This window comes from Variovorax sp. Varisp85, from assembly GCF_047304045.1.
In the GTDB taxonomy this organism is placed as follows: domain Bacteria; phylum Pseudomonadota; class Gammaproteobacteria; order Burkholderiales; family Burkholderiaceae_C; genus Variovorax.
The window spans coordinates 57,168-103,998 of record NZ_JBGLYN010000011.1; the positions used below are offsets into that span (position 1 = coordinate 57,168).

Sequence of the window (46,831 nt, forward strand, 5' to 3'; positions counted from 1 at the left end):
CTACCCCGGCTCATAATCGTGTTTCGTTTTTCCGCCAACCTGTCCTTTTGAGGATTTCCGACAATGAATGATCTGAACAAGCGCTCCCTGCTCAAGCTGGCCGCCCTCACGGCGGTCGCTTCGGCGGCCCTGATCGGCTGCGGCAAGAAAGAAGAAGCGGCAGCACCGGCCCCAGCGCCCGCGCCGGCCCCGGCACCCGCCGCTGCCGCACCGGCTCCGGCAGCGCCGCTGAACATCGCATTCGCCTACGTCGGACCCGTGGGCGACGGCGGCTGGACCTTCGCGCACGACAACGCGCGCAAGGCGCTCGAAAAGGAATTCGGCGACAAGATCAAGACCACCTTCGTCGAAAGCGTGCCCGAGGGCGCCGACGCCGAGCGCGTGTTCCGCGACATGGTGAGCCAGGGCAACAAGCTGATCTTCGGCACCACCTTCGGCTACATGGAGCCCATGCTCAAGGTCGCGGCAGACAGCAAGGACGTGAAGTTCGAGCACGCGACCGGCTACAAGACCTCCGACAACATGCGCACCTACGACAGCCGCACGTACGAGGGCGCGTACATGGCCGGCGTGATCGCGGGCGCCATGACCAAGAGCAACACGCTGGGCGTGGTCGGCTCGGTGCCGATCCCCGAAGTGCTGCGCAACATCAACAGCTTCACGCTGGGCGCGCAGTCGGTCAACCCGAAGATCACGACCAAGGTGGTATGGGTCAACGAGTGGTTCAGCCCGCCCAAGGAAACCGAAGCCGCCACCGCCCTCATCAACGGCGGCGCCGACGTGCTGTTCCAGAACACCGACTCGCCGGCCGTGCTCAAGACCGCGCAAGAGAAAGGCAAGCGCGCCTTCGGCTGGGACTCCGACATGACCGCCTACGGTCCCAAGGCCCACCTGGCCTCGGCCACCATCAACTGGGCCCCGTACTACATCAAGGCCACCCAGGAAGCCCTGGACGGCAAGTGGACCACCGGCCAGAGCTGGTGGGGCGTGAAGGAAGGTGCCATCGACCTCGTGTCGATCGCCGATGACGTGCCGGCCGAAACCAAGGCCAAGGTCGAGGCAGTGAAGAAGGGCCTGAAGGACGGCAGCTTCGTGATCTGGAAGGGCCCGATCCTCGGCCAGGACGGCAAGGAACTGGTCGCCAAGGACGCGGTGGCCGACGACAAGTTCCTCTCGGGCGTGAACTTCTACGTCAAGGGCGTCGAAGGCAAGGTGCCGGGCGGCGAGAAGAAATAAGCTCGCCCCCAGGCTGCGCGCACTTCGTGTCGCTACGCCTTCCCCCTACCGGGGGCAACACCAGCGGCCCGGCAAAGCCGGTTCCGCGGTGTTCGCGAAGGAGCCCGGGCTGCGCCGGGCGGCAGCATATACACCGAAAAGTTCTAACAACCCGCACTTGTTGCGGGTTTTCTTTTTTTGGAGTGTTGCCTACCTGAAAAGTCCTTGTGTCCGCTACAGTAACAATTAGTGTCACTATTGCGTACCGTCGCAGCGCGGAACGCGGCCGAGGCAAGTCCCGGAGGACCATCAACGTTCCATCACGACGAGGCTGAAATGCAGGATGCCGCCACCAACCCCACGTACACAGCGTTGCAACCGCAATTGCCGGAATCGCTGGAGATTCCGGGCTACGACCTGCTGGAGGAACTGGGCGCAGGCGGCTACGGCACCGTCTATCGTGCGCTGCAGCAGCGCACGGGCACCGTGGTCGCCATCAAGGTCGTCAAGCTGCAGGTCGGCAGCCAGCGCGTTGCGCGTTTCCACCGCGAGACCAAGCTCTGCGCCGCGCTGCACCATCCGCACATCGTTCAGCTGCTCGACAAGGGCGAGCAGGGCGCCTGCGTCTATGGCGTCTTCGAGTACGTGCCGGGAGAAACGCTCACCAGCCTGATCCGGCGCAAGGGCGCTTTGACGGCCCCCGAAACCGCCCACCTCATGGCGGAAGTGCTGGATGCGCTGGACTGCGCGCATGCCGCGGGCATCGTGCATCGCGACCTGAAGCCGGACAACGTGATGGTCACGTTCACCGGCGCCGTCCCGCATGCGAAGGTGCTGGACTTCGGCATCAGCACCGTCATACCCACGAACAGGGGCGCTGAATTCCTGACGCTCACGATGACGGAAGAGTCCCTGGGCACGCCGGCCTACAGCGCACCCGAGCAGCTGCGCGGCGAGCCACCCGGCGTCAAGTCCGATCTGTATGCCTGGGGCCTGATGTTCATCGAATGCCTGACCGGCGTGCCCGCCATCCGCGGCGCATCGGCGGCGGAGATTCTTCATCAGCAACTGAGCCCGCAGGAAGTGCCGCTGCCCTCGGAAATCGCCAGCCATCCGGTGGCGTCCGTGCTGCGGCAGGCATTGAGGAAGAAGGCCGCCGACCGCTGCGATTCCGCGGCCACGCTGCTGGCCGAACTCGGGCGCCTGCGGCTGGACGACCTCGTGGGCGTGCTGCGCTCGGCCAAGCAGGCGCAGGACGAGGCGCTGGCCCATACCGTGGTGACGACGCGCGGCTTCTCCGAGAAGCGCCAGCTCACGGTGCTGTGCTGCAGCGTCTCGGTCTGGCCGGACGCCGACGCCGAGGGCGCCGACGATGCCTTGCCCTCGGACATCGAAAAACTGGAACTGCTGCAGCGCAACGAGCTCTCCCTGTTCGCGGAGACCGCCACGCGGCGCGGCGGATTGCTGGCGGGCACGCTGGGCGACCGGATGATCGTGCTGTTCGGCTATCCGCATGCCAGCGACACCGACGCGCGGCAGGCCGGCATGACTGCGCTGGAGCTGATTGCGTTGAGCCGCCAGCGCTCGGCCGCCATCGAGCAGGCGCACGGCGTCCATCTGGGTATCCGCATGGGCATGCACACCGGCATGGCGGTGGTGGCCGCCGGAGAAATCCCGTCGGGCCATGCCGTCAATGTCGCGGTGCGACTCGAGGGCGTTGCCGAAACCGGGACGCTGCTGGCAAGCGAAAGCAGCTACCGGCTGCTGGGGCGCCATGCGCGCTTCGACAAGGCCGGCAGCGTGGCCCTGCCGGGGCAGTCCGGCGGCATCCAGACCTATTGCCTCAGCAGCAAGCGGCAGGCGTCCATGCTGCACGAGTCGGCGGAACAGGCACTGCACGAGGCGTGCATTGGCCGCGAGCCGGAACTGCAACAGCTGCGCGCGGCGTGGGCCCAGGCCCGGCAAGGCCAAGGCGGCGCGGTGTGGATTCGCGGCGAGCCCGGCATCGGCAAGTCGTGTCTCGCCGACATGCTGCGCGAGCAGGTGGCGCAGGAAGGGTGGCAGACCGTCAGTGCGCAGTGCCAGCCCGAAAGCCAGAACAACGCGCTGACGCCGTTCCTGGCGCTGCTGCGCCAGCGGCTCGACGCCGCGCCCGACGCCGCCACGCCGGACGCCCGGCGGGAGCGGTTGCGCGAGGCCCTGCATGCGGCCGGCTGCGACGGCGAGGCGGTGCTGCCGATCTTCTGCGCATGGCTTTCCCTGCCGCTGGGCGACAGCGCGCCCAGCCAGATGTCTCCCCCGATGCAGAAGGCGCTGTTGCTGCAGTCGATCGCGCAGTGGCTGTTGCACATGGCCGAGGCGGCGCCGCTGCTGCTCCTGCTCGAGGACGTGCATTGGGCCGACCCCACGAGCATCGAGTTTCTCGAGCAGCTGGTCGCGCAGCTGCCGCAGCGGCGCGTGCTGCTGGTGCTGACCGCGCGGCCGGAATGGGAGAAGCCGCCGGAATTGCAGGCGGCGTGCATCGAGGTGCGCCGTCTGGAAGACGCGCAGGCGGCCGAACTGGCCCGGCAGGCGCTGGCGCCGAGAATCGCCGCGCCGCAGGTGATCGACAACGTGGTCGCGCGCACCGACGGCGTGCCGCTGTTCATCCAGGAAATGGCGCGCATGCTGCTCGACGCCTACCTGGTGGAGAAGGACGGCGTCTGGGTCTTCAAGGACACCGCGCAGCCAGCGGCCATTCCGGTCACGCTGCGCGACTCGCTGGTCAGTCGCTTCGACCGGCTGGGCCCCGTCAAGGGCCTGCTGCAGCTGGCCGCCACCATCGGGCGGCAATTCGATGCCGAGCTGCTGTGCGCCTGTTCGGGCAAGCTCCCCGAAGCCATGGACAAGGACATGGCCGTGCTGCTCGACGCGGGGCTCGTGGCGCCGGCCGGGCCGCCGGGCGCCTTCATCTTCCGCCACGCGCTGATCCGCGACACCGCCTACGAGTGCATGCTCGTCGCGCAGCGCCAGCAGCAGCACCGCAACGTGGCGCAGACGCTGCTGGACAGCCAGCCGCAGCGCGTGGCGGACGAGCCGGGCAGCGTGGCCCAGCACTGGGCGGATGCCGGCGAGCACGCGCAGGCCATGGCGCTGGCGGTGCAGCAGCTGCGCATTACCCAGCATCGCTCGCTGAACGACGAAACCATTTCCTACGCCCAGCACATCGACGGCTGGATGGCGCGCCTGGATGGCGCTGCGCAGCGCGAGGCGCGCCTCGACGTGAACAGCTACGTCACGCAGGCGATGATGAACAAGTACGGCTGGGCGCATGCGCAGGTGGTGGACCGCATCGCCCTGTCGCAGGAACTGCTCGACGACAGCGTGCCCCGCGAGAAGCAGGTGCAGCACCTGTGGACGCTGATCACCTTCCACCACGTCGCGAGCAACCGCGCCGAGGTGCAGCGGCTGAGCCAGCGGTTGCTCGACCATGCCGTGCAGCAGCAGGACCAGGGCGTGTTCGTGGCGGCACAGACTTATCTTGGGCTCGCGCACTATTCCGACGGCCAGTTCGAACTCGGCGAGCAGTCGCTGACCGACGCCATCGAGCGCTACAGCCCCGAAGCGCACGCGCACCATGCTGCCGACTTCGGCTTCGACACCCGCGTATGGGCCACCACGGGGCGCGCGCTGGTGCGCTGGTTCGCGGGCCACGACGCGGCCGCCCGCACCGACGCCGCGAATGCCGTCCGGTGGGCGCGGGAGATGTCGCACATTCCGTCGCTGAGCATGGCCCTGCTGTACCAGAGCCTGGGCCACCAGGCCCGCAACGACAAGGCGCGGGCGCTGGTCAGCACGGGCGAACTGCTCGGCATCACCGCGCGCTATGGCCTGCCGGCGTTCCAGGGGTATGCGGAAATCATCCGCTGCTGGGCCACCGGCGACGTCGACAGCATCGCGCAAGCCGACGCCTGGGTGCAGGCGCTGTGGGGCATGGGCTGCCGCTATTGCCAGACCTACTACCGTGCCTTCGCCGCGGACACGCTGGCCGCCAACCAGCGCTGGAGCGAAGCGCTCGAGCGCATCGACGAGTGCCTGCGCATGGCGGACGAGCTCAAGGAAGGGCTCTACAGGTCCGAGCTCCATCTGCAGAAGGCCCGCTACCTGCAGGCCGCCGGCGGTGAGCGCGCGGCGGTGGCCGCCTGCTTCGCGCAGGCCGCCGAAGTGGCGCGCGAGGGGGCCAAGCACAGGACCGAGTACGAGGCCCTGGCGGCGTTGCAGGCACTGGCGCCTGAAGGCCGCGACGTGGCCGCACGCCTGGAGGAGCTGGCCGGCCTGCGATCGGAGTTGTCTGCACGCATGCCCCTGCATGCATTTGTTTCTTGAACCAAGGATGAAGTGACCATGACCCCTCAACGCCAAAGCGCCGAACCGCTGCTCGAATTCCGCCTTGCCTATCTTCGAGGCGTTGCCCGATCGTGGCAGGACGATGCCTACCGCCGCGAACTGCTCGACCAGCAGGACATTCAGCCCATGCTGCGCCGCGACTTCGGCCTGCCGACGATGTGGCCGCAAGTCGACATCAGGCTCTTCCAGAATCCGGATCCGGACATGCGCGCCGAATGGAAGCCGATGCTGACTTCCGGCTGGGTCGGCCCCGACGATTCCTTCATCATCGTGCTGCCGCAGGCGCCTTCCTCGCATGCCGCGGAGGCGCTGGCCGCCTACTACCAGGTGTTCCCGAACTTCATGGGCGGCGCCGTCGCCTTCGAGGCGCCCGAAGCGTCCACCGCCGGCCTGATGAAAGCCGCGCTGCCCACGGGCCTTGGCATCCCCGGCGGCGGCGAAGGTTCTCTGCTGGCGTTCGGTGGCCTGGTGCTGCGCGCGATCGCGCTCGCATGGCAATCGCCGGAGTTCCTTTTCGACCTGACGCGCGACCCCGACACCGACAAGGCGCCGGTGCTGAGCCAATGGCTGGGCTACAACAATCCGTTCAATTTCAAGATCCTGTTCACGACCAATTCCGCCTTCACGTGGGACACGGCGCGCGGCGAATGGAACCTGGAGAATGCCGACGGCTCGCCGATCAAGAACGGCCTCCTCCTCAACTACCCGAACGCGCCGGTGGAAGAGGGCATGCGGGCGATCGCGCTCACCTCGTACAACAACACGGGCGACCCCTATCCCTTCACCTGCTGAGTCCGCGGTCGATCGGGGGCTGGCCGCTGGCGCGCTGCAAGGCGCCACGGCCACGCTCCTGCTGACACTGGCCGCGCGCGCCGAGGCCAGCCGCCTGCGCGGCGATGCGCAGGCGTTCTCCGACCCCGAGGCGCAGCGCATCGCGGCCTCGTTGCCCTTCGACCTCTCGGCCTATGCGATGGACGCGGCATTCGTCAGGAGCGTGGTCCTGCGCGCCGCACTGTTCGACCGTTTCGCGGCCGAATTCCTCGCAATCCATCCGGGGGGCCTGTGCATCACGCTGGGCGCGGGCCTTTGCACGCGGCGCAGCCGGCTCGGGGCGGCCGTGGCGGCAGGTTCCCGCTGGCTGAACATCGACCTGCCGGACGCCATCGGCCTGCGGGCGCAGCACATGGCGCGCGGCGAAGGCGAGACCGACCTCGCCTGCTCGATCCTCGACGACGCGTGGCTCGACGCCGCCAGCCTGCCCGGCGAGCGGCCCGTGCTCGCGATGCTGGAGGGCGTCTGCCCCTACCTGCCGCAGGCGCCGCTGGAGGCCCTGCTGTGCCGCTTGGCCGGGCGCTTCGAGCACGGCGCGACGCCGTGCACCGTCGTGCTCGACCATGTGCACCCGGTGCTCGCGCGCCAGCCCATGGCGGTGGGCGGCATGCGGCTGCCGGTGGTGTCGGGCTTCGAAGACGCCGTGCAGATCGCGCGTCTGCATCCGTCGATGCGGGTGCTGTCCGAAGACCACATCTATGCGCAATTCTCCGAACAGCATCGGCTGTTCGAAGCGGCGTTCCAGGCCGCGACAGGCGCCTGGCCCTATGCCGTCGTGCGCCTTGCGCTGGGCCCGCAAGACGATGCGTAGCGCCGCGGCACCGGATTTCTTCGGCGACGTTTTCCGGTGGCACGAGAAGCACCTGCCGCCGGTCGTGCTGAAGGACAACCTGCTGCTGTTGAGCGAAAGCGAACTGCTCGTGCTCGGCTCGCCGGGCGTCATGGCCCTCGAGCGCGTGCTGCGCGAGCGTGTCAGCCTCGCGGCTTATTGCCGCAGCGAAGGCGCGGCCGCGCCGCTCGCGGAAATGCTGCATGCGCTCGAAGCATTGGCGCGCCAGGGGCTCGTGCGACCCGCCGCGACGGACGGCGGCGAGCCGTACCTCGTGCCCGATTTCTCGGTGGAACCCGCGCGTGCGGCCGTCTCCGATCACGTCGATTTCGTCCTGCTGTCGCAGGCCGTGAACGACGGCGCGGCACGGCGCTGGGGGCTGGCGATCGCCGAGGCGGGCGGCGCTGGCCTCACCCTCGTGTTCTGCGACGACTGCCTGGACCCGCGGCTCGGCGTGATCGATGCGCAGCAGCGCGCTTCGGGGCGTCCATGGCTGCTGGTCAAGCCGACCGGCGAACAGGCCATGGCCGGCCCGGTCTTCAGGCCGCGCGGGAAGCCGGCCGGCCCCTGCTGGCATTGCCTCGCGCACCGCTGGCTCGGGAACCGGCCGGCGCGCGCCTGGTGGCAGGACCGCCACGGCGGCATGGCCATCGGCCCGCCCGTGCGCGCCGGCGACGGGCTTGTCGGCGAACGCCTCGATCGACTGCTCCCCATCGCCAGGCAACTCGCCGCGCACCCTGATGCGCAGGTGCGCACGCTGGATTCGCCGCAGCCGCATTTCGTCTTCGGCCGTCCCCAGTGCCCGCAGTGCGGAACGCCGGGGCTCATGGCGCAGCGGCAACGCGAACGCATCGCGCTGGCGCCGGGCCTGCCCGCCGCCCGGCGCGATGGCGGCTGGCGCACTGTGCCTGCCTCGGCCACGGTGGAGCGGCTCGCGCGCCACGTCAGTCCGCTGTGCGGCGCGATCGCGCAGGTGCGGCCGCTCAACGCCGAATCCGACGATGCGCTGACGGTCTATCGCAGCGAGATCTTCAGGACTGCACCGGCCGGCGGCGATGCGCTGCCCGGCCCGCTGACCCAGGTCTGCCTCGGCAAAGGCATGTCGATGGAGCAGTCCCGTGCCAGCGCTTTGTGCGAGGCGGTCGAACGCCACGCCGCCTTCTACCAGGGCGACGAGGCCTCGGTCGTCGCGCTCGCCGCCGACCTCGACGCGCGCTGCGTCCAGCCGCAGGCGCTGGCGCTGTTCAGCGATCGGCAACGCGCGCGGTTCGACACGGAGAAGCCACCGCACGCCGTGGCGACCTCGTCCGCAGCCCCGGGTCAGCCCGCATGGTGGACGCCCGCCTGGTCGCTGACTTCCGATGCCCGCTGCTACCTCCCGCTGGCTTTCTGCTTCGCGAATGCGCCGGTGCCAAGCCAGTGCCACGTCAGCTGGACATCGAACGGATGCGCCGCCGGGAACACGCGCGAGGAAGCCATTCTGCAGGGCTTTCTCGAACTGGTGGAGCGCGATGCCGCAGCCATCTGGTGGTACGGCGAAATCCGCAGGCCGGCCATCGACCTCGGTGGCCTGTGCGCCGAAATCCGCCTGCGCATCGAGCGCACCTGCGGCCCTGAGTGGGAGCGCTGGGTGCTCGACATCACCCATGACTTCGGCATCCCGGTGGCGGTTGCCGTCGGCCGGCACGGGCAAACGGGCGAGTGGGCCATCGGCTTCGGCTGCAGCACCGACCGCGCGCTGGCCTGCGAACGCGCGCTCACGGAAATGAGCCAGCTGATCGTGGCCGGCAAGACCTTTGCAATGCAGCGCGCCGGCTTTCTCATGCCGTCGAAGGTGAGCGACGCCGTGACGGCGCCGGCCGCGCAGACGGATATCGCGGAAGAAATCAAGCGCTGCGTCGGCATTGCCGCTGCCCTCGGCATGGAGACCATCGTCCTCGACCACACGCGCCCCGACATCCCGCTGTGCACGGTGAAGGTGATCGTGCCCGGCCTGTGCCACATCTGGCCGGAGCTGGGCAACCCGCGCCTGTACAGGGTGCCCGTCGCCATGGGATGGCGCGACACTCCGATGAGCGAGGGCGACCTCAATCCACAGGCGCTCTACGTCTGACCTCGCGAGAGAGAATGCACCGATGGCTATTTTCAGGAACAAGCTCGACGGGCGCGCCACCATGCTGCGGCCCGTGCATGCCTTCGGCCGCCGCGCCTCGGCATGCCAGACGGTGCTGAAGGCGCCGGACGTGTCACAGGTCCATGCGCTTGTCCGATGGAACAGCCGCGCATGGGAGATCGTCGACCAGAGCCGCAACGGCACCACGTTGAACGGCGAGCGCCTGCCGGGCGGCCGCTGGACCGTCTTGCCCGCGGGCGCCGAAGTCCGCATGGGCGTGGGCGATGAAACGGTCTGGATCGCGGACGACCTCGCGCCGCCGGCCACCTGCCTTTTTCCGAGCGAGGGGCGCGGCGCCGCCGTGGTGCTGAACCTTCGCGAAAACCTGCTGCCGGACGAGCAGCAGCCTGAAGTGAACGTGTATTTCCACGAAGGCAAATGGATGCTCGAGCACATCGGCGGCATCGAGTACCTCAACGATGGCGCCGTGGTCCGCACCTCGGGCAGCACGTGGGAGTTCGTGCTGGGCGACGACCTAGCGTCCACTTCCGAGAACCCGATCGCAGCCTCGGCGCCGGCCTCGGCGGAGGTTTCGCTGCACTTCAACGTCAGCCAAAACGAGGAGCACACGAGCCTGAGCCTGGTGGCGGACGGCAAATCGGTGTCGCTCGGCGAACGCATTCATCACTACACCCTCGTCACGCTCGCCCGCGTGCGGCAGCAGGACGCGCAAAAAGGCGTTGCGCCGCAGAGCCAGGGCTGGATCGGGTTGGACGAACTCTCGCGCATGCTGGGCGTGGAGCCCTCATACGTGAACATCCAGATCTTCAGGGCGAAGCACCAGATCCTCAATGCATTGGCGCCCCGGCTGGCCGAGCCGCCGCTGGTCGAGCGACGGCGCGGGAACGTGCGCCTCGGCAACTATCCCTTCGAGATCCAGGGTGGCGCACAGCGCGTGTAATCGCCTGTAATTTCATTCTCCACTCGCGATCCCTAGAGTGAGGTCCAGCTCGGTGCCGTTGCGGCACCAACCGCCTGATCCATCACTTCCGGAAGAGAGTTGCCATGGGGATGATCTATTCAGTCACGGTCAACAACCATGCGAGTCATTCGGCTTATTTCATGGTGTTCCAGAACGACCCGACGCAATGGGCGCCGAATGCGCTGTCGCTGGCCTGGTTCGCCGAGTTCTCGAACCCGGGCCCGAGTTCGCGCGTCAAGTTCCAGTGGAGCGTCGACACCGGCTTCTCCTGGGCTGAAACTGGCGAACTGCAGCCCGGCACCCAGTTCACCGCCACGGAAACCTACGACGCGACCGGCCTGAACAACAAGATCACGCTCGACTACGACCGTGCCTACCGGTTCGTGAACCCGATCCCGGGACCCGATCGGTCGCGGTTCTATCTCGCCGAGTCGGCCAGCGTCCCGGGCAGGTCCGCGGCTGCCGTGGGCGTGACCATGGGAGGCAGCACGGTGTATGCGGCGCAGGCACGCCCCAACCAGAACCTGGCCTTCTCGCCGCGCCCCCGCTACTTCATCGCCTATGGCGACTACGAGGAAGGCGATGTGATCGACGTCAGCACGATCAACAACCCACTCGAGTTGCCGTATCCGGCCGGCGTCTACGCGCTGACCACCACATTGAACGCCAATGGAACCTGGGACCCGCCAAAGAGCCTGGCCCATTCCAACGCGAGCCGCCTGCGGCTGCTCGCGGTTTGAATTTTCAGCTGTCACACCTCCTGGTTTCCTCGAGGACACCCATCATGAGAAGCACACGCCATGCTGCAGAACATACCTTCACCGATTCTTGCACCTCGCCAGCCGCTTCAATCGAGCTTGCGGAGTCAGGCAATGCGCCCACAGCAAGCCGCCGTTGAGCGGGTAGCGACGCGGCGCGTGTTCCTGGTGCCCCCAGGCGCCCGTCTGCAGGACCCCAACGTCGATTGCCTGGCCATGGACGAGGAGGTCTGGGAGCGCGGCTATACGCTGGTGATCGACGAGGTGAAGCGCGGCCCGCTGCAGGACTTCTGGAAGCACTACTACGGCACCTCCGCCGAGATGGCGATGTCCGGCAACGGGCTGATGGAGTTCCGCAAGGACATCATGGCGATCACCCCGGATTGCCTGAGCGAGCCGGCCGTGTTTCGGTTTCTCGTGCAGTTGACCCGGATGTGCGTGCGGGCGTACAGCGTGCAGGGCAGCCTGCACGTCGTCGCTGAATAAATACTCCCCCAGGCTACGCGCACTTCGTGTCGCTGCGCCAACCCCCTCGCCGGGGGCGACACCTGCGGCCCGGCGGAGCCGGTTCCGCGGTGTCTCGCGAAGGGGGCGCGCCGGTTCGAACGCCGTGGCGTGCCGGGCGCATTGGCGCTGTCAGGATTGCGGGGGCTGGAGCTGCGCCGCCATCTTCTGGTGGATCAGGTTCACGGCCTTCAGCGGGCGCAGCATCACCTTGAACTCGGTGATCCTGCCTGCGTCGTTCCACTTCATCATGTCGACGCCATTGATCTGGATGCCGTCCAGCTCGAGCGCGAATTCGAGCACCGCATCGTGCTCTGACCTGAGCTCGCGCACATAGCGGAAGCTCTCGTTGAAGAACACCTGGAATGCCGCCGCCAGGTACTTCTGCGTGATGCGTTTGCCCACCTGGGGCGTGTGCACCACCGGCGAATGGAAGACGGCCTCGTCGTCGAGCAGGGCATCGAGCCCCGCCACATCGCGTTCCTTGACGAGCCGGTGCCAGGTGGCGAGGGTGTCGATCGGCATGTGTCTCCTGAAGAGGTGAGTAGGATGCCCGGCATTTGACGCACAGGCGTGCGACATGGCAAGACATCCCGGGCACCTGGGCGACTCGTCAGGCCAGCCGGTCGAGCAGGCTGTACCAGGCCACGCCCCCGGCCACGTAGAAGCGCTGCAGGCCATGCAGCGGGATCGGCTGGATCGGCGTCACCGGGTACGGAAAATCCGCGCCCGCATCCACGAGCCGCGCAGCCAAGTGCTTGCCCATGCTCGTGGCCAGCGCGATGCCCCGGCCGTTGTAGCCCAGCGCGATCGTCATGCCCGGCGCCGGCGTGTGCACGTGCGGCATGAAGTCGCGCGTGACGGCGATTCGGCCGGCCCAGCGGTACTCGTAGCGCAGCGGCCCGAGCTGCGGGAACAGCAGCTCCAGCGAGCGCTCCAGGTGCGCGAAATCCGCGGGACCGCCCGGGTCGGCGAAATGGCCGCGCCCGCCCATCAGCAGGCGGCCCTGCGCGTCCTTGCGGAAATAGAGCAGCAGGCGCTGCGAGGTCGAGGCGGTTTCGCCGCGCGGCAGGATCGCGTCGGCCGCCGCGCCCTTCAGCGGCTCGGTGGCCACGATGAAGCTGTTGGCCGCCAGCACCGTGCGCTTCAGCCCGGGCCATAGCGCGCCTGTGTAGCCGTTGGTCGCTATGACGACTTGCTCCGCGGTGACGCTGGCGCCCGTCAACGTGCTCGCATGCCAGTGCGAGCCGCGCCGCTCCAGCGCGGTGACCTCGGTGCCGCCGTGCACGGCAACGCCCAGGCCCTGCGCGGCGCGCACCAGCCCGCGCGTGTAGGCCAGCGGCTGGATGCCGCCGGCGCGGCCGTCGAGCCAGCCGCCGGCGAAGGTATCGGTGCCCAGCCGCGCCGCGACGGCCGCGCGGTCGAGCGGCAGCGTATTCACGCCGCGCCTGGCCCATTGTTCGGCGCGCGCATGCAGGCCGGCCACGTCCTTCGCCGCGTAGGAAGCCTGCAGCCAGCCGTTGCGCACCGGCTGGCAGTCGATGCCGTGGCGCGCGATCAGGTCGAACACCAGGTCGGCCGAGCTCGAAACCGCATCGATCAGCGGCTCGGCGCGCTCGGCGCCGTACAGCCGCACAAGCTCGTCGGGGTCGTGCTTCAGCGTCGGGTTCACCTGCCCGCCGTTGCGCCCCGAGGCACCCCAGCCGGGCTCATGTGCCTCGAGCACGCAGACCTGCACGCCGGCCTCGGCCAGGTGCAGCGCGGCAGACAGGCCGGTGAAGCCGCCTCCCACGATCAGCACGTCGGCCTTGCGCGATCCGGCGAGCGGCGGCGTCGGCGCGGCGGGCGGCGCGGTGGCGGCCCAGAGCGATGGCGGCATGGCACTGGCTACGCTCATGCGCGCACCTCCCCGGAGCCGGCCGCACCGGAAGGATGCAGCACGCGCCGCAGGAAGTCCTGCGTACGCGCATGGCGCGGCGCGCCCAGCACCTGCGCGGACGGACCTTCCTCGACGATGCTGCCGCTGTGCAGGAAGCACACGCGGTCGGCCACCTCGCGGGCGAAGCCCATCTCGTGCGTGACCACGATCATCGTCATGCCCTCGTCGGCCAGCGCACGCATCACGCCGAGCACGTCGCCGACCAGCTCGGGGTCGAGCGCCGAGGTCGGCTCGTCGAACAGCATGGCCTCGGGCTTCATCGCGAGCGCGCGGGCGATCGCCACGCGCTGCTGCTGCCCGCCCGAGAGCTGTGCCGGCCAGGCCTGCGCCTTCTCGGCCAGCCCGACCTTGGCCAGCAGCGCCATCGCTTCCTCGCGCGCCCGCGCGGCGTTCTGGCGCAGCACGTAGACGGGGCCTTCCATCACGTTCTCCAGCACGGTGCGGTGCGGGAACAGGTTGAAGCGCTGGAACACCATGCCCATGCGGCTGCGCAGCCGGTGGATGCCGGGCGCGTTGCGGTCCACGCGCTCGCCGAAGGCGCGGATCTCGCCACCCTCGTACGACTCCAGCGCGTTGATGCAGCGAAGCACGGTCGACTTGCCCGAGCCCGACGGGCCGATCAGGCACACCACCTCGCCCTTGTCCACGTGCAGGCTCACGCCCTGCAGCACGCGGTGCGCGCCGAAGCGCTTTTCGAGTCCCTCGACGTGGATCATGGCTGCTTCCTTCCTGCGGCGAAGCGCTTCTCGAGCCGACGCAGGCCCCAGACCAGCGGCAGGCTCATCAGCAGGTAGAGCAGGGCGACCAGCGTATAGACCGTCATGTTCTGGAAGGTCGACGAGGCGATGAGCTGGCCCGCGCGCGTCATCTCGGCCACGGTGATGGTCGAGACCAGCGAGGAGTCCTTCAGCATCATCACCAGCGTGTTGCCGTAGGGCGGCAGCGCGATGCGGAAGGCCTGCGGCAATATCACCCGCCGCATGATCAGCGCCGAGCGCATGCCCATGGCCTGCGCCGCCTCGCGCTGGCCGGGGTCGACCGCCTCGATGCCGGCGCGGAAGTTCTCGGCCTGGTAGGCCGAGTAGGCGATGCCCAGCCCGATCACGCCGGACTGGAAGGCCGTGAGCTGCACGCCGAACTCCGGCAGCACGAAGTAGATGTAGAAGAGCTGCACGATGATCGGCAGCCCGCGGATCACGTTGACGATCACCGTGGCGGCCCACGAGAGCGCGCGCACCGGCGAGAGCTTCATCAGCGCCAGCGCCAGGCCAAGCACGCTGCTCAGCAGGAAGGAGAGCACCGTCACCTGCACGGTGACCACGGCACCCTGCAGGAGGATCGGCAGGAAGTCCTGCGCGTGCTGGAGGAAGGAGGAAGCAGCCATCTGCATCAGTCCTGTTGCGCGGTGCGCGGCACGTCGAATCGACCGGCCGACGTAGTCAGGCCCATTCGGGGAACACCGCGGAACCGGCTTTGCCGGGCCGCAGGTGTTGCCCCCTGCAAGGGGGGTGGCGCAGCGACACGAAGTGCGCGAAGCCTGGGGGTGTGCATCAGATCCCCCACTTCTGGACGATCTTGGCGAGCGTGCCATCGGCCTTGATCGCCGCGATCGCCTTGTTGATGCGTGCCAGCGTCTCGGTGTCGCCCTTGCGCACCACCAGGCACACGTCGCCCACGTTCACGGGCTTGTAGCTGTCGACCAGCTTCACGCCGGGGAAGGTGTTCTGGCGGATCTGGTAGGCCATGATGGGCTGGTCGCCGAGGCCCGCCTTGATGCGCCCGAGCGAGAGGTCGCGCGTCATGTCGGCCACCGAGTCGTAGCTGCGCACCTCCTTGAAGATGCCCTTCTTGTTCAGCATGTCGAGGAACACCGTGCCGACCTGCGCGCCCACCACCTCGCCCTTGAGCTCGTCGAGCGAGACGTATGCGCGGGCGTCGTCGGCCTTGACGATCAGGCCTTCGCCGTACGAGTAGACCGGGTCGCTGAAGTCGACCACCTCCTGGCGTGCCGGCGTCTTGAGCATGGCGGCCGAGACGATGTCGATCTTGCGTGCGGTGAGCGAGGGGATCAACGCCGAGAACACCGTCTGCTGCACGTTGACGCCGAAGCCGCCGGCCTTGCCCACGGCGGTGACGGTGTCGACCATCATTCCCTGGATGCTGTTGGTCTTCACGTCGAGGAAGGTGAAGGGTACGCCCGTGGCGGTGGCGCCCACGTTGAAGGTGGGCGCGGCGCCCTGCGCGGCCGCGAGCGAGGCGCCGCCGGCGATGCAAAGACCCAGGGCCAGGCGATGAAGGCGGCGAACGATGCGATTCATGGAAGCACTCCTCGAAGCAAGGGAAGTTGAAGGAAGAAGAAGAAAGAAAAGAGAGACAGGGAAGGAAAAGATGCGCGGCACCCGCGATGCAACATGCGTGCCAATAATCGATTCTTTTGAATCTCTAAACAATAAATAGAAACCACTAGTCGAGTCTAAAATATCGATATTCGATATTTCAAAGGAATGTGGATATACTCCACCGCCATGGACGCCACACCCGACACAGCCCCCGAAGACGGCCAGAGCCTGCTTTTCAATCAGTCGCTGGAGAAGGGCCTGGCCGTGCTGCGCGCCTTCAGCGCCCGGCGCCGAACCATGACGCTGGCCGACGTGGCCGAGGCCACCGATATCACCAAGAGTTCGGCGCAGCGCATGGTCTTCACGCTCGAGAAGCTGGGCTACGTGCGCAAGCACCCGAAGACGCGGCGCTACCAGCTCACGCCCAGGGTCATGGAGATCGGCTTCAACTACCTCGCGGCCCATTCGCTGATCGACGTGGCCAACCCCTTCCTGTCGGAACTCACCAAGGTGACGACCGAGACCTCGTGCCTCACCGAGCCCGACGGGCTGGACATGGTCTACGTGGCGCGCTTCGTCAGCGCGCAATTCGTGCCGGTGCACATGCCCATCGGCAGCCGCATTCCCATGTACTGCACGGCTTCGGGGCGCGCCTTCCTGAGCGCGCTGCCCGAGGACGAGGCGCGCGCGCTCATCGAAGCCTCCGACCGCGTGGCCCATACCATGCACACCCGCACCGGCGTGGACGAGATCCTGCAGGAGCTGCGCCAGGCGCGGCAGCAGGGTTTCGCCACCAATGCCGAGGAGCTTTTCCTCGGCGACATGACCATCGCCGCGCCCGTGCTGGGCGCTCAGGGGAGGCCGGTGGCATCGGTGCACATCGTCGCGCCGACCAGCCGCTGGACGCTGGAGGAGGCGGTGCGCAAGCTGGCGCCCACGCTGCTGCTTTGCGCGCGCTCGCTCACCAGTTCGGCGCGCAGCATCGACTGACACCTATACGGTTTCAGACATCGCGCCGGCAGGTGGGTGCCCTTATGCTGTGCGGGATCACAACGCAGCAGCAGTTCGCACCCACCATGACCGATTTCCGCCCCACCTACGACAAGAGCTTCGACCGCATCGCCGCCGAGCGCCTGCCTGCGCTGCTGCGCGCCATGCCCAAGGCCGAGCTGCACATGCACATCGAGGGCTCGCTCGAACCCGAACTCATCTTCGCGCTCGCGCAGCGCAACGGCGTGTCCATTCCGTACGCCAGCGTCGAGGAACTGCGCCGTGCCTACGCCTTCACCAACCTCCAGAGCTTCCTGGACATCTACTACGCCGGCGCCAGCGTGCTGCTCAAGGAACAAGATTTCTACGACATGGCCTGGGCCTACCTGGAGCGCGCCGCGGCCGACAACGTGGTGCACACCGAGATGTTCTTCGACCCGCAGACGCACACCGCGCGCGGCGTGGCGATGGAAACGGTGGTCAACGGCCTGCACCGCGCATGCGTCGATGCGCAGCCGTTGCTCGGCGTGAGCGCGGCTCTCATCCTGTGCTTCCTGCGTCACCTGAGCGAGGAAGAGGCTTTCGAGACCCTGGAGCAGGCGCTGCCGTTTCGGGACAAGTTCATCGGCGTGGGGCTCGATTCGAGTGAAGTCGGCCACCCACCGGAAAAGTTCGCGCGCGTGTTCGCGCGCTGCCGCGAATTGGGTTTTCACCTCGTCGCGCACGCGGGCGAAGAAGGCCCGCCCGAGTACGTGTGGAGTGCGCTCGACGTGCTCAAGGTCGAGCGCGTCGACCACGGCGTGCAAAGCACCAAAGACCCTGCGCTGATGAAGCGGCTCGCACAAGACCGCATCCCGCTCACCGTGTGCCCGCTGTCGAACCTCAAGCTCTGCGTGTTCCCCGACCTGTCGCAGCACAACCTGGGCGCGCTGCTCGATGCGGGCCTGGTCGCCACTGTCAACTCGGACGACCCAGCCTACTTCGGCGGCTACATGAACCAGAACTTCACGCAGACCTTCGCGGCCACCGGGCTCAACGCGCAGCAGGCCTGGCAACTCGCGGCGAACAGCTTCGAGGGCAGCTTCATCGACGCGGCCGCAAAGCGCGCTTACGTCGACCGGCTCAACGCGGTCTTCGCGACCTTCTGATCGGCAGTGGCTGCGGTCTCGGGCCGCGGCACCAGCAGTGGCATTGCCACCAGCGCACAGGCACTGGCCGCGAGCCACACCAGCGGCCAGCCCTGCAGCGCCAGCAGGTGGGGAATAGAGAAGGGCGTGATGAAGCACACCAGGAACACGCTGGTGTTCGCCATGCCCAGCGCCGTGCCGGCACGGGATGCGCCGGCCAGCGTGGCGAGCTCGGTGTAGGCCACGCCGTGCCAGGCCGACACGCAGACACCGCTCACACCCAGCAGCACGACCAGCGCGATCCGCAGCGCCAATGAATCGGCGACATGTGTACCGGCGGCCATCACCAGCACCGCGAGTGCAGCGAACAGCAGCACGCTGAGGGCGCCGCAGGCGCGCAGGTAGGCCGGTCGGTTGCGGCGGCGGTCGGTCCAGCGGCCGCTCCACACGCGCATCACCATCGCACCGACCTGCGTGAAGACCATCGTGGCGGTGATCGTCGCCAGGCCCGCATGTCCGAAGTCGTGCAGGAACACAGTGCCGAAGGACAGCACCGCGAACTGCGGCGCGCAGAGAATGCCGATGCCCAGCACGATGCGCCACACGCGAGCGTCGCGCAGCGGGCCGCTCTTGGACACGGCACGCGCTTCGGCCGTGGCCTTGGTACGGGGCGCGACAGGCGGCTCGTGCACCCAGGCCCAGCTCATGGCCGCGCTCAACGCACACAGCAAGGCCAGCAGGCCGTAGAGCGCGGCAAAGCCGAAGTGCAGAGCGACGAAGGGCAGCACCAGCGCGCCGATGCCGCCGCCCATCGGCACGGCCGTCTGGCGGATGCTCATCGCGAGGCCGCGCTCGCCGGCGTCGAACCATGTCATCACCGCACGGCCGCTGGCACCGTTGACGCTGCCGCCCAGCAGGCCGACCAGCAGCAGCCCGGCGCCGAGCCAGCCGAGGCCGGGAATGTGCCCTGCGCCCGGCGCGGCCCACAGCGCCATCGCCACCAGCGCGACGGCCGTGCTGCCCAGGCCCGTCAGCAGCACGGGCCGGTCGCCCCAGCGGTCGGTCAACAGGCCCCACGGCAGCTCGCTCACGGCAATGCCCAGCCCCATGAGGCCCAGCACCAGCCCGAGCGTGGCGTTGTCGAGCTGGTAGCCGGTGCGCATCAGCACGGCGGTCATGGGAATGCCGCTGAAGGCCACGGAAAAGGCCGCGTTGGCGGCCACGCCTGCAGCCAGCACTTTCCAGCGGTGGCGTGGGGAAAACGAAGAGGAGTGGGGTGAAGGGGTCATGTTGCAGGGCAGTGTCGGCCGCTGCAAAGGTTTTGAAAATCAGAAAATAATGAGCCCATCGTCCCAAAAATCAGGACTATAAGAAAAGGACCCGACATGAGCCAGGTGATGTTCGATCTCGACGTGCTGCGCACCTTCTCCACCGGCATCGCGCTCGGCAGCTATGCGCGCGCGGCCGACCGGCTGGGCCGTTCGACCTCGGCGGTGAGCGCGCAGCTGAAGAAGCTGGAGTCGCAGGCCGGCACCGTGCTGTTCCGCAAGGCCGGCCGCGGGTTGGAGCTCACCGATGCAGGCGAGACGCTGCTGACCTATGCCCACCGCATGCTCGAACTGAATGAAGAAGCCGGCGCCGCCATGCGCGGCACCGACCTGCAGGGCTGGGTGCGCCTGGGCCTGCAGGAAGACTTCGGCGAGACGCTGCTGCCCGCCGTGCTTGGCCGCTTCGCGCGCGCACATCCCAAGGTGCGCATCGAGGCCTGCGTGGCGCGCAGCGGCGAACTGCGCGAGCGGCTCGAACTCGGCCAGCTCGACCTGGCACTGGCGTGGGACGCGGGCGACCAGCCCCTGTCGCCCTACGCCGAACGCGTCGCCCGCCTGCCGCTGTTGTGGATCGGCCCGAAGACGCCCGACAGGGTCGAAGCACCCTGGTGGACGGAGCGCGAGAGCCGCGGCGCCGGTACGCGCCAGGCCAGGAGCAAGGAGCCGCTGCCGCTGATCATGCTCGACGCCCCGTGCCCGTTGCGCGAGATCGTGATCACCGCGCTCGACCGCGCCGGCGTGCCGTGGCGCCGGGCTTTCGGCAGTGCCAGCCTCGCGGCGCTGTGGGCCGCCGCATCGGCCGGACTGGGTCTTACGGTGCGCACGCCTTTCGGGCTGCCCTCGCACGTACGCGCCATCGATCGCGCGACGCTGTCCCTGCCGGCGCTGCCGCAGATATCGCTCGTGCTCTATCGCGCGCAGGCCCACTCCGAGGCCCCGGCGAGCCGGCTGGCCACGCTGTTGCTGGAGGCTGTGCGCCAGCATGTGCAGCTCGAGTAGAAAAACGGCCGCGCGAAGGCCGCACTAAAATCCGAACCCCGCAGCCGGGCGTCCCGGCCGGCTGCGGGTTGTGCTTTTCCGGGGCCATGTAGAGGAACACCATGTACAAAAACCTCGCTGGCCGCGCCGTTCTGGCGTGCGCTGCCGCCTGTTTTTTCTTTTCTCCCGCCTTTTCGCAGACGCAGTCGCCCAAAGCGCCGCTGAAGATCGGCTTCGTCTACGTCACGCCCGTCACCGATGCCGGCTGGGTGCGCCAGCACGAGGAAGGCCGCAAGGCCGTCGATGCGGCGCTGGGCGGCAAGGTCCAGACCACCTACGTCGAGAACGTGGCCGAAGGCGCCGACGCCGAGCGCGTGATCCGCGACCTCGCGCAGCAGGGCAACACGCTCATCTTCACGCCGAGCTTCGGCTACATGGAGCCGACGCTGAAGGTGGCGAAGGACTTCCCCGAGGTGAAGTTCGAATCGATCACCGGCTACAAGACCGCGCCCAACGTCGCGACCGCCAATGCGCGCTACTACGAGGGCCGCTACCTCGCGGGCATCGCGGCCGGCCGCATGACGAAGACCAACATCGCCGGCTACGTCGCGGGCTTCCCGATTCCCGAGGTGCTGCAGGGCATCAACGCCTTCGCGCTCGGCATGCGCTCGGTGAATCCGGCTGCGAAGGTCCACGTGGTGTGGCTCAACGAGTGGTTCGATCCGCCGAAGGAGCGCGACGCCGCGATGGCGCTGTTCGACCGGAACGCCGACGTGGTGGCCTTCCACACCGGCTCCACCGCCGTGATGGCCGCGGCGCAGGAGCGCGGCAGGATGGCCGTTGCCTATCACTCCGACATGCGCAAGATCGCGCCCGACGCGCAGATCGTCGCGGTCACGCACCAGTGGGGCGGCTACTACACGCAGCGCGCGAAGGCCGTGCTCGAAGGCAGTTGGAAGAGCGGCAACCTCTGGGGCGGCGTGAGGGAAGGAATGATCCGCGTCGGCGACTTCGGCACCAAGGTGCCCAAGGCCGTGCAGGACGAGGTGCTGGCGCGGCAGAAGGACATCGCGGCCGGCAAGCTGCAGCCGTTTCGTGCGGTGGCCGCCGACGTGCGCGACAACGAGGGCCACGTCGTGGTTGCCAAGGGCGCGCAGCTGAATGACGAGCAGATCCTGAAGATGAACTGGTTGGTCGAAGGTGTGCAGGGGCGGGTGGCCCGTTAACGGGCTTGCGAGCCGACGGCGTTGCCCGCGGCGATGGAGCTTCGGCGCAACAGGGTCTTGATGCGCTGGCGAAGCGGCGCAGGTGTCACCGCTGACGTCATTTATCAGTAGAACGCGGATCTTCAGCCCAGCCGCTCGACCACAAAGTCCACGAAGGTCCGCAGCTTGGCACTCGGCCGCGCTTCCGGCAGCCGCATGATGTGCACCTGCCGCGTGGGCAGTTCCCATCCGGGCAACAGCCGCACCACCTGGCCCGAGGCGATGGCGGGCCCGAGCAGCGCGTCGGCCTGCACGATCACGCCTACGCCGGCCATGGCTGCGGCCAGCAGGGCCTGGCCGTTGTTGGTGGTGAGCGGGCCGCGCACGGGCACATGCACCGTCTTGCCCTTGCGCGTGAAGCGCCATGCATGGTCCGGCCCCCAGGTTGCGAAGCCCAGTAGCGGAAATGCCTCCAGGTCGGATGGGTGCTTGGGTTGCCCGTGGCGTGCGACCCATTCGGGGCTGGCCACCGCGTACATGCGCGACAGCGCCAGCGGCCTTGCAATGAGCCGTTCGTCGACCGCGGCGCCCGAGCGGATGCCGCAGTCGAAGCCTTCCTCCGCGAGATCGACCACGCGGTCGTTGAGGCTCAGCTCCACTTTCACCTGCGGATAGGCGGCGATGTACTCGCCGATCACGGGCGTGAGCCGGTGCGCGCCATACGCCACCGGCGCGGTCACGCGCAGCACGCCCTGCGGCATGGCGCGCAGCGACTCGGCCACGCCGTCGGCGATGTGCACGCTGGAGAGCACGTCGCGGCAGCGCTCGAGATAGGCGGCGCCGATTTCCGTGAGCGAATGGCGGCGCGTGGTGCGCTCCAGCAGGCGCGCGCCGAGCTGTTCTTCGAGCGCGCGGATGTGCTTGCCGACCATCACGGCCGACAGGTCGAGCGCCTCCGCGGCCGCAGCGAAGCTGCCCGCATCCACCGTGGCGACGAAGACTTCCATGGCGCGCAGCTTGTCCATATTGAAAACCTAAAGTTTCGAATGACCGAACCGGACGGCAATTTATCAAATTGATGGTTCGCAAAACAATGGCCGCCTGTTCATTCAATCCGGCGAGGTTTTCATGAGAGTTCTGGTTGTGGGCGCGACAGGCGCCATCGGCAGTGCGGTGGTGCAGGCACTGGCCGAGCGCCACCACGAGGTGATTCGCGCAGGCCGCACGCGTGGCGATCACCAGGTCGACATCACGAGCGACGCGAGCGTCGAGGCGCTGTATGCGGCGGTCGGTCGGGTCGATGCCATCGTGTCGGCGGCGGGCGGGCTGTTCTTCGGGCCGCTGAACGAGATGCGGCCGGCCGACTTCAACGTCGGCCTGCAGGACAAGCTGCTCGGCCAGGTGCGGCTCGCGCTGCTGGGCCAGCATGTGCTGACCGACGGCGGCTCGATCACGCTGACCACGGGCATCGTGGCGGACGAGCCGATCCGCCACGGCGCGAATGCCACGGCGGTCAACTCGGCGGTTGAAGGCTTCGTGCGCGGCGCTGCCATCGAACTGCCGCGCGGCATCCGCATCAACGTGGTGAGCCCGACGGTGCTGGCCGAGTCGCTGCCGCTGTACGGGTCGTTCTTTCCGGGTTTCGAGTCGGTGTCGGCGGCAAAGGCTGCGCAGGCCTACATCCGCAGTGTCGAAGGGCCGCAGACGGGACGCGTATATCGCGTGTGGCAATGACGCGGGCGCGCACACTGCTGCTCGGGGCGTTGCTTGCGTACGTCGCGGCGACGGCCTCGGCCGCCCCGCCCGCCGTACAGGCCCTGCCCGACGACTGGTATCCGGAAAGCGTCGCCATCGGCCCCGACGGTGCGTTCTACGTCGGCAGCTGGCGCGAGGGCGCGGTCGCGCGGCTGAAGCCGGGCGTCGCCCCGAAGGCCGAAGTGCTGGTGCAGCCCGGCGCCAACGGGCTTGCGAACGGGCAGGGCGTGCTGGTCGATGCGAAGCGGCGGGCGTTGTGGATCTGCTCTGGCAACAGCGGCTTCACCACAGTGCCGCAGACGCCGAGCGCGCTCAAGCGCTACGACTTGGCCACCGGCGCACCGCATGCCAGCTATGCGATGCCCGACAACGGCTACTGCAACGACCTCGCCCAGGACGCGCGCGGCAACCTCTACGTGACCGACTCCTTTCACCCGCGCGTGCTGAAGCTCGCGCCGGGCGCCGCCGCGCTCGCGGTCTGGAAGGAAGACCCGGCGCTGGCCGGCCCGGGGCCCTACAAGGGGCTGAATGGCATCGCCATCGACGGCGGGCGCGATGTCTACGTGAGTCTCGTGGCCGCGGCGTCCTACGTGCTGCGCATCGGCCTGGGCGCCGACGGCAATGCGGGGGAGGTCACGCGCATCGAAGCTCCGCGCGTGCTGAAGAACGTCGACGCGATCCGCGCCTGGAAGCCGGGCCGGCTCGTGCTGTTCGAAAGCAATGCCTTCGGCGAGGGCCCCTATGGCGGCCAGGTCACCGTGGCGCGCGTCGACGGTGCAAGGCTCGGCCTGCAGACGGTGGTGGCGGGGCTCAACGACCCGTCGTCCGGCGCGGTATGGGGCAACCGCGTCTATTTCATCGAGTCGAAGTATTCGCTGCTGACCAAGCGCAAGGACGGCGACGGGCCTGTGCCGACCGGCGTGCCCTTCGACATCCAGTCGCGTGCACTGCCAGCACGCTGAGTGCATTCCGCATATAGCACTCATACGCGCGTGGAAATCGTGGGCCGGCGGGGCTGGATTACCCTCCCTACCCACGATGAAAAAAGCCTACCGCGCCTCCCTCCTGCGATTCGATGCCGCCGGCCAGCCCGTTTTCGATGAAGACGGGCTGCTGGTCGTCGCCCCCGACGGCACCGGCCGCCAGCGCGTGCTCGATGCCGGCAGCCATGCCGCCGTCGCGCCGCGCCATCCCGATGCGCAGACGACCCACCTGCCCGGGCGCATCCTCGCGCCGGGCTTCGTGGACATGCACATCCACTTTCCGCAGACCGACATCATCGGTTCGCCCTCGCCGGGGTTGCTGCCCTGGCTCGAGAACTACACCTTCCCGGCCGAAAGCAAATTCGCCGACCCTGCGCATTCGAACGAAGTGGCCGACGTGTTCTTCGACGAACTGCTGCGCAACGGCGTCACCACCTCGCTGACCTTCGCGACCTCGCACGTGGCCTCGGTCGACGCCTTCTTCGAAGGCGCCCAGCGCCGCGGCCTGCGCATGATCACCGGCAAGGTGCTGCAGGACCGCAACTCGCCCGACGGCGTGCGCGACGAAACGGAGCAGAGCCTGATCGATACCGAGGCACTGATCCGCAAGTGGCACGACGTCGACCGCCTGGGCTATGCCATCACGCCGCGCTTCGCGCCCGCGAGCACCGAAGCCCAGTTGCGCGGCGCGGGCGAACTGGCCGCGAAGTACGCCGACACCTGGATTCAGTCGCACGTGGCGGAGAACCGCGACGAAGTGAAATGGGTGCGCGAGCTGTATCCGAAGGCGCGTTCCTACCTCGACGTGTACGCCGGCTTCGGCCTGATGCGCGAGCGCGCCGTGTACGCGCACTGCATCTACCTCGACGAGGCCGACCGCGAGCTGCTGCGCGAGACGAAGACGGCCGCGGCCGTGAGCCCGACCAGCAACCTGTTCCTCGGCAGCGGCTTCTTCGACTTCGGCGCGGCCGACCGCGTGGACTATCCCTATGGCCTGGCCAGCGACGTGGGCGGCGGCACCAGCTTCAGCCCCTTCCACACCATGATGGCGGCCTACTACGTCGGCCGTGAAGGCCAGACCAAGGCCGGCCTGAGCATCGCGCCCTCGGAACTCTGGTGGCGCCACACCGGCGGCGCGGCGCGCGCGCTGGGACTTGACGGCGTGGTCGGCAACCTGCAGCCGGGCTGCGAAGCCGACTTCCTGGTGCTCAATCCGGCGGCCACGCCGCTGCTGGCGCGCAAGACGAAGCTGGCGAACACGCTGGAAGAAGTGCTCTTCGCGATGATCGTGCTGGGCGACGACCGGTTGGTCGAGCGCACGGTGATTTCGCAGGCTGGCTGAGGCCTGAGAGGGCGAACCCACCCATGCCACAATCGCCGACCCAGCGAGCGCGGCGAAACCTTTTCCAGGAACACCGCGGAACCGGCTTTGCCGGGCCGCTGGTGTTGCCCCTTGAGGGGTTGGCGTAGCGACACGAAGTGCGCGAAGACTGGGGTGTTTTCAATGTCTATCAAGAGCGACAAATGGATCCGGCGCATGGCCGAGCAGAACGGCATGATCGAGCCCTTCGAGCCCGGCCAGGTGCGCGAGGCCGCAGGCCACAAGATCATCAGCTACGGCACCTCGAGCTATGGCTACGACATCCGGTGCGCGCCTGAATTCAAGGTCTTCACCAACATCCACAGCACCGTGGTAGACCCGAAGAACTTCGACGAGAAGAGCTTCGTCGACATGCACGGCGACTACTGCATCATCCCGCCCAACAGCTTCGCGCTGGCGCGCACGGTCGAGTACTTCCGCATCCCGCGCAACGTGCTGACCATCTGCCTGGGCAAAAGCACGTACGCGCGCTGCGGGATCATCGTCAACGTCACGCCGTTCGAGCCCGAATGGGAAGGCTACGTGACGCTCGAATTCAGCAACACCACGCCGCTGCCCGCCAAGATCTACGCGGGCGAGGGCTGCGCGCAGGTGCTGTTCTTCGAGAGCGACGAGGTCTGCGAGACCAGCTACAAGGACCGTGGCGGCAAGTACCAGGGCCAGCGCGGCGTCACTCTGCCAAAAACCTGACGTATTGCCGGCCGGCCGCTGACGGCCGGTTACCCTGGGGGTCGCCGGGACAAGTACCATCCTGCGAACGCCGGCAAATCCTCCTGCAATGGCCGGCAAGGAGACTGCGATGAGATGGGAAGGCAACGAACAATCGGACAACGTCGAAGACCGCCGCGGTGAAGGTGGCGGCGGTGGGGGTGGCTTCATTGGCGGGCGCAGCATCGGCATCGGGACCATCGCGGTCGCGCTGATCGCGGGCTGGGTCTTCGGCATCAACCCGCTCACGGTACTGAGCCTGCTCAGCGGCGGTGGCGGTCCGGCCCAGGTGCAGCAACAACAGCAGGGACCCGCGCCCAAGCCGCCGTCCGGCGACCGCGAAGCGGCGTTCGTCTCGACGGTGCTCAAGAACACCGAGGTCGTGTGGACGGCCGTATTCCGGCAGAACGGCGGCACCTACCACGCACCGCGCCTCGTGCTGTTCCGCGATGCCACGCCCACGGCCTGCGGCACGGGGCAGTCGGCGATGGGGCCGTTCTACTGCCCGGGCGACCAGAAGGTCTACATCGACCTCGGCTTCTACGACACGCTGAAGAACCAGCTCGGCGCGCCGGGCGAGTTCGCGCAGGCGTACGTCATTGCGCACGAGGTCGGCCATCACGTGCAGGACGAACTCGGCATCACCGCCAAGGTCGACGGCATGCGCGGCCGACTCAGCCAGACGCAGAACAATGCGATGAGCGTGCGCGTCGAGCTGCAGGCCGACTGCTTCGCGGGCGTGTGGGCCCACCATTCGCAGGAGTCGAAGAAATGGCTCGACCCGGGCGACATCGAGGCCGCGATGAATGCTGCGCAGAAGATCGGCGACGACGCTTTGCAGCGTTCCGCGGGCCGTGCGGTGGTGCCCGACAGCTTCACCCACGGATCGAGCGCGCAGCGCCAACGGTGGTTCGGCTCGGGCTATCAAAGCGGCGACATCAAGGCCTGCGACACTTTCAATGCACGCAGCCTTTGAGTTGCATGTCCCCGAATACCCCGTCGATGCTGGCTGGATTGCTATTGAATAAATAGCAACTCCATGGGCGCGGGCGTTGTCATGCCGAAGTCACTGCCGTTTTTTGCGGCAATGCGACAATAGCGGGCTCAATGACAAGCTCCTTCTCCAATTTGATGCTGGCGGAACCGCTGGCGCGCGCCGTGGCCGAAATGGGCTACGAGACCATGACACCGATCCAGGAGCAGGCCATTCCGGTCGTGCTCTCGGGCCAGGATGTGATGGGCGCCGCCCAGACAGGCACCGGCAAGACGGCGGCGTTTTCGCTCCCGCTGCTGCAGCGCATGCTCAAGCATGAAAACGCCTCGACCTCTCCGGCGCGGCACCCGGTCCGGGCCCTCGTGCTGCTGCCCACGCGCGAACTGGCGGACCAGGTCGCGCAACAGGTCAAGCTGTACGCCAAGTACACCAACCTGCGCAGCACGGTCGTGTTCGGCGGCATCGACATGAAGCCGCAGACGCTGGAACTGAAGAAGGGCGTCGAAGTGCTGGTGGCCACGCCGGGCCGGCTGCTCGATCACATCGAAGCCAAGAACGCGGTGCTCAACCAGGTCGAATACGTCGTGCTCGACGAAGCCGACCGCATGCTCGACATCGGCTTCCTGCCCGACCTGCAGCGCATCCTGAGCTACCTGCCCAAGCAGCGCACCACACTGCTGTTCTCGGCGACGTTCTCGCCTGAAATCAAGCGCCTCGCCAGCAGCTACCTGCAGAACCCCGTCACCATCGAAGTGGCTCGGCCGAACGAAACGGCTTCCACTGTCGAGCAGCATTTCTACAGCGTGGGCGACGACGACAAGCGCCGTGCGCTCAAGCAGATCGTGAAGCAGCGCGGCATCACGCAGGCCTTCGTGTTCGTCAACAGCAAGCTCGGCTGCGCGCGCCTCGCACGCTCGCTGGAGCGCGATGGCCTGCGCACCACCGCACTGCACGGCGACAAGAGCCAGGACGAACGCCTGAAGGCCCTCGCCGCGTTCAAGGCCGGCGAAGTCGATCTGCTGGTGTGCACCGACGTCGCGGCACGCGGCCTCGACATCAAGGACGTGCCGGCGGTCTTCAACTTCGACGTGCCGTTCAACGCCGAAGACTACGTGCACCGCATCGGCCGCACCGGCCGCGCCGGCGCTTCGGGCCTCGCCGTGAGCTTTGCCAGCGGTGGCAACGATGCGCGCCTGGTGGCCGACATCGAGAAACTGATCAAGAAGAAGATCGAACTCGAGCCGGTCGAATTCGAGGAAGACCGCCCGCGCGGCCGCATCAACGACGGACGCCGCCACTGGCGCGAAGAAGGCGAAGCCGGCGACGCACGAGATGTGCTCGACCAGCCGCGCGAACGCCGCGAAGCCGAAGCCCGCCGCGGCGGTGGACGCCCGCACCGCGCGCCGTCGGCGCCGCGCGATCCGTTCTTCGACAAGCCCTACGAGCCCGGCGAGCCGGACGCCACGCCCGCCTGGGAAGCTGCCGCCAAGGCAGCCACGCCCGCGCGCGGCATCTCCAGCAACATCAAGTCCAAGCGCAAGGTCGCGGCGCTGTTCAAGAGCGCCGAGCCGAGCTAGCTGGCCTGGCTGCGCAGCGGCGTCAGCCGCCGCAGCTCAGCGCCATCCGCGGTGCCAGCCGTATTGCGGGTGGCGCCAGCCCCAGCCGTAGCGCGGGTGGTAGGCCCATGTGAACCCGACGCCGGGCGACACGTACGTCGGAGCGACGTAGGCCACGCCCGGAGGCGCCGCATAGACGGGTTGAGCCGGCGCAACCACGCAGCCGGTCAGGGTGGCTGCCAGCGCGGCAGCGGACAGGGCAAGAACAGGAAATCTCATGGCAAAGCTCCTGGGACGAGTTGTTGTCGATATGAATCTCCAACGCCTTGCCGCTTAGCCGGATGACGGCCTTTACCCTGGCGACACAGTGTCACCGGCGTGTCGAAATCCTTTCAAAATGCTTTCTTTCGCGCGTCAGATCACGTTGAAGTGATGCGAGCCATCGCGTCCCAGCTGTGCGACCAGGCCGTACTCCCAATCGAGGTAGGCCTGCATCGCTTCGGCGGAGGCGTCAGTGCCCTCGTAGGGGCGGCGGTAGCGGTCGGTGCGTGCGGTCGCGAGGCGCGTCTCGCCGGTCTCCGCTTCGAGGCCTGCTGCGAACCAGGCCGCGTTGCCACCCTCCAACACACGCACCTCGACGTCGCCCTCGCCGCGCGCGTCGAGCAGGGCGCGCAGGTCGGCTGCGGCATAGCGGGCGAGCAGGCTGCTGCCGCAGGTCAGCACGTAGCGCTGGGCGGGTGGAATGACGGCGTCGAGCGCCTGCGCGAGTTGTGCGCGGATCGCGTACCAGGCGCCCGGAATGTGGCGCTTCGCGTAGTTCGCGCTGGTGGTCACGTCGATCACCGCCGTGCCGGTTTGCTGCTGCAGCAACACCGCGAGTTCCTTCGGTGCGATCTCGCCCACGGCAGCGGCTACAGCTGGATAGGCGCTCGCCGGTGCCGCCGTTTCGGTGAACGCCGCAGCCGTCGGCACCACTTCCGGCACGTAGGCCTCCCACCCCATCTGCGCGAGCCATGAGGCGCTCATCGAAGCGCGCACGCCATCGTCGTCCGCCAGCACGATGCGCGCGCCGCGCACCGGCACCTGGTGATCCGTTTCCTGCACCAGTTGTCCGCCGGGTGCGCTGGCAAAGCCGGGCAGGTGGCCCGCCGCATATTCCTCAGGCGTGCGCACGTCGAAGCGGTACACGGTGCGTCCGGGCGCTTCGAGCGTTTGCAGGGCGTCGAGTGCAATGCGGCGCACGCCGGCCAGATCGGCCACGCGCCTTGCATCGGCCTGCGCCTGCGCGCGATGCGCCGGCGACACCGCAACGGGCGCCTGCCGGTCCGCGCCATGGTCCAGCACCTGTCCCGCGAGCTTCCATCCGATCGTGCCATTGCGAAGCGCCGCCACCGGGTTCGGAATGCCCGCATTCACCAGCGACTGCGTGCCGATGATGCTGCGCGTGCGCCCCGCGCAATTCACGATCACCTGTGTGGCCGGATCGGGTGCCAGCTCGCGCACGCGCAGCACCAGCTCCGCGCCCGGCACGCTGGTGGCCGAGGGAATGCTCATCGTCCGGTATTCGTCGAAGCGGCGCGCGTCGAGCACCACCACGTTGGCCTTCGCATCGACCAGCGCTTTCACCTCGGGCGCAGAGAGCGAGGGCGTGTGCCGCTCGTGCTCGACCAGCTCGCCGAATGACTTGCTCGGCACGTTCACGTCGCGAAACAGCTCGCCGCCCGCCTTGCGCCAGCCTTCGAGGCCGCCTTCGAGCAGGTGCACGTTCGTGTAGCCCAGCGCGGCCAGCGTGTTCGCGGCCGGCGGGGCAAGGTCGGCGCCGCCGTGCTCGCCGTACAGCACGATCAGCGTGTCGAGCCGCGGAATGCGCCGCCAGGCCTCTATCTCGACGCGCGAGAGCGGCAGGTTCGCAGCCCATAGCGGGTGTTCCTGTGCGAACGGATCTTCCTCGCGCACGTCGAGCAGGGCGGTTTCTTCGCGTGCGATGAGCCGCGCGCGCACGGCGGCGAAGGGAAGGGTGGGAAAGGAGGCAGTCGTCATGCGGTTGTCGAAGAAGATCCGAGTTCGGCGCAGCGGTCCCACAGGTTGGGCAGCAGCGCATTGGAGTATCCGGAGACGAAGGGCTTGCGGCCGCCCTGCGCCGGGTAAGTATGCCGCCGCACGGCGCCGATGTTCGCGCCGTAGACGTGGATGCTGATCGATACGCGGTCCGCATGCGCGTTGTGAACGCGGTGCAGGTCGCCAACGGTGGGCGACACGGCTTCCACGTCACCGGCATCGAGCCGCACCGCTTCGCCTTGCGGCTGCGCACGGCCCTGCGCGTCGAGCACATGGCCCTGGCTGTACTCCGCGCCGCGCAGCATGCCGATCAGTCCCCACACCGTGTGGTCGTGCACCGGCGTGGCCTGCCCTGGTCCCCACACGAAACTCACGACCGAGAAGCGCTCGGTGCTGTCCGCGTGCAGCAGGAATTGCCGGTAGCGCAGCGGGTCAGGTTGTGCAAAGGCCTCGGGCAGCCAGTCGTCGCGCGCCACCAGCGTGCGCAGCAGCGCGCCGCCTTCCGAAAGAATGCGGGGCTCGTTGGGCGCGCTGTCGAGCAGCCGGCCGAAGGCACCGACGAATTCGCGCAGCGGCGCGATCACGCCGTGCGCTTCCAGACGCTGGTGTCCGTGATCGCGCGAACGTCGACGCGCACCGGCAGGATGCCGTCGCGCGCCGAGCGGTCGGCCACAGCCTGCAGCGCGACGATGTCTGCCTCGCTCACCGGCCGGCCCGCCACGGACGCCCGCGCCGTGATGATGCGAGAGGACTCGATCGGAAGCCGCGTGAGCTGGCTGTAGGCCTGCGCGTAGGCCTCGGGGTTGGCCAGCGCCCAGTCGCCCGCGCGGGCCAGCCGGTCCAGAAACTGCACGATGGCCGCGCGCCGGGCGGGGTCTGCCAGCGAATGTTCGCTCGCGGTGATGAAGCCCAGGGCGGTATTGATGCCGCGCCCGTCGCGCAGGATGCGCCCGCCCTGCTGCAAGGCGATCGTGTAGTACGGATCGAAGATGGCCCACGCATCGATCTGCTTCGACGCGAAGGCGGATGCCGCATCGGTCGGCAGCACGAACTTCACCGTCACCTCGCTGCGCGGCACGCCGGCTTCTTCGAGCGCACCGTACAGCTGGTACTGCGAGATGCTGCCGCGCGCCGAGGAGACGATCACCGTCTTGCCGCGCAAGTCGGCCACGCTGCGCAGCGGCGAATCAGGCTGCACCACGATGCCCAGCGAGTCGGCCTTGCCGACGCGCGTGGCGACGATCTTCAGCGGCGTCTTTCCGACGGCCGCGGCCAGCACGGGCAGGTCGCCGGCCATGGCCGTGTCGACCGCCGCGCTGCGCTGCGCCTCGAACAGCGGCGCCGCGCCCTGGAAGTTGGCCCAGCGGTAGGCGAAGGGTGCGCCTTCGAGCGTGCGCGAGGCCTCGAACAGCGAGCGCAGGCCGCCGGCCTGGTCGCCGAGCACCAGCGTGGTCTGTGGTTGTGCGAGGGCGCGCAGCGAACCGGCTGCAGCCAATGAGAGGGCGGCGCCTTGCTTGAACCAATCGCGGCGCGAAGCTTTCGGGAAGGGCAGGGATGTCATGCGGCGACTCCCGGCGACAGCAGCGCACGCTTGCCCGCCGCGACCAGGATTGCGTCGTTCTGCGGCGTGTGGATGCGGCTGCACAGCACGTCGCGGTAGTGCCGCTCCAGCGGGTTCTGCCGCGTGAGGCCGTGGTTGCCGCTGAGCTGCAGGGCCAGCTCGACCGCGCGGACCGCGTTGCCCGTCACCGTGTACTTGAGCAGGCCGCTGTCGGCGGCCGTCGGTGGATGGCCATGATCGACAGCGGCGGCCGCGTCGTCGAGCAGCACGCGGTTGGTTCGCAGCAGCGCCTCGATTTCGCCCACGTGCTCCTGCACGCGCGGCAGGCTCGCCAGCGGCGCGCCGAGGCTGCCGGGCGCGCGCTGGTTCAGGAAGCCCACCAGCCAGTCGCGCGCGGCCGTCGCTACCGCGTCGTAGAGGCTGCCGAGCAGCACCGTCATCCATGCCTGTTGCGTGGCATGGGCGTCGATGTCGGTCTGGCTGCCCGCGTCAGGCGCCCAGTCGGCCGGCGCGCGCAGGTCTGCTGCATGGTCGAGGCCGATGGCGACGTTCTCGAACACCACCTCGTGGCTGCCCGAGGCGCGCAGGCCCAGGTGGTCCCAGCTGGGAATCACGCGCACGCCGGGTGCTTCGCGCGGCACCAGGAACACGCCGGTGCGCGGCGTGGCCTCGTCGGTGCGGGCCCACACCGCGAGCCAGCTCAGGCCCTCGATGCCTGTCGTATAGAGCTTGTGGCCATCGATTTTCCAGCCGCTGCCCTCGCGCCGCGCGACCGTGGCCGGCAAGCCGCCGCGGGCGGGCGAACCCAGTACGGGCTCAACCCGCAGCGCATTGATCAGCGCGCCGTGCGCCACCGCATCGCGCGCCACGCGTTCGCGCAGCTGCGGCGGCCAACGGCTGTCGGTGCGCGTCAGCGCGTGGTGCTGCAGATAGGTCATCGTGAGGATCAGCGCCGTGGCTGGCTCGCCGCGCGCCACGGCTGCGATCACCCGCCGTGCCGTTGCCAGCGTGGCGCCGCCGCCGCCGTGTTCGGCGGGGGCGACGAGCCCGATGAGCCCCTGCGCCTGCAGCGCCGCGAAGTTCTCGCGCGGAAAGGCGCCACTGCGATCATGGTCGGCCGCGGTGGCGGCGAACTGCGCCGACAGCCGCGCCAGGACCGCGGCATCGACGGTGGCGGGTGGGGGAGGCGATGGTTCTTCAGGCGTGGCCGGCGCGCGGCGCAAGGGGAGTGCACTCATGGTGCCCAGACGTTAGCGGGCCGCCTGCCGCCGGGAAACGACGCATCCCGCATATGCAAACTCGTTTTTCTGCGTTCGCTTCCGCTGCCCGCCTGGTTACGGTTCGGTGGATGAAAACAGACTTCCTTTTCGACCGGCGCCGCCTGCTGCAAGCCGCCGCCGCGTGGGGCACGGCTGCAACCGCCGGAGCAGCGGGCCTGGCCCAGGCTGCGTCGCCGTCGCGCGACCTGTCGGGCGTCACGCTGCGCGTGGGCACCTACAAGGGCCTCTGGCGGCCGCTGCTCACCGCTTCGGGCCAGGCCGACACGCCCTACAAGATCGATTGGCGCGAGCTCAACAACGGCGTGCTGCACATCGAGGCCATCAACGGCGATGCACTCGACCTGGGCTCGGGCAGCGAGATTCCGCCGGTGTTCGCGGCGCGGCAGAAGTCCAGCGTGAAGCTGGTGGCCGTGACGCACGAAGACCTGAACAACCAGGCCACGCTGGCGCGCAAGGATGCACCCATCCGCAGCATCGCCGACTTCAAGGGCAAGCGCGTAGGCTACGTGCGCGCCACCACTTCGCACTACTACCTCGCCAGGCAACTGGCCGAAGCGGGCCTGTCGTTCAGCGACATCCAGGCCGTGAGTCTCACGCCGTCGGACGGCCTCTCGGCCTTCGCGCGCGGTGACCTCGATGCCTGGGCCATCTATGGCTACAACGGCCAGTTGGCACGCACGCAGTACGGCGCGCGGGTCATCAAGACCGGCGTGGGGTATCTCTCGGGCAACTTCCCCATCTACGCCAATCCGCGCGCGCTCGACGATGCATTGCGCCGTGCCGCGCTGGGCGACCTGCTGCAGCGACTGCAACGCTCGTTCGCGTGGATCAACGGCAACTTCCTGGCCTACGCCCGCGCGCAGTCGGCCGAAACGCGCGTGCCCGTGGGCGACATCGTCGAGCTCTTCAACCGCCGCAGCGGTGAGTACAGCCTCGGCCCCGTCAGCGATGCGGTCGTGCGCAGCCACCAGGACGTGGCCGACACCTTCCTGAAGATCGGCGTGCTCGACGGTCCGGCCGACGTCAGACCGCTGTGGGACCGCAGCTTCGAGAGCGTGCTGCGCCTGCCCGCCGCCTGACATCCACTTTCCATTCACGAGGACAAGAACCATGAGCCAGCAACACCAGGACGGCGTCGAATTCATCGGCATGATCCAGGGACAGAAGGTCTCGGAGATCCACGCCGCCAACGGACCGTCGCTCGACCGCGACTACGTGCGCGCCTTCGCGCAGGCCCACGAGAAGGCCGGCTTCGACCGCGTGCTCGTGCCGCACCACTCGACCAGCCCCGACGCCACGCTCACGGTGGCTTACGCCGCCTCGGTCACGGAGCGCATCCACTTCATGCTCGCGCACCGCCCCGGCTTCGTCGCGCCCACGCTGGCCGCGCGGCAGTTTGCCTCGCTCGACCAGTTCAGCGGCGGCCGGCTTGGCGTGCACTACATCTCGGGCGGCTCCGATGAGGAACAGCGCCGCGACGGCGACTGGCTCGATCACGACCAGCGCTACGCCCGCACCGACGAATACCTCGAGGTGCTGCACAAGGTATGGACGGCCGACAAGCCCTTCGATCACGAGGGCGCGCACTACCGCTTCCAGAACGCCTTCTCCGAAGTCAAGCCGGTGCAGACGCGCAGCGGCAAGCCGCATGTGCCGGTGTATTTCGGCGGGGCTTCCGAGGCCGCGATTCCGGTCGCGGGCAAGTACGCCGACGTGTACGCGCTGTGGGGCGAGTCGCTCGACCAGGCGCGCGAGCTCACCACGCGCGTGCGCGCCGAGGCGGCGAAGCATGGGCGCGGCGTGCGCTTTTCGGTGTCGTTCCGTCCGATCCTGGCGCAGACCGAAGAGGCCGCGTGGGCGCGCGCGGAGAACATCCTGGCGGAGACCAAGCGCCTGCGCGTGGTGCAGGGCTACAACCGAGGCGGTCCGCAGCAGAGCGAAGGCGCGAAGCGCCTGCTGGCCGCGGCCGAGAAAGGCTCGCGGCTCGACAAGCGGCTATGGACCGCAGTGGCACAGGAGATCGGCGGCCGCTCGAACAGCACCGCGCTGGTCGGCACGCCGGAGCAGGTGGCTGATGCGCTGCTCGACTACTACGACCTGGGCGTGACGACCTTCCTGATCCGCGGCTTCGATCCGCTGGAGGATGCGCTGGACTATGGGCGCGAGCTGATTCCGCGCACGCGGGAGTTGGTGGCGCAGCGCTCGGCTTCCGCCCGCAAGGCCGCCTGACTCTTCTTTCTCCCGCCCCCCTGGGGGAGGGCAGGGGTGGGGGCAAGCGGCGTTCAACACCGTCATGGCTTCGAAGCCGTCGAGCCCCCATCCCAACCTTCCCCCAGAGGGGGAAGGAGCAAAACCGAACACCAAGGAATCTCCCATGAGTGCCGTTCTTTCCATCGACCGCCACGCGTCGCTGAAGCTCAACCCGAACCCGCAGCAGAAATACTGGTTCGACCCCATCCCTGCGCGCCCCACCGTCCAGGCCGAGCGCCGCCATCGGCAGGAGCGCCTGGCCGGCGCCTTCCGCCTGTTCGCGCGCTTCGGCTTTGCGCAGGGCCTGGCCGGCCACATCACCGCGCGCGACCCCGAGCTGAGCGACCACTTCTGGGTCAACCCGCTCGGCGTTCATTTCTCGCGCATCAAGGTGTCCGACCTGCTGCTCGTCAATTCGAAGGGCGAGACCGTCATTGGCGACAGGCCGCTCAACAAGGCCGCCTTTGCCATCCACGCCGCGATCCACGAGCACAACCCGAAGATCGTTGCGGCTGCCCACACGCATTCGACCTACGGCAAGGCCTGGTCCACGCTGGGCCGCAAGCTCGACACCCTCACGCAGGACAGCTGCGTGTTCCACGATGACGTGGCGCTGTTCGACGATTTCACCGGCATGGTGGTCGACACCAACGAGGGCGACCGCATCGCCCAGGCGCTGGGCGACCGCAAGGGGGCCATCCTCAGGAACCACGGCATCCTGACGGCCGGGCCTACGGTGGAAGCCGCTGCGTGGTGGTACATCGCGCTCGACAACGCCTGCCACACGCAACTTCTCGCCGAAGCCGCCGGCAAGCCGCAGCCCATCGACGAAGAAACCGCGCGCCACACGCACAGCCAGATCGGTGGACCCGAAGGTGCGATCCATTCCTTCGACAGCCTTTACGAAGGCCTGCTCGAAGCCGAGCCCGAACTCCTGCTGTGACGACGGGCAATGCCATGAACTTCAGCACATCCATTGCCCGCGGTTCCCGCCGCCGGTTTCTCGTCCAGGGGGCATCGATTGCCGCCGCTGTCGCTCTGCCGGGAGCGGTTGCCGCACAGGGTCGTCCGGTGCTCAAGGCCGGCGACCAGAAGGGCGGCCTGCGCGCGCTGCTCGAAGCGGCGGGCGGGCTCGAAGGCCTCGGTTACGACATCCAGTGGTCGGAGTTCCCGGCCGCGGCGCCGTTGGCCGAAGCACTCAATGCCGCTGCGGTCGATTCGGGCCCCATCGGCGACGCGCCGCTGATCTTCGCGCTGGCGGCGGGCACGCGCGTCAAGGCCATAGGCGCGAACCGCTCCGACTCCTACGGCACGGCCGTGCTGGTGCGGCCCGACTCACCGCTGAAGACCGCCGCCGACCTCAAGGGCAAGAGCATCGCGACGAACCGCGGCTCCATCGGCCACTACGTCACGCTGAAGGCCATCACCTCGGCCGGCCTCAAGCCCGAGGACGTGAACATCCGGTTCCTCGCGCCCGCCGACGCCAAGCTCGCACTGACGCAGGGCTCGGTCGACGCCTGGGCCACGTGGGAGCCGTACACCGCATTGGCCGAGGTCAGCCATCATGCGCGCGTGCTCGTCAGCGGGCGCGGCCTGCTGCCGGGGCTCAGCTATCTCGCGGCCACCGACAGCGCCATCGTGTCGAAGCGGCCCGTGCTGCAGGACTTTCTGCAGCGCGTGGTGAAGGCGCAGCTCTGGTCGTACCGCAACGTCGACGCCTACTCGGCCGCGCTGGCGCGCATCGTCGGCATTCCGCCCGAGGCGGCGAAGCTGCAGTTCGAACGCCGCCAGCAGAAGTGGGTGGCCATCGACGCGCAGGTCATCGCCGACCAGCAGGGCACGGCGGACTTTTACCGGCAGTTCGGGCTTATCAAGCAGCCGCTCGACGTGAAGGGGACCTTCGATACGGGGTTCGGTGCGGCTGGGTAGCAAATCGTGCAGTAGCTGTTCAGGGCGCGATCCCGCCGACGGGGCACCTTGCTCCGCGAATGTCCCCGCCCTTCGGGCTCCTCCTTTATTTCGCTGCGGGGAGCACCCGGTGGCCTGTGCACGCACCCCGGAAAAAACCGAGATGAAACCGTAGCTGAGTCCAAGACTCGCATAGATGCGTCCCCAAGGCGCAGGGCGGTGCTGGCTAGAGTCGTCGAATGACTACCGACACTCTTTACGCCATTCCCCCCGCGCCCGTTCATTCGCTGCCCATCCAGGGCGAACGCGCGCGCTTCCCGGTCAACCGCATCTTCTGCGTGGGCCGCAACTACTCCGAGCACGCCCGCGAGATGGGCCACAACCCCGACCGCGAACCGCCGTTCTTTTTCATGAAGCCGGCCAGCGCCATCGTGGCCGATGGCAACGAGTTCGCGTACCCGACGCTGTCGAACGACGTGCACCACGAGATCGAACTCGTGGTCGCGCTCAAGACCGGCGGGTCGAACATCGCCGCCTCGGCCGCACTCGGCCATGTGTATGGCTACGCCGTCGGCCTCGACATGACCCGCCGCGACCTGCAGGGCGAGGCCAAGAAAATGGGCCGCCCCTGGGACACCGGCAAGGCCTTCGACGGCTCCGCGCCCTGCGGCGAACTCGTGCCCGTGGCCAATGCCGGCCACCCCGCGACCGGCGAGATCCGCCTCGAAGTCAACGGCACGCAACGCCAGGTCGGCGACCTTGCCGACATGATCTGGAACGTGCCCGACACCATCGCCTACCTGTCGACACTGTTCACGCTGCAGCCCGGAGACCTGATCTTCACGGGCACCCCGGCCGGCGTCGCCGCCGTGCAGCGGGGCGACCGCATGCGCGGCACGGTGGCGGGCGTGGGCGCGCTGGACGTCGCGGTCGTCTGAGCTTGAGGACGGCCTGCGCATCGAGCCGGGCCGGCCTTCCGGGCCGCGAGTTGGCGTACCCTCGCGGGCAGACGCCTGCCGACCCGCCCGTTCTCCGATGCGCACCTCTCCTCCCCCCACGTCCGTCCGCACCTACGGCATGCACGAGCGTGCCGACCACCTCGACTTCGACATCCGCTTCCAGGGTGCGCGCAACGAGCTCACGCTGCCGCACCGGCACGCGTACTTCCAGATCCAGATCGGCATCGAGGGCAGCTCGCAGCAGGCCATCGGCGGCGAGGTGCGCCCCTTCGGCCCGCGCCACCTGAGCTTCGTGCTGCCGTACCGGGTGCACGTGATTCCGCATCCGCCCGATGCGCTGTACTGCATCGTCAACTTCGACCAGCGCTTCCTGTGGCCCGAACTCGAGGTCGACGCGCTCGACCTCGACGACGTGTCGCTCGCGCGCTACCCCGATCTCGCGCCCTTCCTGTTCCAGGAGTACGTCGACTTCGCCTTCGACGAGGCCGACTTCGCCCGCGTGCGCGGCTGGCTCGACGAGCTGCACGCGCTGAACGCGGGCCGCAGCTTCGGTGCCAAGATCGCGATGCGTGGCATCGTGCAGCAGATCATCGCCCTGGCCTGCATGCGGCAGGAGCAGGCGCTGATGCGCCTTTCGCTGCAGCACAACGGGAAAACCTCGCAGCGGGACGCGTTGCAACGCGTGGTGCGCTACGTGCGCGACAACCTCGACAAGCCACTGTCGCTGACCGATGCCGCGGCCGCTGCGTTTCTCTCGCCCAACTACCTCGCCAACCTGCTGCGCAAGGAAACCGATCGCACATTCACCGACCTGGTTACCGAGCGGCGCATCGAGCGGGCGAAAGAATTGCTGTCCTCCACCTCGCTGCTGGTGCGGGAGATTGCGCACCAGTGCGGGTTTACCGACGAGGCGTATTTCAACCGGCGCTTTCGTCAGTGGGTGGGGAGTACGCCGCGCAACTTTCGGCGGGAGCATGTGGTGAGCAAGCGAGGGTGATTCGCACCGAGGACGTGCCTATGTGCAACTGCTCGCAGTTGCTTCACTTCCTGTTTGGCATTGCTTCCTGTACCGCTTCGGCCGTTCCCCATCGCTGCAGGAACTCGATCTCATCGGCCTTGCTCAGCTTGCCTTGGGCCCGATGGACGAACGCCGTCATCACGGCGCCCGTTTGCACGGGCTTGTCCTCTGGTTCGCCAATGCCCGAATCGCTTTGCCACTCTTTCGGGAATGCTGGCCAAGAGCAGGTGATCTGGCTCATCATGTGGAAGCTCGTCTCCATGAAGCCCGGTTTTTGTTCCAGCCCGTACTGGCGCGAGTCGGGTTTGCCGCAATAGGTGGTGTAGTCAGGCTGCAGGTAACGGGCAATGCCCTTGTAGGTAGAAGATGCGTCGGCCGGAATGTGATCGGTCGTAGGGCCGACCTCCATGTACTGGCGGATGTACTCCCACAGATACGCTGCTTCTTGTGGGCCCGGCAGGGCGGGGCCGACGAAGATGCAGTCTTCGCCTTTCGCGTTCGGATCGGTTGGGTCGAAGGGCGGGTGATGTAGCGCCAGCGCCTTGATGGTCTGCTTGGCGCCCGCGCTTGAGCCTTCCGGTTCGAACAGCGCCGCCAGGCGCTCCCAGTCCAGCACCACGTTGCCGCCGCAATAGCGGGGGCGCAGCACGTACACCTTGCGAGTGAGCCGATTGAAGCGAATACGTCCGCGCGCGTAAGTAAAGAAGCAGGTTCGCATGCCCATGCAGTGGAACCACGCGAAGATCATGAAGGCGCTAGCCAAAGCGAGAGGGAAAAGCAGGAGCCAACCGAAGACAAGATAGGGCCAGTCCTCGCTCCCGTAGGCCATGGTCGGCCAGAAAAAGATGATCGTCTTGAAGACAAGAGGATGGACTGCAAATCCATACCAAATCCAGATCAATACGGCGGCGGGCAAGATGACGTAAAGATTCCCCATACCTGCACGCCACTGAAAATCCCATCCCGGATTGCACAGTTCCAGGTACGCGTCGTTCTGGGCATAGGCGGCCCGGCCCGGGATCTCGATGCCACGTGCGCCGGTGCGATATGTCGGCCAGCGCTTTTGCCCATCCAGGTTGATGTGAGTGCGGCCTTTTTCGGAGGAGCGGCGCTGGGCCAGTCGGTAGCTGTTTTCGCGAACGAACATGGATTCTTCAGATTGATCGCAGGTCACCTGCAAAGCTAGAGCCCTGCAAGCCCCCAACAGATGTTCGGCTACCGGTCGTCGTACTCATTTATGCTTTTTGTGACCTTGCTTCTTGCACTGTCTGGGCTGCTCCCCATCGCTTCAAGAACTCGATCTCGTCGGTCTTGCTCAACTTGCCTTGTGCTCGATGGACGAGCGCCGTCATTACGGCGCCCGTTTGCACGGGCTTCTCTTCAGGTTCTCCCATTCCACTGTCGCTTTCCCATTCCTTCGGAAATCTGGGCCACGAGCAGGTCACCTGACTGAGCATGTGATACATGGTTTCCATCACCCCGGGACGTTGTTCCAGTCTGTACTGGCTGGGACTGGGCTTGCCGCAATAAGTAGTGTGTTGCTGCTCTATCCGTTCGGGGATGCCTTCCTGGCCAGGACCGTATTCCATGTAGCAGCGGATGTACTCCCATAGCGGGGCCGCGTCCTGCTGCATGGGCAATGTCGGGCCAACGAAGATGGCGTCTTCGCCCTTGGCAAGCGGGTCGGCTGCATCAAGCGGTGGGTGGTAGAGGATGAGCGAGTAGTAAGCAGCCTTGCCGGGCGCACCATTCTTTCTGGCCAGCAGGTCATATCCATCCATGTCGACGATGGCGCGCAGGCGGTCCCAGTCGAACACGGCGTTGCCACCACAACCTCTTGGCCTCAGCAGGTAGACCTTGCGCGTCACTCGATTAAAGCGAATGCGGCCTCGTGCATAGGTGAAGAAGCACGTACGCGCACCCATGATGTCGAACCACAGCCACAACAGGACGCAGCAGCCGAGGGATAAAGGGAAAAGCAGCAGCCAGCCGAACCAGACAAAATTTGACCGTGCTTCAAATGCTCCAAACCAAAGGAAGAGCATGTTTCCGGTGATGAACGGGTGTATTGCAAACCCGTAGAGCCCCCAAAAAACCAGCAAACAAGGCAGCAAGACAAAAAACGAACCGATGCCGGCTTTCCACTGTTGCTCCCACCCCGAATTGCAAAACTCCAGATAGGTTTCGTTCTGCGCGTAGAGGGATCGACCTGGTATTGTTGTGCCAACGGAATCGAGACACTCATCGACCATCAGCAATCTCTTGCTGCCGTCGGCTTGCACACACCTGCGTCCCTCAGCAATCGAACGCCTGCGCGCACGTTGATAGACGTGTTCGTTTGGGAACATTCTCTACTCCCTAATGTGCTGGCTGCAGCTCAGCTCGCACGTTCGACAATTTCTGCAAAGTTTCTTTCAGATCACCATGAATTGGCTTTTTACTCTTGTTCAGAGGACAGTCAGTCAACCAGTTAATCCACTCATCTTCCTTAAAGATTGCGATTGCAACGACAGAAGCAACGACAAGCACCGCTCCGACTAATCCCAGCACAGCACCAAGGCTTGCCGAAGTGATTCCAAGAATGGAAATGTCGAACGCAATCACTGCTGTTCCAGTAATTGTGAAAATGGTACCGAAGACACTCGTGATCTGCGCCAGTGCCAATGCATCTTGCTCTCTCCGTATCGACTGCGCGGCATCTATCCCATCAAACCAAACAGAAACCATCGCCGCGGGCAGCAAGAACTTGAATGCCATTTTTTGCAGATTCCTCAGCTGCGCGACATTCAACGTGTCCAAACCGATCTCCAAGACCTTCTCCTTGTATACGTTGGCGCCTTTGATGCCCTTGAAGATCGTCTCTTCGTACGCTTTGGCGCGCCAGTCTGCAATCGAGCCGATACTTTGCAAGACGTTGCCCGCCATTTCCACCGCGGTGCGCCCATCAGGGTTGACGATAAGTTGTCCACCCTTCAACAAGCTGGCTCCGAAGTCAAAGACACCGGCCAGCATCGCTGCGCGTGAACCAGGCGCTGCACCTTTCGCTCGATCCATCGCCGCTTCGCCGGCCTTGCCCTTCTGAGCAGTGGAAAGCTTGGTCAACTTCTCGGCACGCCCCAGCATCTGTGCGCGCCTTACGTCATTGGCGCGCAACTGCAAGCGCTCGCCTTCATTCTCCACGGTTCGCCCTAGCGTGGTGATGCCGGTCAACGCCATATAGCGGACCAACTGCGCTTCCTTGCGGGTCACAGGCAATGCGGAAAGGCCCGCGACCATCTTCACACTCATCAGTGTCATGACATGCGCGGGCCACGCCAGTTTGCGCAACCTGCCGCTTTCTCCGAGGGCGGGAAACTCACTCATGAATGCAAGGGCCTTGTCGCCAAGGCCGACGCGCCCAGCGAGCAGTTTGAGCTTGACTGCCAGGCTTTCCAGCAATCGAACGCTGGGGTCCGGCGCTGGCAACGCCGTCGTTTGTCCGGCCTGTCCTTCCTCTTCCACCGCGGGTCGGAGCGACGCCAGGTACGCCAAGTTGTTGAAGCACAGCGTGCGAGAGAGGGCGTTGTCACCCCAGAGATCCAACTGCTCCAGCCACTTGCGGCCCCAGTCATTGCTTTCGGTGCCTGCCAGGCATTGGGCCAGTTGAAGACTCAGGTTTGCTCCACCACCGGGGCGATCTACGCGAGCGTCCTTGCCACTGTAGCGACCCATCACATTGAAGAGAGATGAGCTGCCCAGCCAGCGGCCCTGATCCTCTCCGAGCTTGGAGCGCAAGGCTTGGACCTTGTCATGCGCTGGCTTGTGAACGGTATCGACAAAGCTTTTGGCCGTCGATTCATCGAACAGCCGCATGAATTGCGCGTCTATTTTTTGAGTGGCGGTCGTTTCCTGCTGCGCTCTGTTTCGCTCTCTGCTGGCATTTCGTGCAGCAAGCTCCAGGGCGCGTGCCTGAGGATCGTTGGGCAACGGCGCATGGAAGCTCTTGGATTCTTCGTAGCCGCTGCCAATCGTTTGAAACGCGCCTTTCTTGACGAGGTCTCGCAGGCTCTTGGCGCTCACTGCCGTTTGAAGAACCCATTCATTGGTCACGCCCTTGGAAAACCCGCCGGCCTGCTCGATCTGCCAATGGCTGTAGGGCGTTTGAGCTTCTGTTTGCAAGTGCCCAAGCTCCTGGGCAATGCCCACGGCATCGTCGCATGCCACCACCGCCCCCTTGTTCTTCAACAGGAAAATGCGCATACGCTCCAGGCGAGCTCCATGGGCTTTGTCATAGCTTGGACCGATGCGCCTCCTCGTGTCGGTGCTGATCTCCGTGACGCCGGTAGCGTTTCCCATCACGTCATAGCCTGGACTTTGCACCTCAACCTGTTCGTCATAGTCGCCCCAACCACGCTCCTGCGCATTGCTTCCCATCAGCCCATACATCTGCGGCTCGATGGCGTCGCGCACGGATGGCGTGCTCAGCGCGCTGAACTCCACCACCTGCCCGTTGAGTTGTCCGGGCTGCAGCGTGTCCTTTTGGCTCGTGTTACCGCCTGCCCATCCCGCAACGTCGAAGCCTTGTGTGTACTTGTCCAGGTTCGGCTCGATCTCCTTCTTCAGGTGTTCGTAGTCGATCGGGTCGGGATTGAACATGTAGTCGAGCTTGGTGACGTTCTTTGCATCGCTCACCCACACCATCGAGCTGTTGGCTCCACGGAACTCCATTTCGCATGCCGGGTGAGACTCTGCCGCCTGCGGCAGAGCCACCGGAAACTCACCCAGGTAGCCATGCGGGTGCACGACGTAGCCCTGCCACTCGGGGGCGAGACCTTTGCGCTCGATGCGTACATACAAGTAGCCTGCGCGCAGCAGGCGTACGTTGTACAGCGCGGCCTGCATGGCGACGCCTCCGGGTTGGGCCTGCAATTGGCCCATGGGTTGCAGTTGCTTGAGGGCATTCATGCCTTTGGTCTGCGCGCTGTAAGCCGCCGCATAGCGGACAAACAGAATGGGCAGGCCCTTGCGGTCGCAGTTCTTGCAAGGTGTGGCGCAGGGCATCGGGGCTTTCTTTCTTTCCTTATGTCGCAGAAACCGCATCGGCGTATGCGGTGCCAAAACGCAGGTCCGGCCGGCGGCGCAACGCGTCCAGGATCCGGGCGAGCAGGGCGGCTTCGCTTGGCGACTGCCAGAAGGCCTCTCGGTTCGCGCCTTGGGTCGGATGTGCTCGCCAGGTGAGGTCGACGAAATCTTCCAGGTTGTCGTCGCTCAGGCCGAGGCTCTGGCCTTGGGCCAGCAGGCGGCTCATTGCGGCGCCGCCGGGTTGCCGGTCGACGGGCACGCCATTGCCCGCAAGGCGCGCCCAAACGCGATGGCCCGCCGGCGCGGAATGCGCAGCCTGCCATTGGGGCAGGTCGAAACCCAGGCGGCCGACGGATGACGACGACAGCACTTCGGCGTTGCCGTCGGGCCTGGCGGATGCCTGGAACCACTCGGGCTCGCGAGAGGTGGCCAGGACGTCCTGCTGCACCAAGTCGGCCAAGGACCATGGTCCCCAGGGCTGCTCCAGCGTCCACCAGCGCCGCACGGGGCCGAGCCACCGTTGCCGTTGCGCGTCGGACAGCACGGGCCATGCGCGCTGCAGCACGCGCGGGTCCTGATAGCGCAAGAGGCGCGCGCTGCCGTCGGCAGGCGACAGCTGATCGCCCAGCACCGCCCAATGATCGGCAATGGCCACGGCGATAAATTCGCTGAAGAGGACGCCGCACAGCGGTTGCCGCATCTGGCGCTGTTCGGCCTGCACCCAGGCTTGCGCGAGCCATCCGGGCAGATCGTTGGCGACCAGGCGTGCGAGCGCCGGGTGCGGGGACGAATCGGCCCAATGCTCCGGCAACTGAAGTAGGCAGGGCGCGTCCTCTTCGCGGTGCTTGAAGTGGCGGTCGGGCACGGCCACGCGTTCCTCGGCCATGCCGGGGTAGTGTTCTTCGAGGGCGCCGGTCAATGCGCCGGCGTGCCAGTTCTCGAGCACGAGATAGGCGCGCAAGGGGCGCCCTCCGGCAGCGTCGAGCACTCGAGCCGATGCGTTGAAGGCCGATCGCAGTTGCCGGACCAGCGCAACGCAGCGTGGGTCCGAAGGTGTGTTGTCGGGAAGCGCCATCGGGTCAACGTGCCAATGAGCCCGCGCCTTCGTTGGCCGCGCCGTTTTCCCTGAGCTTGCAGTCCGATTCGCTGTGCGGCTTGACCGGCAGGCTGGCAGGCCCGACCAGGCTGTGCGTTGCCGCATGCTCGCGCCAGATGCCCATCGTGCCGTGCTCGATGCCATTCGCATTCCAGCGCGTGTAGCTCGAGCCGCCGTTGATCAGCACCTCGTCCCTGGCGGTGATCGTGATGCGGTTGGCCTCCAGCTTGATGTTCATCTTGGCCAGCACATTGACGCTGGCCTTCAGCGCCCTGATGTCGATGTCGGAACTGCCGGCGGTGAGTTTCATGCCCGCCTTGTGGGCGAACAGGCGCACGGCCTCCTTCGCACTGACCAGCAGGCTCTTGCCGGCGCCGATGCTGGCATGCGCGCCACTGGTGATGGCCGTGTGCTCGCCACTCACGATGTGCGTGCTGCCGGCGGCCGTGGCCTGGATGCCCGCAGGGCTGGCCAGCGTCAGGTGCGGCTCCTGGAATTCGGGGAAGGTGCCGTGGGCCGGGTCGCTGCCCTGGCCCCTGATGTCGTCGTTCTGTTCCTTGAGCGCCTTGGTCACTGCATCCTGGTCGCCGCTCTCGTGCGCCTTGGCTTCCTGCGCAGCCTGACTCAATCCTTCGTGCAGATCACGTGCCTGGGTGAGCCTGGCGGTGGTCTCGCGCATGTCCGCGATGTGGGCCTGGGCGTTCGCGCGGGCCTCGGTGCTCAGCAGCAGGCCGTTCGC

The 46,831-nt window shown here is 67.1% G+C and carries 43 protein-coding genes (1 of these 43 running past the window's edge); 26 read left to right on the plus strand and 17 right to left on the minus strand.

Annotation, left to right across the window (positions count from 1 at the left end):
* The 9 genes from ACCC97_RS06825 to ACCC97_RS06865 form a co-directional block, all read left to right on the plus strand.
* On the plus strand, positions 1–16 hold the final stretch of the coding sequence (locus tag ACCC97_RS06825) for an ABC transporter permease (protein WP_413314613.1). 905 nt of this gene lie to the left of the window's left edge; 16 of the gene's 921 nt are visible here — the last part of the coding sequence; its start codon lies off the left edge, out of view; it ends in the stop codon at positions 14–16.
* A 47-nt stretch (positions 17–63) separates the two neighbouring features.
* Positions 64–1,236, plus strand: coding sequence for a BMP family ABC transporter substrate-binding protein (locus ACCC97_RS06830; RefSeq protein ID WP_007839101.1), 1,173 nt, complete (start codon positions 64–66; stop codon positions 1,234–1,236).
* A gap of 315 nt (positions 1,237–1,551) precedes the next feature.
* Positions 1,552–5,580, plus strand: a complete 4,029-nt coding sequence (locus tag ACCC97_RS06835; RefSeq protein ID WP_007832758.1) for a TOMM system kinase/cyclase fusion protein — start codon at positions 1,552–1,554, stop codon at positions 5,578–5,580.
* An 18-nt stretch (positions 5,581–5,598) separates the two neighbouring features.
* Positions 5,599–6,393, plus strand: a complete 795-nt coding sequence (locus ACCC97_RS06840; protein ID WP_007832759.1) for a BMA_0021/BMA_0022 family TOMM bacteriocin — start codon at positions 5,599–5,601, stop codon at positions 6,391–6,393.
* Positions 6,394–6,460: 67 nt separating this feature from the next.
* Entirely contained in the window at positions 6,461–7,243 is a 783-nt protein-coding gene (locus ACCC97_RS06845) for a class I SAM-dependent methyltransferase (protein ID WP_413331947.1), read from the plus strand.
* Complete coding sequence (locus tag ACCC97_RS06850; protein WP_413331923.1) at positions 7,236–9,374, plus strand: TOMM precursor leader peptide-binding protein; 2,139 nt, start codon at positions 7,236–7,238, stop codon at positions 9,372–9,374. Before ACCC97_RS06845 ends, ACCC97_RS06850 begins: the two co-directional genes overlap by 8 nt.
* A 22-nt stretch (positions 9,375–9,396) precedes the next feature.
* The gene (locus tag ACCC97_RS06855; protein WP_413331925.1) at positions 9,397–10,335 is read left to right on the plus strand and encodes an FHA domain-containing protein; all 939 of its coding nucleotides are present in this window, start codon (positions 9,397–9,399) and stop codon (positions 10,333–10,335) included.
* A gap of 104 nt (positions 10,336–10,439) precedes the next feature.
* Positions 10,440–11,096 (plus strand): hypothetical protein, encoded by a 657-nt coding sequence (locus ACCC97_RS06860; RefSeq protein WP_413331926.1) that lies wholly within the window; start codon positions 10,440–10,442, stop codon positions 11,094–11,096.
* A 132-nt stretch (positions 11,097–11,228) separates the two neighbouring features.
* Positions 11,229–11,600, plus strand: a complete 372-nt coding sequence (locus ACCC97_RS06865; RefSeq protein ID WP_007832770.1) for a hypothetical protein — start codon at positions 11,229–11,231, stop codon at positions 11,598–11,600.
* A 150-nt stretch (positions 11,601–11,750) separates the two neighbouring features.
* Here ACCC97_RS06865 and ACCC97_RS06870 read toward each other — a convergent pair whose 3' ends face one another.
* The 5 genes from ACCC97_RS06870 to ACCC97_RS06890 all read right to left on the minus strand — a co-directional run bounded on the left by ACCC97_RS06870 (position 11,751) and on the right by ACCC97_RS06890 (position 15,875).
* Complete coding sequence (locus ACCC97_RS06870) at positions 11,751–12,143, minus strand: nuclear transport factor 2 family protein (RefSeq protein WP_007832776.1); 393 nt, start codon at positions 12,141–12,143, stop codon at positions 11,751–11,753.
* A gap of 88 nt (positions 12,144–12,231) precedes the next feature.
* Positions 12,232–13,515, minus strand: a complete 1,284-nt coding sequence (locus ACCC97_RS06875) for an NAD(P)/FAD-dependent oxidoreductase (protein WP_413331927.1) — start codon at positions 13,513–13,515, stop codon at positions 12,232–12,234.
* Positions 13,512–14,273 (minus strand): amino acid ABC transporter ATP-binding protein, encoded by a 762-nt coding sequence (locus ACCC97_RS06880; RefSeq protein WP_413331928.1) that lies wholly within the window; start codon positions 14,271–14,273, stop codon positions 13,512–13,514. The genes ACCC97_RS06875 and ACCC97_RS06880 overlap by 4 nt, the downstream gene beginning before the upstream one ends.
* Positions 14,270–14,941, minus strand: a complete 672-nt coding sequence (ehuD, locus tag ACCC97_RS06885; protein WP_413331929.1) for an ectoine/hydroxyectoine ABC transporter permease subunit EhuD — start codon at positions 14,939–14,941, stop codon at positions 14,270–14,272. Before ehuD ends, ACCC97_RS06880 begins: the two co-directional genes overlap by 4 nt.
* Before the next feature lie 166 nt (positions 14,942–15,107).
* Complete coding sequence (locus ACCC97_RS06890) at positions 15,108–15,875, minus strand: ABC transporter substrate-binding protein (RefSeq protein WP_413331930.1); 768 nt, start codon at positions 15,873–15,875, stop codon at positions 15,108–15,110.
* On the opposite strand from ACCC97_RS06890, the gene ACCC97_RS06895 reads away from it, so the two are divergent.
* The 3 genes from ACCC97_RS06895 (at position 15,874) to ACCC97_RS06905 (ending at position 18,034) form a co-directional block, all read left to right on the plus strand.
* Positions 15,874–16,014 carry a hypothetical protein gene (locus tag ACCC97_RS06895; protein WP_413331931.1) on the plus strand — a complete coding sequence of 47 codons (141 nt, stop codon included), beginning with the start codon at positions 15,874–15,876 and terminating at the stop codon, positions 16,012–16,014. The two genes, ACCC97_RS06890 and ACCC97_RS06895, sit on opposite strands and share 2 nt — an antisense overlap.
* 68 nt (positions 16,015–16,082) lie before the next feature.
* A complete protein-coding gene (locus tag ACCC97_RS06900) occupies positions 16,083–16,886 on the plus strand; it encodes an IclR family transcriptional regulator (RefSeq protein WP_042673296.1) in 804 nt (267 codons plus the stop codon).
* A gap of 86 nt (positions 16,887–16,972) precedes the next feature.
* A complete protein-coding gene (locus ACCC97_RS06905; RefSeq protein ID WP_157632187.1) occupies positions 16,973–18,034 on the plus strand; it encodes an adenosine deaminase in 1,062 nt (353 codons plus the stop codon).
* Here the strand turns inward: ACCC97_RS06905 and ACCC97_RS06910 are convergent.
* Entirely contained in the window at positions 17,995–19,302 is a 1,308-nt protein-coding gene (locus ACCC97_RS06910) for an MFS transporter (RefSeq protein ID WP_413331932.1), read from the minus strand. The genes ACCC97_RS06905 and ACCC97_RS06910 overlap by 40 nt on opposite strands.
* Positions 19,303–19,398: 96 nt before the next feature.
* On the opposite strand from ACCC97_RS06910, the gene ACCC97_RS06915 reads away from it, so the two are divergent.
* Together ACCC97_RS06915 and ACCC97_RS06920 are read left to right on the plus strand one after the other, a co-directional pair.
* Complete coding sequence (locus ACCC97_RS06915) at positions 19,399–20,340, plus strand: LysR substrate-binding domain-containing protein (protein ID WP_007832790.1); 942 nt, start codon at positions 19,399–19,401, stop codon at positions 20,338–20,340.
* 101 nt (positions 20,341–20,441) lie between these two features.
* Positions 20,442–21,545 carry a BMP family ABC transporter substrate-binding protein gene (locus ACCC97_RS06920; RefSeq protein ID WP_007832791.1) on the plus strand — a complete coding sequence of 368 codons (1,104 nt, stop codon included), beginning with the start codon at positions 20,442–20,444 and terminating at the stop codon, positions 21,543–21,545.
* Between the two features lie 122 nt (positions 21,546–21,667).
* Here the strand turns inward: ACCC97_RS06920 and ACCC97_RS06925 are convergent, their stop codons facing one another.
* A complete protein-coding gene (locus tag ACCC97_RS06925) occupies positions 21,668–22,549 on the minus strand; it encodes a LysR family transcriptional regulator (protein WP_413331933.1) in 882 nt (293 codons plus the stop codon).
* A gap of 103 nt (positions 22,550–22,652) precedes the next feature.
* Between ACCC97_RS06925 and ACCC97_RS06930 the strand changes: the two genes are divergently transcribed.
* The 6 genes from ACCC97_RS06930 (at position 22,653) to ACCC97_RS06955 (ending at position 28,922) form a co-directional block, all read left to right on the plus strand.
* Positions 22,653–23,258 (plus strand): short chain dehydrogenase, encoded by a 606-nt coding sequence (locus ACCC97_RS06930; protein ID WP_007832795.1) that lies wholly within the window; start codon positions 22,653–22,655, stop codon positions 23,256–23,258.
* Entirely contained in the window at positions 23,255–24,241 is a 987-nt protein-coding gene (locus ACCC97_RS06935) for a hypothetical protein (RefSeq protein ID WP_007832797.1), read from the plus strand. Before ACCC97_RS06930 ends, ACCC97_RS06935 begins: the two co-directional genes overlap by 4 nt.
* A 76-nt stretch (positions 24,242–24,317) precedes the next feature.
* Complete coding sequence (gene guaD / locus ACCC97_RS06940; protein ID WP_413331934.1) at positions 24,318–25,604, plus strand: guanine deaminase; 1,287 nt, start codon at positions 24,318–24,320, stop codon at positions 25,602–25,604.
* Between the two features lie 162 nt (positions 25,605–25,766).
* Positions 25,767–26,333, plus strand: a complete 567-nt coding sequence (dcd, locus tag ACCC97_RS06945) for a dCTP deaminase (RefSeq protein ID WP_015866656.1) — start codon at positions 25,767–25,769, stop codon at positions 26,331–26,333.
* Positions 26,334–26,442: 109 nt separating this feature from the next.
* Complete coding sequence (locus tag ACCC97_RS06950; RefSeq protein WP_007837323.1) at positions 26,443–27,327, plus strand: neutral zinc metallopeptidase; 885 nt, start codon at positions 26,443–26,445, stop codon at positions 27,325–27,327.
* A 131-nt stretch (positions 27,328–27,458) separates the two neighbouring features.
* Positions 27,459–28,922 (plus strand): DEAD/DEAH box helicase, encoded by a 1,464-nt coding sequence (locus tag ACCC97_RS06955; RefSeq protein ID WP_007837321.1) that lies wholly within the window; start codon positions 27,459–27,461, stop codon positions 28,920–28,922.
* A gap of 36 nt (positions 28,923–28,958) precedes the next feature.
* On the opposite strand, the gene ACCC97_RS06960 is transcribed toward ACCC97_RS06955, so the two are convergent.
* From ACCC97_RS06960 to ACCC97_RS06980, 5 genes are all read right to left on the minus strand, one after another.
* Positions 28,959–29,180 (minus strand): hypothetical protein, encoded by a 222-nt coding sequence (locus ACCC97_RS06960; RefSeq protein ID WP_007837319.1) that lies wholly within the window; start codon positions 29,178–29,180, stop codon positions 28,959–28,961.
* A 135-nt stretch (positions 29,181–29,315) separates the two neighbouring features.
* Complete coding sequence (locus ACCC97_RS06965; RefSeq protein ID WP_007837317.1) at positions 29,316–30,941, minus strand: rhodanese-related sulfurtransferase; 1,626 nt, start codon at positions 30,939–30,941, stop codon at positions 29,316–29,318.
* On the minus strand, positions 30,938–31,543 hold the full coding sequence (locus ACCC97_RS06970) for a cysteine dioxygenase (RefSeq protein ID WP_413331935.1): 606 nt from the start codon (positions 31,541–31,543) through the stop codon (positions 30,938–30,940). Before ACCC97_RS06970 ends, ACCC97_RS06965 begins: the two co-directional genes overlap by 4 nt.
* The gene (locus ACCC97_RS06975; RefSeq protein WP_413331936.1) at positions 31,540–32,520 is read right to left on the minus strand and encodes an ABC transporter substrate-binding protein; all 981 of its coding nucleotides are present in this window, start codon (positions 32,518–32,520) and stop codon (positions 31,540–31,542) included. The genes ACCC97_RS06970 and ACCC97_RS06975 overlap by 4 nt, the downstream gene beginning before the upstream one ends.
* Complete coding sequence (locus tag ACCC97_RS06980; protein ID WP_413331937.1) at positions 32,517–33,758, minus strand: acyl-CoA dehydrogenase family protein; 1,242 nt, start codon at positions 33,756–33,758, stop codon at positions 32,517–32,519. Before ACCC97_RS06980 ends, ACCC97_RS06975 begins: the two co-directional genes overlap by 4 nt.
* A 110-nt stretch (positions 33,759–33,868) precedes the next feature.
* On the opposite strand from ACCC97_RS06980, the gene ACCC97_RS06985 reads away from it, so the two are divergent.
* The 6 genes from ACCC97_RS06985 to ACCC97_RS07010 all read left to right on the plus strand — a co-directional run bounded on the left by ACCC97_RS06985 (position 33,869) and on the right by ACCC97_RS07010 (position 39,914).
* Positions 33,869–34,879, plus strand: coding sequence for an ABC transporter substrate-binding protein (locus ACCC97_RS06985; protein ID WP_413331938.1), 1,011 nt, complete (start codon positions 33,869–33,871; stop codon positions 34,877–34,879).
* A 31-nt stretch (positions 34,880–34,910) separates the two neighbouring features.
* Positions 34,911–36,029 (plus strand): LLM class flavin-dependent oxidoreductase, encoded by a 1,119-nt coding sequence (locus ACCC97_RS06990; RefSeq protein WP_007837309.1) that lies wholly within the window; start codon positions 34,911–34,913, stop codon positions 36,027–36,029.
* Positions 36,030–36,174: 145 nt separating this feature from the next.
* On the plus strand, positions 36,175–36,993 hold the full coding sequence (locus ACCC97_RS06995) for a class II aldolase/adducin family protein (protein WP_413331939.1): 819 nt from the start codon (positions 36,175–36,177) through the stop codon (positions 36,991–36,993).
* A 14-nt stretch (positions 36,994–37,007) separates the two neighbouring features.
* Positions 37,008–37,979, plus strand: coding sequence for an ABC transporter substrate-binding protein (locus ACCC97_RS07000; protein WP_413331940.1), 972 nt, complete (start codon positions 37,008–37,010; stop codon positions 37,977–37,979).
* Positions 37,980–38,197: 218 nt separating this feature from the next.
* Positions 38,198–38,896 (plus strand): fumarylacetoacetate hydrolase family protein, encoded by a 699-nt coding sequence (locus ACCC97_RS07005; protein WP_413331941.1) that lies wholly within the window; start codon positions 38,198–38,200, stop codon positions 38,894–38,896.
* Between the two features lie 97 nt (positions 38,897–38,993).
* Positions 38,994–39,914: a helix-turn-helix transcriptional regulator gene (locus tag ACCC97_RS07010; protein ID WP_007837300.1), complete on the plus strand. Its 921-nt coding sequence runs from the start codon at positions 38,994–38,996 to the stop codon at positions 39,912–39,914.
* Positions 39,915–39,957: 43 nt separating this feature from the next.
* Here the strand turns inward: ACCC97_RS07010 and ACCC97_RS07015 are convergent, their stop codons facing one another.
* The 5 genes from ACCC97_RS07015 to ACCC97_RS07035 all read right to left on the minus strand — a co-directional run.
* A complete protein-coding gene (locus ACCC97_RS07015) occupies positions 39,958–41,082 on the minus strand; it encodes a hypothetical protein (protein WP_413331942.1) in 1,125 nt (374 codons plus the stop codon).
* An 88-nt stretch (positions 41,083–41,170) separates the two neighbouring features.
* The gene (locus tag ACCC97_RS07020) at positions 41,171–42,283 is read right to left on the minus strand and encodes a hypothetical protein (RefSeq protein ID WP_413331943.1); all 1,113 of its coding nucleotides are present in this window, start codon (positions 42,281–42,283) and stop codon (positions 41,171–41,173) included.
* Between the two features lie 10 nt (positions 42,284–42,293).
* Entirely contained in the window at positions 42,294–44,975 is a 2,682-nt protein-coding gene (locus ACCC97_RS07025) for a T6SS effector BTH_I2691 family protein (RefSeq protein ID WP_413331944.1), read from the minus strand.
* A 19-nt stretch (positions 44,976–44,994) separates the two neighbouring features.
* Positions 44,995–45,957 carry a DUF4123 domain-containing protein gene (locus ACCC97_RS07030; protein ID WP_413331945.1) on the minus strand — a complete coding sequence of 321 codons (963 nt, stop codon included), beginning with the start codon at positions 45,955–45,957 and terminating at the stop codon, positions 44,995–44,997.
* A gap of 118 nt (positions 45,958–46,075) precedes the next feature.
* On the minus strand, positions 46,076–46,831 hold a 756-nt coding region (locus ACCC97_RS07035), incomplete at its 5' end, for a DUF2345 domain-containing protein (protein ID WP_413331946.1).

Excerpts from the sequence above, each read along its gene's own strand:
- ACCC97_RS06830 (WP_007839101.1), top strand. The coding sequence starts at position 64 with ATGAATGATCTGAACAAGCGCTCCCTGCTCAAGCTGGCCGCCCTCACG.
- ACCC97_RS06835 (WP_007832758.1), top strand. The coding sequence starts at position 1,552 with ATGCAGGATGCCGCCACCAACCCCACGTACACAGCGTTGCAACCGCAA.
- ACCC97_RS06840 (WP_007832759.1), top strand. The coding sequence starts at position 5,599 with ATGACCCCTCAACGCCAAAGCGCCGAACCGCTGCTCGAATTCCGCCTT.
- ACCC97_RS06850 (WP_413331923.1), top strand. The coding sequence starts at position 7,236 with ATGCGTAGCGCCGCGGCACCGGATTTCTTCGGCGACGTTTTCCGGTGG.
- ACCC97_RS06855 (WP_413331925.1), top strand. The coding sequence starts at position 9,397 with ATGGCTATTTTCAGGAACAAGCTCGACGGGCGCGCCACCATGCTGCGG.
- ACCC97_RS06860 (WP_413331926.1), top strand. The coding sequence starts at position 10,440 with ATGGGGATGATCTATTCAGTCACGGTCAACAACCATGCGAGTCATTCG.
- ACCC97_RS06865 (WP_007832770.1), top strand. The coding sequence starts at position 11,229 with ATGCGCCCACAGCAAGCCGCCGTTGAGCGGGTAGCGACGCGGCGCGTG.
- ACCC97_RS06870 (WP_007832776.1), bottom strand. The coding sequence starts at position 12,143 with ATGCCGATCGACACCCTCGCCACCTGGCACCGGCTCGTCAAGGAACGC.
- ACCC97_RS06875 (WP_413331927.1), bottom strand. The coding sequence starts at position 13,515 with ATGAGCGTAGCCAGTGCCATGCCGCCATCGCTCTGGGCCGCCACCGCG.
- ACCC97_RS06880 (WP_413331928.1), bottom strand. The coding sequence starts at position 14,273 with ATGATCCACGTCGAGGGACTCGAAAAGCGCTTCGGCGCGCACCGCGTG.
- ehuD (WP_413331929.1), bottom strand. The coding sequence starts at position 14,941 with ATGGCTGCTTCCTCCTTCCTCCAGCACGCGCAGGACTTCCTGCCGATC.
- ACCC97_RS06895 (WP_413331931.1), top strand. The coding sequence starts at position 15,874 with ATGGAAGCACTCCTCGAAGCAAGGGAAGTTGAAGGAAGAAGAAGAAAG.
- ACCC97_RS06890 (WP_413331930.1), bottom strand. The coding sequence starts at position 15,875 with ATGAATCGCATCGTTCGCCGCCTTCATCGCCTGGCCCTGGGTCTTTGC.
- ACCC97_RS06900 (WP_042673296.1), top strand. The coding sequence starts at position 16,083 with ATGGACGCCACACCCGACACAGCCCCCGAAGACGGCCAGAGCCTGCTT.
- ACCC97_RS06905 (WP_157632187.1), top strand. The coding sequence starts at position 16,973 with ATGACCGATTTCCGCCCCACCTACGACAAGAGCTTCGACCGCATCGCC.
- ACCC97_RS06910 (WP_413331932.1), bottom strand. The coding sequence starts at position 19,302 with ATGACCCCTTCACCCCACTCCTCTTCGTTTTCCCCACGCCACCGCTGG.
- ACCC97_RS06915 (WP_007832790.1), top strand. The coding sequence starts at position 19,399 with ATGAGCCAGGTGATGTTCGATCTCGACGTGCTGCGCACCTTCTCCACC.
- ACCC97_RS06920 (WP_007832791.1), top strand. The coding sequence starts at position 20,442 with ATGTACAAAAACCTCGCTGGCCGCGCCGTTCTGGCGTGCGCTGCCGCC.
- ACCC97_RS06925 (WP_413331933.1), bottom strand. The coding sequence starts at position 22,549 with ATGGACAAGCTGCGCGCCATGGAAGTCTTCGTCGCCACGGTGGATGCG.
- ACCC97_RS06930 (WP_007832795.1), top strand. The coding sequence starts at position 22,653 with ATGAGAGTTCTGGTTGTGGGCGCGACAGGCGCCATCGGCAGTGCGGTG.
- ACCC97_RS06935 (WP_007832797.1), top strand. The coding sequence starts at position 23,255 with ATGACGCGGGCGCGCACACTGCTGCTCGGGGCGTTGCTTGCGTACGTC.
- guaD (WP_413331934.1), top strand. The coding sequence starts at position 24,318 with ATGAAAAAAGCCTACCGCGCCTCCCTCCTGCGATTCGATGCCGCCGGC.
- dcd (WP_015866656.1), top strand. The coding sequence starts at position 25,767 with ATGTCTATCAAGAGCGACAAATGGATCCGGCGCATGGCCGAGCAGAAC.
- ACCC97_RS06950 (WP_007837323.1), top strand. The coding sequence starts at position 26,443 with ATGAGATGGGAAGGCAACGAACAATCGGACAACGTCGAAGACCGCCGC.
- ACCC97_RS06955 (WP_007837321.1), top strand. The coding sequence starts at position 27,459 with ATGACAAGCTCCTTCTCCAATTTGATGCTGGCGGAACCGCTGGCGCGC.
- ACCC97_RS06960 (WP_007837319.1), bottom strand. The coding sequence starts at position 29,180 with ATGAGATTTCCTGTTCTTGCCCTGTCCGCTGCCGCGCTGGCAGCCACC.
- ACCC97_RS06965 (WP_007837317.1), bottom strand. The coding sequence starts at position 30,941 with ATGACGACTGCCTCCTTTCCCACCCTTCCCTTCGCCGCCGTGCGCGCG.
- ACCC97_RS06975 (WP_413331936.1), bottom strand. The coding sequence starts at position 32,520 with ATGACATCCCTGCCCTTCCCGAAAGCTTCGCGCCGCGATTGGTTCAAG.
- ACCC97_RS06980 (WP_413331937.1), bottom strand. The coding sequence starts at position 33,758 with ATGAGTGCACTCCCCTTGCGCCGCGCGCCGGCCACGCCTGAAGAACCA.
- ACCC97_RS06985 (WP_413331938.1), top strand. The coding sequence starts at position 33,869 with ATGAAAACAGACTTCCTTTTCGACCGGCGCCGCCTGCTGCAAGCCGCC.
- ACCC97_RS06990 (WP_007837309.1), top strand. The coding sequence starts at position 34,911 with ATGAGCCAGCAACACCAGGACGGCGTCGAATTCATCGGCATGATCCAG.
- ACCC97_RS06995 (WP_413331939.1), top strand. The coding sequence starts at position 36,175 with ATGAGTGCCGTTCTTTCCATCGACCGCCACGCGTCGCTGAAGCTCAAC.
- ACCC97_RS07000 (WP_413331940.1), top strand. The coding sequence starts at position 37,008 with ATGAACTTCAGCACATCCATTGCCCGCGGTTCCCGCCGCCGGTTTCTC.
- ACCC97_RS07005 (WP_413331941.1), top strand. The coding sequence starts at position 38,198 with ATGACTACCGACACTCTTTACGCCATTCCCCCCGCGCCCGTTCATTCG.
- ACCC97_RS07010 (WP_007837300.1), top strand. The coding sequence starts at position 38,994 with ATGCGCACCTCTCCTCCCCCCACGTCCGTCCGCACCTACGGCATGCAC.
- ACCC97_RS07015 (WP_413331942.1), bottom strand. The coding sequence starts at position 41,082 with ATGTTCGTTCGCGAAAACAGCTACCGACTGGCCCAGCGCCGCTCCTCC.
- ACCC97_RS07020 (WP_413331943.1), bottom strand. The coding sequence starts at position 42,283 with ATGTTCCCAAACGAACACGTCTATCAACGTGCGCGCAGGCGTTCGATT.
- ACCC97_RS07025 (WP_413331944.1), bottom strand. The coding sequence starts at position 44,975 with ATGCCCTGCGCCACACCTTGCAAGAACTGCGACCGCAAGGGCCTGCCC.